Below are 52067 nucleotides of genomic sequence, written 5' to 3' on the forward strand. Positions count from 1 at the left end.
TCTCGGATTCTCACTTAGTTTAGTTTTCTAATGTTGACCACCATCTTTTCAAATGGCAATCTACGCTGTCAATTTCAATATCTCAATGAACTTTTGTTTCTTTTTACTCGCTTTCAAATCATGTTTTGTAGTCACTCATTGTTTTAGCGGGTGCAAATGTACAACTCTTTTTTAATTCTGCAATACTTTTTGAAAAATATTTTAAAAATTTTTAAGAGCGCTGATTTTCGCTTGAGCGAACATTTTCTGTTCTGTTAAGCGGGTGCAAATATAGAATGCTTTTCCATTACAACAAATTTAATTTTTGATTTTTTCGAATTATTTTTTCATCTGTTTGCTAAGCGATTGAAAAACTATTACTTGAGTATTTAATAAATTTTCACCTTATTATACCTTAATATATAGCCTATTTCAAATCGTAATTTTGAATTCAATGGAAAAACCGTACATATTACTCTCTGAGAACTGAACTTTTCAACATATTAATAATTCTTCTTTATCAATCGAAAGACTTCAGATTACTGCAAATTCCATATTGCAATCCAAAGAAACTAAAGTATATTTGCACCCTAAATTTTTTCAGTATATGATAGCCATTACCCTACCCGATGGAAGTGTAAAACATTTTGATGCAGGCGCCACTCCTATGGATGTAGCCAAAAATATTAGTGAAGGATTCGCGCGCAATGTAATTTCTGCATCCTATAATGATGTGACGGTTGAAACTACTACGCCTTTGACAGAAGATGGCACACTAACACTTTACACTTGGAACAACGACGAAGGGAAAAAAGCTTTTTGGCATTCTTCAGCACATATACTCGCCCAGGCGCTGGAGCAATTATATCCCGGTATAAAATTAACGATTGGACCAGCTATCGAAAATGGTTTTTATTATGACGTAGATTTTGGAGAAAAAGCAATTTCGGAAAAGGACTTAAAAGAAATCGAGGACAAAATGCTGGAAATTGCCCGCGGAAAACATGAATTCTCAATCCGCGAAGCTTCAAAAGAAGATGCGCTTCAGTATTATAAAAAACAAGGCAACGAATATAAAGTTGAATTGATCGAAAATCTGGAAGATGGAACAATCACTTTCTGCGACCACGATACTTTTACCGATTTGTGCCGTGGCGGACATATTCCCAATACCGGAATCGTGAAGGCCGTTAAGTTAATGAGCATTGCTGGGGCGTATTGGCGCGGCGATGAAAAAAATAAACAACTTACACGTATTTACGGAATCAGTTTTCCAAAACAAAAGGATTTGACTGAATATCTTCAATTATTGGAAGAAGCCAAAAAGCGTGACCACCGAAAACTGGGGAAAGAACTTGAACTTTTCACATTTTCCCAAAAAGTAGGTCAAGGTCTCCCTTTATGGATGCCAAAAGGCGCCGCACTTCGTGAAAGACTCGAGAACTTCTTGAAGAAAGCCCAGAAAAAGGCTGGTTATGAAATGGTAGTTACTCCACATATCGGTCAAAAGGAACTCTACGTTACCTCCGGCCATTATGCAAAATACGGCGCAGATAGTTTTCAGCCAATAAAAACTCCAAACGAAGGCGAAGAATTTTTATTGAAACCTATGAATTGCCCTCACCACTGCGAAATTTACAACAGCAAACCTTGGTCTTATAAAGACCTTCCAAAGCGTTTTGCTGAATTCGGAACAGTGTATCGCTACGAACAAAGCGGAGAACTCCACGGTTTGACGCGTGTTCGTGGTTTCACACAGGATGATGCACATATTTTTTGCACTCCAGATCAATTGGATGATGAATTCAAAAAAGTAATTGATTTGGTTCTTTATGTCTTTGGTTCATTAGGTTTTGAAAATTTTTATACGCAAGTTTCATTGCGCGATCCTAATAAGCCAGAGAAATATATAGGAAGCCTTGAAAACTGGGAGAAAGCAGAAAAAGCCATTATAAATGCTGCAGAATCCAAAGGGCTCGATTATAAAATTGAATATGGCGAAGCTGCATTTTACGGACCGAAACTGGATTTTATGGTGAAAGATGCTTTGGGTAGAAGTTGGCAATTAGGAACAATCCAGGTAGACTATAATCTTCCCGAGCGTTTTGAACTTGAATATAAAGGTAGCGACAATGAAACCCATCGCCCAGTAATGATTCACCGGGCTCCTTTCGGCAGCATGGAACGTTTTGTTGCCATTTTGTTAGAACATACCGGCGGAAATTTTCCACTGTGGCTTATGCCCGATCAAGTAAGTATTTTGTCGTTAAGTGAAAAATATGAAAAATACTCACAAAAAGTTTTAAATTTGCTTGAAAATGACGAAATTCGCGCCCTTGTTGATAACCGCAACGAGACAATTGGTAAGAAAATCAGGGAGGCTGAGATGAACAAAATCCCGTATATGCTGATTGTTGGTGAACATGAAGAAAAGGATGGAACGGTTTCTGTACGTAAACACGGCGAAGGCGATTTAGGCACTATGACGCCGAAAGCCTTTTCAGAATTGATTCAGCAAGAAATAAAGAAAGAGTCGAAAGAATTTAATGTATAACTAAATATTTTTAGCCATAGCAATACGAAGAAAAAGAAGTAAGGGACCTGCAAGGGTAATCAAAGAGGATCAACACAGAATCAACGGAAAGATTCGTGCAGAGGAAGTGCGCCTTGTAGGTGACAATGTTGAAATAGGCGTTTATCCTTTAAGAAAAGCACGTGAAATTGCAGAGGAACAAGAATTGGATCTCGTTGAAATTTCACCCAATGCCAATCCTCCCGTCTGCAAAGTAATAGATTATAAAAAATTTGTTTACGAGCAGAAGAAACGTGAGAAAGTCTTAAAAGCAAAAGCTACAAAGGTCACTATTAAAGAAATCAGGTTTGGTCCAAATACAGATGATCACGATTACGAATTCAAAAAGAAGCACGGCGAAAAGTTTTTGCAGGAAGGTTCTAAATTGAAGGCGTATGTTTTCTTTAAAGGACGTTCTATCATTTACAAAGACCAAGGAGAAATTCTATTGTTGCGTCTCGCACGAGATCTTGAGGAATTCGGAAAAGTGGAGCAAATGCCAAAACTGGAAGGTAAGCGTATGATTATGTTCATCGCGCCTAAAAAGAAGTAAGCAATCCCAATTTTCAGTAATCTATGTAGATTTAATTGAAAAATAACTACTACAGTTTCCAAAGAAACTGAAGTTCACAATAAAGCGAAGTAATAAATAAAAAGTAGGAAACATGCCGAAACAAAAAACAAAATCCAGTGCCAAAAAGCGTTTTAAGCTTACAGGTTCTGGTAAGATTAAAAGAAAGCATGCGTTTAAAAGCCACATCTTAACTAAGAAAAGCAAAAAACGCAAGCTTGCATTAACGCACGACACGTTAGTGCACAAGGCCGATGAGCCAAATGTTAAGCTTATGCTTCGTATGAAGTAAGAGGCTTAACCGGTTAAAACAATTATTTAAACCCTGGAGTAGTGCAATTAAAGAATTCAGAATTAATGAATCGCCTACTACAAAAAAATTAAAATTATGCCAAGATCAGTAAACTCAGTTGCGAAGAGAGCCCGCAGAAAAAAGGTTCTTAAACAAGCCAAAGGTTTCTTTGGAAGACGTAAAAACGTATGGACGGTTGCTAAAAATGCTGTGGACAAAGCTATGCTTTACTCATACCGTGACCGTCGTGCAAAAAAGAGAAATTTCAGATCCTTATGGATTAACCGTATCAACGCGGGTGCAAGACAGCATGGAATGTCTTATTCACAATTTATGGGAAGTTTAAAAAACAGTGGAATCGAGCTTAACCGTAAGGTTTTGGCAGATTTGGCAATGAACCACCCAGAGGCTTTTGCCGCAATCATAAACAAAGTAAAATAAGACATTTATAAACTATATTATTTCGCCTAGAAACCGCTTCAGCAATGAGGCGGTTTTTTTATGTGGAAAAATCAACTAAACAAGTTTCAGTATCTTAGTTGAAAATAGACGAATGTTTCGTTCACTGCTTTTTCTTTTTACAACGGTTTTTATTTCAGGGGATTTTCTTTTCGCCCAAAAAGGAACAGGAAAAATATACAGAATTGACAGATACGAATCTATTTATCTTCCTTTAGGAAAGATTTCATTTGCCGATAAACTTATTGAATATAAAGTGGGGACGCCGCCACCAATCCAAAAATTCAGGGATAGTATTCAATGCCTACACGAGCCCAATTACAAAAATTACCAAACTCCAAATTTCCTATCCCTGGGTTGCGGCGGAAGTTTGACCGTGGAATTTACCGACAATGGTTTTATGAATCTTCCGGGCGATGATCTTTATCTATTTGAAGTTGGTCCTTCCAAAGAACCCGCAAAAGTAGAAATTTCACAAAATGGGATTGATTGGGTTTATGCCGGAAAAATTGCCGGCGGGAAATCATCCATAGAATTGAGCAATGCAGGAATTGATGATGAAACCGTTTTTTATTTTCTTCGAATTACAGATCTAAAAGATCTCTGCAGAAGCAAAAGCGCCGGCGCAGATTTGGATGCAATTGGAGCCATAAATAGTGTAATAAAACTCACAATAAATGCGGATGTTCTTTTCGATGTGGCGAAATTTGATTTAAAGAAAACAGCCAAAAAAGATCTCGATTCTTTGTCAAAAACCATATTGAAAGTAGATAAAGCCACAATCGTCATTCAAGGGCATACCGATAGCGATGGCGACGAAATTTCAAATATCACACTCTCTGAAAATAGGTGTATTTCAGTAAAGGAGAGATTAAATGAAATTTTTGGAGAAGACGCATTGTATGATTTTGAAATAAAAGCTTATGGTGAGAGCAAACCACGGGTTCCAAATAATTCCGAAGAAAACAAACAACAAAACCGAAGGGTTGAAATTACAGTTTTGCCTCCCAAAGATTATTACGAAAGTTTAAATAAGCAATAGGTATTTGAATTTGGTTCTCGGATTTTGGGATCTAAAAGAAATTAGGTTTTCTGTTTCTTCTTTTTGGCCGCGGGGAACAAAACGTTGTTTAAAATAAGCCGATAGCCGGGTGAATTTGGATGAAGTGCCAACTCCGTTTTCGCGTCCCCTACCCTATGTTGGTAATCTTCCGGATCGTGGCCACCATAAAAAGTAAAGAAACCCTTTCCTTTTATCCCGTGAATATAGCGTGCTTCTCCATTGCTTTTATTTTCGCCCATCACCAAAACATTTGCTTTAATTTCATCCGGATCAAAAGAAGTGGTTTGCCCCATAAAACCTTTGACCAAAGCGGTATGGTTTTGACAAAGCATGGTAGGAATTGGATCCCATTTCGCAGAATAATCCATTAATGTGAAATAATCAGACTCCTTGGCAATTCGCCGTTTTTCAGTCATATCAATACTTGAAAATTCATAAACCATGGGGCTTCTTTCCAGAATATATTCAGTAAAGGCAAAGGTTTTACTGTAATCAATTTTACTTTGATAATTGGGTTCGCTAGGGTCGCCATCAAACATTGGCTCACATATATCCACTCCCTCCGCAGAAAGAGCAATGTCAAAACTGTCGGTTGCGCTGCACATTGCGAACATAAAACCACCGCCAATTACATAGTCCCGAATTTTTTTGGCAACATCCAGTTTCGCCTCGGAAACTTTATTGTAACCCAATTTTGCCGCAAGCGCTTCGGCATTTGCTTTTTCTTCAATATACCATGGTGCGGAACGATAAGCACGATAAAATTTTCCATATTGTCCTGTAAAATCCTCGTGGTGCAAGTGAAGCCAATCATAAAGAATCAATTGATCACTCAATACTTCTTCGTCATAGATCACTTCGTAGGGAATTTCAGCATAGGTCAGGACCATTGTAACCGCATCGTCCCAAGGAAGATTTCCTTTTGGAGAATACACGGCAATCTTCGGCGCTTTTTCGAGAACAACGGCATCCATGTTTTTGGATGGACTGCTAATTTCCGTAAGAATTTGTTCTGTCTTGCTGTCGGAAATCACTTCAAATGAAACCCCACGAATCTGACATTCCTTTTGAATTTCAGGCGAATCGGGCATTAAAAAGGAACCACCCCGATAATTTAGCAACCACTTTATTTTTTGCTGTTTTTCCAGCACCCAATAGGTGATTCCGTAAGCTTTCAAATGTTCCTTTTGGCCTTCGGCATCCATCGGAATTAAAATATAGGAAGCTGAAGCTTTTATCGAAAAAAGTATGAATAAAATAAGAATAGTAAAACGTGTCATCGTGCGAATATAACGACAATTTTTAAGCCATAGTGTTCACGCATTCTTAAAAGGGAACGTCATTGTCATCATCGGCCGAAAAATCATTATTCATCGAACTGCCAAAAGCCTCGTTCGGCGATGGAAGATTTTTGGTTTTAAAAGTATCATCATTCGCGGCGTCGTTCATTCGGGAATGGATTTCCATTGGCGTATCGAAATTATCAAGGCTTTCAAACTTACCGAGATGGCCGATGAATTTCAGACGGATTTCATCCAAACCTCCGTTACGGTGTTTTGCAACAATAAACTCAGCCTGGCCAGCTGTTGGCGTGTGCTCTTCGTCATCCCATTCGTCAATTTTGTAATATTCGGGTCTATAAATAAACGAAACAATATCGGCATCCTGCTCGATCGCTCCAGATTCCCGAAGGTCGGAAAGCAACGGGCGTTTGCTTCCTCCACGGGTTTCAACCGCGCGGGAAAGTTGGGAAAGTGCGATTACAGGAATATTCAATTCCTTCGCTAGAGCTTTTAAATTTCGGGAAATGGTAGAAATTTCCTGTTCGCGGTTTCCGCCTTTTTGGCTTCCACCGGCCGTCATCAATTGCAAATAATCTACAATGATAAGTTTAATTCCGTGTTGCGATGAAAGACGACGCGCCTTCGCCCGCAAATCAAAAATGGAAAGTGAGGGCGTATCATCAATAAAAAGTGGTGCTTTTTCAAGACCTTTCACTTTTACGTTCAATTGCTCCCATTCGTGTTTTTCAAGATTTCCAGTTCTAAGTTTTTCGGAACTTAAATGTGTTTCCGAAGAAATCAATCGGGTTATCAATTGCACCGAGGACATTTCCAAAGAGAAGAATGCCACGGGAATGTTGTGTTCCACCGCAATATTTCGCGCCATGGAAAGTGTCAGCGCGGTTTTACCCATACCCGGACGTGCAGCAATAATAATTAAATCACTGGGTTGCCAGCCAGAAGTGAGCTTGTCAACCTTTGTAAAACCAGAAGGGACGCCAGAAAGACCTTCTTTGTTTGCTATTTCTTCAATTCTTTTTTTCGCTTGTATTACGAGATTTTGCGCTGTTTCAGAGGAGCGCTTTATATTTCCCTGTGTTACTTCATAAAGTTTTGCTTCAGCGTTATCCAAAAGGTCAAAAACATCCGTGCTTTCGTTATATGAATCCTCAATTATTTCGTTTGAAATTTTAATCAAACTGCGCTGAATATATTTCTGAAGAATGATGCGTGCGTGGAATTCAATATGCGCCGAAGAAGACACCTTTTGAGTCAATTGAATCAAATAAAACTCGCCCCCAACCAACTCAATTTTCCCCTGCTTCTTCAATTGGGAAGAAACGGTTAATAAGTCCACCGGTTGGCTATTTTCAAACAGATTATGGATGGCTTCAAAGATGTATTGATGCGCTTGCTTATAGAAAACTTCGGGATGAAGAATATCGATAACTTCATCTACACCTTTTTTGTCAATCATTAATGCCCCAAGCACAACCTCTTCTAAATCAATAGCTTGAGGGGGAATTTTTCCTTTTTCAAGTGAAATTACTGGCGCATTACGAGTTGAAAAACTGGTATGAGGTTTAATTTTTTCCATTATGCGAATGTAAATAAAATGTTAAGAGAAAGGATTGGTTTTATTTAGTTCGATATTAACCACTCATCAACATTCGAACTGTTGAAAACTTTAATTTATTGTTGAAAACCCAAAAAAAAATCCGAGGCTCCCGCCCCGAATTTACGCAAGGTAAAGCTATAGTACCATTTAACTTTTGAATTCGCCCATCTGCAAATATTTTTCCATTCGGTTTTTCACCAAATCGGCTGGGGATAACATTTTTAATGCTTTGTACTGCTTTTCAATTGCGCCAGAAACGGTTGTAAAAGTTTTCTCACGGTCGCTATGGGCACCGCCCAAAGGTTCCTTTATTATTTCATCAATGAGTTTTAGATTTTTCATATCTGTGGCCGTAAGCTTCAAGGCTTCCGCTGCTTGTTCTTTATATTCCCAGCTTCGCCATAAGATTGATGAACAACTTTCTGGGGAAATTACGGAATACCATGTGTTTTCTAACATCAGGACTTTATCGCCAACGCCAATTCCCAATGCTCCGCCGCTGGCACCTTCACCAATTATAACAACTATTATGGGTACTTTCAAACGGGTCATTTCCATAATATTTCTGGCAATTGCCTCCCCTTGTCCTCGCTCCTCGGCTTCCAGACCAGGAAATGCGCCTGGTGTATCTATAAAACATACTACAGGTAAATTGAATTTCTCGGCAGATTTCATTAACCGTAAAGCTTTTCGATAACCTTCTGGATTCGCCATTCCAAAATTTCGGAATTGTCGCGTTTTGGTGTTATAACCTTTTTGTTGGCCCACAAACAAGTAGCTCTGATCGCCAATTTTTCCAAGGCCGCCAACCATTGCCTTGTCATCCTTAAAGCCCCGGTCGCCATGAAGTTCCAAAAAGGAATCGCCACAAATTGCGGTAATATAATCCATTGTATAAGGCCTGTCCGGGTGGCGCGAAAGCTGGACACGTTGCCAAGGTGTAAGGTTTTTATATATTTCTTTTTTGGTCTCGTTCAGTTTCCTTTCTATTTGCTTACAGGTGTTGGAAACATCCACATCACTTTCTTGGCCTATGAGGCAGGCTTTTTCATATTGTTCCTGCAATTCTTTTATAGGCAGTTCAAAATCAAGATATTCCATAAGTATTCCTTTGTTTTATAAAGGTTTGGTGTACAAAGATAAAATTTTGTTTTAGGTGTTTGGCAATCTTCTTCGTTTTCTTTGCTGCGTAATTTTAATGATACCATTGGCAATAACCGTAAGAAGTATGATTGCGGCGCCATAATAAAATTGGGCACTCATATTTTCTGAATCGCCCAAGATAAGCAGTGCCAACACAATTCCGTAAACAGGTTCCATATTTATGGTGAGCATTACGGTGTATGGGCTAATCCATTTCATCACGTGCACGGAAGCTACAAAAGCATAGGCCGTACAGGCCGAAGCCAAAATTAGAAGATATACCCAGTCTTTTGCCGAAACTGTAAAAAATTCGGCATTGATTTTTCCTGCAAAAGCCAAATAAACACTTATTCCCAAAACGCCGAACATCAATTCATAAAACGAAATGGATGATGCTTTGTGCTTCAGTACGAATTTTCCATTTATTACGGAAAATAGCGCGCTTAAAAAAGCGGAAATAAGTGCTAAAATTATTCCGAGGGAATTGGAGGAATCGACATCAAATATTATATAGAGCCCTATTATTACTACCATTCCGAACATTACCTCGTAGAGAATTATTTTTCTGCCGTAAAAAAGAGGTTCCAGAAATGAAGCGAAAAATGCACCTGTGGAGAGAACGGCGAGCGTAACGGAAACATTTGAAGCCTTTATAGCACCAAAAAACGTAAGCCAATGCAACGCAATGATAAGTCCCGCCAAGGCAAAACCGCCCAAAGTTTTCATTGAAAACATTAAGTTTTCCTTTCTAATTTTCAGAAAAACAAATATAATGATGGTTGCCAATAGCATCCGGTACCATACCAATGGAATGGCATCCAAGGAAATCAATGCGCCCAAAACTGCTGTAAACCCCCAAATAAAAACAATAAAATGGAGATGAAGGTAATTTAGGAGCTTATCGTTTCGCATTTCTTAAAAGATAAATTGCCAGTATTCCGAATACAAAATTGGGAAACCAGGTTGCAATAAAGGGTGAGAATGTGCTTTGTTCAGCCATGGTACCGAAAATTTTATCAAAAAAGATAAAAACCATTCCGATGCCGATACCTATGGCAAGATTTACTCCCATCCCGCCACGTCTTTTCACGGAAGAAACCGCAACCGCAATTATAGTGAGTATATATGCCGAAACCGGAAGGCTCCAACGTTTGTATCGCACCACTTCATACCTATTAATATATGACGACCCGCGCGCTCTTTCTTTTTCAATAAAGTCATTCAATTCTGAAAAACTCAATGTTTCTGCAATATATGTGACAGGAGTTAAATCCTCCATGGAAAAAGCGAAAACAGTATCCAACTTCTGCTTTGTTTCCAATATATCCGCACCTTCGCCAATTTTTCGCTTCTTATAATTGAAAAGTGTATAAGTGCTATCTTTTTCGTTATATTTTATTTGGTTGGCACTTATTTTATAAACCATTTGGTTGCCGTTAAAATGTTCCAATGTAAAGTTGCTGCCAATCTTATCAGTCACATTAAAATAACTGACATATATATAATCATTGTCATTTATCTGCGTATAAACATTGCTTTGGTCCCTATCCTGTTTTCCTTTTTTCAAATAATCATAGGAAAATTCATTAAAACCTTTACTAGCCTTTGGAGCCAAATACATACTGAAAACCAAGGCCGCGATACACACAAGGGTAGCGCCAATTATATAAGGCCGAAGAAAACGGTAATAGGAAACACCGCTACTTAAAAAAGCAATCACTTCAGTATTATTGGCCAATTTTGAGGTGAACCAAATTACAGAAAGAAAGAGAAATAACGGAAACAAAAGGTTGGCGAAGTATATGGTGAAATTGTAGAGATAGATCATTACCTCGGTAAATGGAACTTCATTATCGAGAATTTTATCAATTTTCTCCGCAAGATGCACAGTTATTCCAATAGGAATGAACAGCAATAAAAGGAGCGAAAATGTGCCCAAATATTTGCGGAGAATGTATCGGTCCAGTATGCTCAGCATCTTATAATCTTTGATCCAGTTTTTTGACCATGCCGTTTTTCCAATTGGCAAAATCACCCGCTAATATATGTTTTCTAGCCTCCCGAACCAACCAAAGGTAAAAACCAAGATTGTGGATGGTAGCAATCTGTCTTCCCAACATTTCATTTACCGTAAACAAATGGCGCAGATAAGCTTTATTGTATTCCGTATCAACCCAAGTGATTCGCATCGGGTCGATTACCGAAAGATCAGCTTCCCATTTTTTATTTTTGATATTTATAATTCCTTCGGAAGTAAAAAGCATTCCGTTACGCCCATTTCGCGTTGGCATTACGCAGTCAAACATATCAATTCCCAAAGCGATGTTTTCAAGAATATTCACCGGAGTGCCCACTCCCATTAAATAGCGAGGTTTTTCCTTCGGAAGAATTTCAGTAACAACAGCGGTCATTTCATACATTTCATGCGCCGGTTCGCCAACGGAGAGACCGCCAATTGCATTGCCTTCCGCCCCAACCGAAGCAATATATTCCGCAGATTGTTTCCGCAGATCTTTATAGGTGCTCCCTTGCACAATCGGAAAAAAAGTCTGCCCGTAATCATATTTCAAAGGTGTTTTTTCCAAATGTTTGATGCAGCGGTCCAGCCAACGATGCGTCATATGCATCGAGCGTTTTGCATAATTATAATCGCAGGGATAGGGAGTGCACTCATCAAAAGCCATAATAATATCCGCACCGATAACGCGCTGAATTTCCATTACATTTTCAGGCGTAAAAACGTGATAACTCCCGTCAATATGACTTTTGAACTTAACGCCTTCCTCTTTAATTTTTCTATTTGCCGAAAGCGAATACACTTGGTAACCGCCACTATCGGTCAAGATATTTCGGTCCCAATTCATAAATTTATGCAGCCCGCCCGCCTTTTCAAGCACCGGAGTTTGCGGCCGAAGATATAAGTGATAGGTATTCCCAAGAATAATATCCGGATTTATTTCTTCCTTCAATTCGCGTTGGTGGACACCTTTTACGGTTCCCACTGTTCCAACGGGCATAAATATTGGGGTTTCAATTGTTCCGTGATCGGTAGTGATGGTCGCGGCACGGGCACTGCTCTGTAAATCTGTGGCTTCTAAATTAAAATGCATCCAGCAATTTTTGTTGAAGGGGCAAAGATAACTTTAATTAATTCGGAATTCTAAATTCTCATTTCTGATTTTTACGTGTGTTAACAAAAGTGGGAAATCGTTAATAAAAGCCCGCCTTTCCATTTTGACCACCCCCCTGAATACGTTACTTTTGACACTGAAAATAAAAACAGATTATGGCAGATTACAAAGCACTTGAGGATTTGGTAATTCAGGTCCGAAGGGATATTTTAAGACAAGTACATAAAGTGAATTCCGGACATCCGGGTGGCTCATTGGGCTGTGCCGAATTTTTCGTGGCACTTTATAATGAATTGATGGATCGTAAGGAAAACTTCACGATGGATGGCATCGGCGAAGATCTTTTTTTTCTTTCAAACGGACACATTTCCCCCGTATTTTATAGTGTTCTCGCAAGGGCAGGCTATTTCCCCGTGGAAGAATTAAGAACATTTCGACATATAAATTCAAGATTGCAGGGCCACCCAACCACGCACGAAGGCTTGCCGGGAATTCGTATTGCCTCGGGATCTTTGGGCCAAGGAATTTCGGTTGCTATTGGCGCGGCCCAGGCAAAAAAGTTGAATAACGATAAACATATAATTTACGCCCTTTGTGGCGACGGTGAACTGCAGGAAGGCCAAAATTGGGAAGCAATAATGTATGCCGCCGGAAACAATGTTGACAACCTAATTGTAACCGTAGATTTGAACGGCCAGCAAATTGATGGATCAACCGAGAATGTGCTTCCCATGGGAAATTTGAAAGCGAAATTTGAAGCTTTTGGCTGGGAGGTGTTGGAAATTGAAAAAGGAAACGATTTAAGTGCAATCATTTCCGGGATGAAAAAAGCGAAAGACAAGACCGGCAACGGAAAACCCATTTGCGTTTTGTTGCATACTATTATGGGCCATGGCGTTGACTTTATGATGCATACCCACGATTGGCATGGCAAAGCGCCAAATGATGCACAGCTGGAAACTGGGCTATTGCAAAACTCTGCAACCTTGGGCGATTATTAAAATTGAAAAAAAATCAGATGAAAAAATATACAGATACAGGCAAAAAGGATACACGTTCGGGTTTCGGCGACGGACTCACAGAGCTTGGAAAGAAAAATAAAAATGTTGTAGCTCTTTGTGCAGATTTGACCGGTTCATTGAAAATGGATGAATTCAAGGAAAATCATCCGGAGCGTTTCTTTCAAGTAGGTATTGCCGAAGCAAACATGATCGGTATGGCCGCGGGAATGACTATTGGTGGAAAAATCCCGTTCACGGGTACCTTCGCTAATTTTTCCACTGGGAGGGTTTATGACCAAATTCGCCAAAGTGTTGCCTACAGCGGAAAAAATGTGAAAATTTGCGCATCGCATGCCGGTGTTACTTTGGGTGAAGATGGCGCAACCCACCAGATTTTGGAAGATATTGGGTTGATGAAAATGCTTCCGGGAATGACCGTTATCAATACGTGTGATTATAACCAAACCAAAGCAGCAACAATTGCCATTGCAGATTTTGAAGGCCCAGTTTACCTGCGTTTTGGAAGGCCGAAAGTTGCAAACTTCACTCCCGAAAATCAAAATTTCCAGATTGGGAAAGCTGTCCATTTGCAGGAAGGTTCAGACGTTACCATAATCGCCACAGGCCATTTGGTTTGGGAAGCTTTGCAAGCGGCTGAAACTTTAAATGAAAACGGAATTACCGCCGATGTTATAAACATTCACACCATAAAACCGTTGGATGACGAAGCAATTTTAAGGAGTGTGAAAAAAACAGGATGTGTGGTTACTGCCGAAGAACACAACTTCTTGGGTGGTTTGGGTGAAAGTGTGGCGCGTGTATTATCTACACAACATCCCGCTCCGCAAGAATTTGTAGCAACACAGGACACTTTTGGGGAATCGGGAACTCCTGAGCAATTGATGGATAAATACGGCTTAAATGCTTCAGCGATTGTAAATGCTGTTCAAAAAGTTATAGCTCGTAAGTAAATTCAGATTCTATAAAGGCCTAACCAGACTGGGCCCGACAAGACAAAAAAAACCATCCTAAATAACTTAGGATGGTTTTTTTGTATAAATAGTCTTACTTATATAGACGAATCTAAATAATCTGGAATACCGTTACCGTTTCTATCGGGAAAAGTTACCACACCATTAATGATTTCAATTTCAAATTTTGTGAGGCGGCCATCGCCGTCATCATCCGTATCCAAATAATTTAGGACGCCATCGGCATCGGTATCATCATCATATAAAGTACCATTTTCATTGAGGTCCTCCAAATAGGAATCTATTCCGTCGCCATCGTGATCAAGCACTTCAAAATCGAATAATTCAAATGAAAATATTACTTGATCGTAGGATTGTAGGCCACCGTTTGGAGGAGGATATTGGAAATAAGCCAAGCCGGAAGGTATGAATACCGCCCCAATTCCATAGTTGCTGAAAGTAAGAGTGCCATCTGGGTTAATGATTGGATCGCCCTCTGCTCCCTTAAATTCAATGATTGCCTGTTGTAGACCTCGAATAATTCCTGGAGTGGGTGGATTCTCCACCAATTCAAATTTTACGGGAACAACGGCACTGTCAAATAAATCGAGGTTCATCAATCTTCCATCGTAGGTATTTGTGGTTCTATCGCAAAAATGCGGATGTTCGTCGCCCCCTCCTTCGCGAACTTTTAGATAATAAAGTTTATAGACTACGGAATTGTCTACCAAATCCCGAACTTCCTTAGAAGTTACCTGATTCATCAATGGGGTTTTGGAGGCATTGTCCCCGGCAATGGTATCAAATTTCAGCTTAAAATTTTCTGGGTCGGCTTGAAATTCTTCATAGTTATAAAAATGAGTTTCCAAAAAAGTTTCAATTTCCGCCTGCGCACGAATTGCCTCTTCACCCCTATCTCTGGGTGGAACGATTACAATTTCGACATCGTCATCCTTTTTACAGGAAACGGTAAAGGAAAGTACCGATATTAATATTGCAATTCCGTATTTTATTTTATTCATCTTCATTTTTTTGTGGGCGCAAGATACAATTTTCCGCTATTTTTGCACACCACATTAACGTTGTTTTTGGCTTAATAAATATGAGGATTGATAAATATTTATGGTGCGTTCGCTATTTAAAAACTAGGAATATTGCAACACAAGCTTGCAAAAAAGGATTGGTGCGTATTAATGGGGATATCGTTAAACCCTCACGCGATGTTTACCCGGGGGATGTTGTAACTCTCCGAAAGGACCAAATAAATCATCAAATGGAAGTTCTGGATTTGCCCCCAAGTCGTGTAGGAGCGAAACTTGTGGATCTTTATCGGAAGGACACTACCCCAAAGGAGGCTTTTGAAACGAATGAAATACTTCAATACGCCAAAACCTATTACCGCAAAAAAGGAGTGGGCCGACCCACTAAAAAAGACCGACGGGACCTGGATGATTTTACAGAATCCCCTGAAGAAGAAAATGAAGCTTAATCATTATATTTGAAAAAAACAGCAGCAAATGACCACAACTATTCTCGATAAAAAACAGATTGCCCATAAAATAAAAAGAATTGCGTTTCAAATTTATGAAACCAATGTTGATGAAAAGGAAGTGGTGATTGCAGGAATAGTTTCAAACGGGTTTACCCTTGCGAAAATGATAAAGAAAGAAGTTGAAAAGATTTCTCCCATTAAAGTGCTGTTATGTGAGGTGGTAATTGATAAGAAAAATCCCATTCGCCAAATAGAAACTTCCCTTAAAAAAGAAGAATACCAAAATAAATCCCTGATCTTGGTTGATGATGTGCTGCATTCTGGCACTACGTTAATTTATGGAGTCAAACATTTTTTGGATGTTCCATTAAAACAATTCAAAACTGCAGTACTTGTTGACAGAAACCATAAAAAATATCCCATTAAAGCTGACTTTAAAGGAATTTCACTATCAACCTCGTTGAGTGAAAATGTTTCCGTTATTTTTGAAAAAAACAATTATAGTGCTATTCTAGAATAGAAGTGATGTGATTTTTTCCACTGTATCGCTGACACTTCCTTCGTTTTCTACTTTAATGCCGGCTTGATTATAAAAATAAGACCTTTCGAATAAATGTTTCCGGACAAACTCATTTAATTCCGCTTCATTTTTAAGGTGGGCCAATAATGGACGATTATCCTTTTCAGTCACCAAACGTGCAATTAAGCGATCTACTGAGGTTTTCAAATATATTGAAATAGCATCCTTTTGTCCTATGATTATTTCCATAGCATTTCCGTAGCAAGGTGTGCCGCCACCCGTGGCCAAAACATAATTTTCATCTAATTGGAGAATACGTTGAAGCACGAAGTTTTCCAATTTTCTAAAGAAAATTTCGCCTTTCTCGGAAAAAATTTTGGAAATGGATACATTTTCCTGAATTTCAATTTCAGCGTCCAAATCTATAAAACGTACTCCCAATCGAGCGGCAAGCTCCCTCCCCACCGAAGATTTACCACTTCCCATATAACCGATTAAAATTATTTTCATAATTACGAAGGTTCCATTATTTTGAATTATATAATATAAAAAATTTCAGAATTTAAAGATTTGTTGGATAGAAATTCAATTTCAAGCTAATACTGTATTTGTGAGCTCCTGTTTCTCAGCCATTTTAAATTTTTCTCAAATTTAATTGAAATTCGTTTTGAAAAATAAATTTAATGATAGTATATTTGCACCCGCATTCAAAGGAAGACCTGGTAGCTCAGTTGGTAGAGCACCTCCCTTTTAAGGAGGTGGTCCTGGGTTCGAGCCCCAGCCAGGTCACTGGAATGGTTATCATTCAAAACCAAAACCCTGCTAATTTTATGATTGGCAGGGTTTTACATTTTTTAGGCATATCATTTAATTTGATATAGTTTGCCTTTAAAGGTTCACAAATCGTCAACATATATTAATAATCGTCAACATTCCCAAAATGTTGACATATATTTACATTTGCGACCAATATGGCTGATTTGACTTTCGTCTCATTTATTGTTCATCATTTAAGACGACAGCTATGCGAACCACTTCAACATTTTCCATTTATTTTGGATCTATGGCACTCGTGCCATCAACAATGAATCGAACCTCTATGCCCGAATAACGGTCAACGGAAAAAGGGTCAACCTGAGCCTAAAGCAAAAAAATCCAAGTAACCTCCTGGGATGCAAAACGCCAAAGGGTCCAAGGCAATAGGGCTGCCTCAAGGGAAATAAATCTCTATCTTGATGAGACGAAGGCTCAAATTGTCCATTGTTATCGGGACCTTAAATCGGAGAGCAAAGTATTGTCTCCCAATCTTGTTAAGGCAAGGTTCTTGGGCAAGGATAAAAAAAACCATTCCATAGAAGACATTATCACCTATCACAATGAAAAGATGTCCAGCAAGCTTTGTGCAAAAACATTATGCCATTACCGGACCAGTCAAAAATATATTCGACAATATATTAAGGAGGAATTTAAAAGCTCAGATATTTATCTAAAGGACTTAAATTACGCTTTTGTCATTGGCTTCGAAAGTTTTCTAAGGTCTTACCAGCCCAGACACTATCAGGGAAAAATTGGGAACAACGCGGTAATGAAACATATCCAAAGGCTGCGAAAAATGGTAACCCTCTCCTACAATATTGAATGGTTAGACCACGATCCATTCATAAAATTCAAATCTAAGCTTATTAAAAGGGAACGGGAATTTCTATCCAAGCAGGAACTTAATACGCTGGCGGAACGTGAAATTAAGTGGGAACGCTTGGCAATTGTACGCGACATGTTTGTTTTTTGCTGCTATACTGGACTTGCCTATGTGGATATCCAAAAATTAACCCCTGATAATATTGTTCGAGATATAGATGGAAATTTATCCATATTGGCAAAGCGCACAAAAACGAAAACTAAATTGGTTATTCCTCTTTTACCTCCCGCTTTTGCGATTTTAAATAAATACAAAGGAAACCCTAAAGTAATTAATGGGGATTGTGTATTGCCGGTTTTAAGCAACCAGAAATCCAATGCCTATCTTAAAGAGATCGCCTTACTTTGTGGCATTAAAAAGAATCTTACCACCCATTTAGCCCGACATACTTTTGCCACAACCGTAACACTTACAAATGGAGTTCCTTTGGAAACAGTGGGCAACATGCTGGGACATAAAAATCTACGAACTACCCAACATTATGCAAAAATCATCGATAGAAAAGTAAATGAGGATATGAGAATGTTAAGTGAAAAGTTAGCTAAAGAAGAGCATGAGTCAAACCCAATGATTAAGCACAAAAAAAATCACACATTAAACCAAGATTACATCTATTGAATATGAAGCGTCTTAGATTATATACTATTTGTATTCATCCAACAACATTTGGACCTCCTCTTCGATGTCAATTTTTACAAGTTCCCAAACTTTGCCTCTATAACAATAGGGAGTGAAATCATCTTCAGCTATTGAAAAATCTAGACAAGCTTTCAAAAGTTCCTGTTTTGTTGCTTCATAGGGATTTCTTTGCGCATAGAACCCTAACATTTCCTCTTAAGTGAACACATCAAGAAGTTCGTGGATGTCCCAAAAATCTTTTTTACGACCCCCATTTGCAATAACTTCCAATTTCATTGCGGCAATTTCCTCCTTTGATGCCAAACGTATATTATCTACCTCTAATAATGGAAAAACGAAAGGATCCGTATAATATATATCCAACTTAATTGCATTATTTTCATCTTCGCCTACAAAATAAGACCTTCCAATAACCACCTCCCCCATAGAAGATGTATCTACATATGGAAAGGTCTCATTTAAAATTTCTTCTAAACGGTTGAAATCTATACTACCATATTCCGCATCTGTAAATAAATCAATATCTACAGATTCCTTATGGCCTTGCTGTACACTTAATGACGTACCACCTACCAATCTAAAGCTTTTAAATTCTTCAATAGCCATTAATGATACTTAGGAATCCCAAAGAAGATCTGAAACTGTATTTAAATGTAAAGGCATTTAAAATTAAATAAGATTATAGGCTTCTGCATTCTTTTGAAATGCAGGCAAACGGGAGTTCTTTATAGACTTAGCTATATTAGATACAGTAGCTTTACTATAAAAATCTATAATTTCATTGATTTCTATATCATTCCCTCTTTCCAGTATTCTTTTTATAATGGCACGTTTGTTTTTATTCCAATCTATTTTATCAAAATGGGTATCCCAAAATAGTACCTTTCTAAAATTGTGGAGATTAGGCGTTCCCCTACTGTTCTTAACCAATTTAATTTTTACTTCATAGCTTGCCTGTAACATCATAAAGTAATCATCTTCCGTTTGAAAGTAATCCGCCAATTTAATGGACAGTTCGGGATTGATACCTCTTCTTTGATTTATAATGGCACTGATGGTTTGCTTGTGTTCATTTACAGCCAAAGCCAGTTGAGAGCTCTTAATATTATTACGCTTTATTTCACGTTCTAATATAAGCCCGGGATGTAATCCTTTTATCTTCGCTATTTTAGGTAACATAGGTTATTTATACTACAAAGGTAAATATAAGAATTTAGTAAACAAAATCGTTTACTAATTATTACTTATAATTAGAAATTCGAATATCTCCTTAATAATAAATTATCTATGCTTTAAATAAATGAACTAGTTTCTAAATAAATAACTAATAAAATATGAAAGTAGCCTTAACCTAGGCTTTGGGTACCTTAAATGTAGCTTAAACTATACATTCGGGTAGGACTCGACCCCCTTGAACCATACATTATCAACACATGAACATAGCATTAGGCCAAGTTGAGAATAGCATTACCACCCTATGACTGTAGCCCTGACAGCCTGTTGTACCACGTAATTTTTTAGGACGAAACATTACTGAGGACACGGGCGAGACGCCCGCGCCAGGGGACATTACAAATGCGACTCAATAGACATGCTTTCTAAAAGCGCACCAGTGTATTTATGAGTAATAACTATAACTTATCAGTGCTAAATTAAAACACCCTAATAATGTTTTAAAGTTTGTCTTTTTTATCTTTATTGTTCATATTACATTCGGTAGTTTAATAAAACAATTAATAAAAAGATTTGTTTATGACACTCTCTTCAAAACAAAATTTTATAATCGCAAGATTAGAAGAGCTCTTCAACCAATGGGACATCCCTAGGTCGCCAAGCGATATGTTTATTGGCGGCTTATTCGCCATGCAACCAAAACTTAGGGCAAACCCAGATTGGATGTCACAATCTGCAAATTCTTTTCGAGAAATCTTCTATCATTTACTTAATAAAAACAATTACAAGGAATTTCCAAAAGGTATTGATAAAAAACTTGTCGCTTTTGAAAACTATGGGTCATTATCCGCTATTTCTGAAGATATAGGTAAACTAGGATTTTTGTATAATAAATTCACTGAAATTGCTCATCACAATCTAAGCGCTGAAAAAAATGAAATACTTCCTAGTGCAAGTGAATATGAAAATTTTGTTTTAAGCCTTGAAAAAGAACTACATATATTACTTACAAGACAACTTGATATCCATGAAAAAATAGAACTACTTATATCTAATATTTCCAAGTCAATTAAAATTGACAATTTAGTTCAAGAAGTGAGATCGCATATAGAATCTAATTTAGATGCTTGTCAATATTTCTTTACTCATATAACGGCTGATACTCTTCCGATTTTTGTTAAACAAGGTTTTTATAATAATTTCCATTGGTCCAAAACTTTTCATGATTCTGACAGATGGACAAGTTTTGAACTCTTTTCCTTGGAGCGATTAGCTCCAGAAGCACCCGAAGAAGTAGCTCATATCTTTTTAAATCATCAAATAGAAAATGACACTAATCCTTTTGCAACTCGGACAAGTATTTTGAGATGTATGAAATCATTTTCTTCTCAATATTTACGTCAAGTTTTTGAGTATCTATATGATAATGGATGGACTTTACCCTCAAAAAAGTATTCTGATGATTATATTTTAGAGGATATCGCGAAAAAAATAGTCCAAAACAATGATTGGGAAACATTTCTTATTTATTTAAAATATAGATTTAGTCCATTAGTTTCCTTGCCACAAAACGACTATTCTTGGTCTTCGCGTGAATATTGCCCATTTATTTTCGATACTCAATTTATTGAAAATACTTTTGAAGGGCTATCTAAAATCCCCAACGATTATCAAAAAAAATGTTTGGTCATCTTACTAGAAATATTTAATAAAACCTTAATCCATCCTATAGATGAACAAACGTCAGGGCTACAGTTTCAAGATAATACTTCATTTCTGAGTTATGACTTAACACAAGTATCTATTCAAGATGTTAAAGATTACGATAAAGGAATTATGGACAAATTACTAGGAACTTATATAAGGCTTGCTAAAAAATATATAATACATGAAAGTAGTTCTGAGAAAACAATTCTAGAAATTATTAATAAATCTCCCGAGTCACCTATATTATGGAAACTCAAATATATTTTATTATCATTTTCATTGCCTAAATTTGAATCACAATTCGTAGAAGAAACTCTTCGATTTACAAAATATCAGAATCCATTCGAGTATTTATCAGGTGCTGAATATGAAACTACACTTGCGGAATCTTTTCATAAATTAAGTGCCCGTTCGAAATCAACAATTTTTCAAAGATTAATAGCACATTTCAAAGAGAATTCTGACAATTCATCTCATTTTAAAATTTATGCTAATCGTATATTTTCAGTAATTAGCAGTTACCTTAATCATAAGCAATTAAAAGAAATAGTAGGTGCTGGCATTGAAATAATGGAAGGGTATAAACCGTCTCCTACATTGGGACAAGTGACAGCAGGTTTTGTTGTTGACCAGTCACCAATTACTTTAGAGGAGCTCTCTTCCTTATCAGTTCTAGAAATTATCAAGAATTTACATTATAAATGGCATCCCAACGAAATCCTAAAAGTGTCATCAGATGAGTCATTTCTTAAGCCTATTAACGCAAACGGTCTTGCTCTACTTATTATTCAAGATCTGCACAAACGACCTGAAAAATATTTAGAAAAATTAAATGAATTCATAAAGCCTAAAAAATTGAGTTTGACATATACTTATCGTATGCTTGAGGGACTTGCCCAACTCATGAAAAAAAACGACTCATTTTCCAATTATAATAAAATTATAGATTTTATATCCACAATAGTAGTACTTGAAAGTCAAAATAAACTGATAGACATAGAATCTAACCAATCACAATCATTAAGGAACGCATACGAACCGGTATCAAACTTGATGATATTTCATGGCGTAAATGAAGTAATTCAACAGCTTCTTGATAGTAAGACATTTATATCTAAAACACCGGAACTTTCTGGAATCGAGAAAGTAAGAAAAACCTTAGAGCTTCTTTTGAAGCATGAGAACCCTAAAGTTTTAGGTGAAGAACTTGTAACTGCATCAAGTACCATACGTACTGGAGGAGGACCCACTGTAGTTTCAGATAGCTATTTTCAAGCGATTAATTCTGTCAGAGGAGCGGCCTTTTCCTCATATGTGTTTTTCTTAAGAAAGTTAGAGAGCCAAGTAAATTTAAAATTTGCAGATTATTCTAACTCTTGGCGAGATGTTTTAGAATTATTTATAAAATCAGAAAAGACTCGGGCACTTCATTTTATGTTTGGATTAAATACAGATCATTTAATCTCACTTGATAAAAAATGGTATTACAAAGAGCTTTCATTTCTATGGGATGACTCCTTACCTTATCATTTACAATTACACGTGTGGAATGGTTTCTTGCATACTCAACCGTGGACTGAGTACTTATCGAATATTACTATTAGAAAAAGATATATCCATTGGATAACAAATACTCCAAAACCTGAATCTGATCGTAAATACAGTAAAGATTTTGAAAAGGCTTTGGCTAATCATTTTTTCTCTTATTACATACATAAACCAGAGGAGTTTCATAATTCTGATCTCTTTGCAGTATATTTTAAAAAAGGTACACTAAACTCTCACATACATTTTATAGACCTCATAGGTCGCTATGCAGTATCGCGAATAAATAAACTTGATATAAACAAATGGCCACCTAATTTAAATGAGTCTCTTTTTCTACTTTGGGAGCAATATTTGGATGAATATACAAATGATAATTTATTTGAGCATTTTAGTTTTTGGTATTTAGATGGAAATAAGGACTTTGAAATCGAAAGATACCTTGACCTTATTATTAAAACTTTAAAAAAATCTTCAGGTAAAATCTCATTCTCACATATTTTGGAGAAAGAATTAATTCAATATACTGCCTATAATCCCCTAAAAACATTAAAAATAGTTGAACTTGTATTACTAGAAGGATATGTAAGAAGTAAATCTAAGCACCATTTTTACTTAAATGATGTATGGAAACAATTTTTTAAATCGATGTATAAAAGCTCGCAAAAGACTAAAACAAAAGCTCTAGTTTCGCGATTAATTCAAGAAGGCGGAGCTTCATTTTGGATTTTGAAAGAAGAAAAAAATTATAATTTTTAAAGCTAATGATTGTTTTAAATTGATGCTGTTAATAAAACATATGAGTGGCTTTTAAATCGTGAGAGAATACCAAATATAAAGTTTTTTGTTACATAGAAAGGCTCCCTCTTAAACTTTTAAAAGGTAACAAAAAACAAAGCCGCTCAAAGCAGCTTATAGTAATTCGGTTTCTAAAATTATGGGTTGTGCAACGACTAATGTTTATTTTTTGTTTTTTATTCCATTATTTTAATCGTATTTGCCCCTTCAATTATTACATTAATTGCATGTAAATGTTTTTTGATTTGTTGCAAATCCTCCGATGTTACATTTGGGTTTTTTAGTAGGTTTAAAATTTTGGGAAATTCTTCCATATCGAAACTTTTGGTGAGTTCTTGAAATTCATAATTATGAAGATAATGGAGTCCTGAAACATTAATAAAATGTCCCTTATAATTTATCATTTTTAAAATCAACGAACTAATTAAGTAATGTAATTTTAATACGGCAGCATCCTGTTTAGTTTTGTCATCGTCATAAAAAGGAATTCCCCCATGAAGAAATGTATTTCGATGATTTAGGTTCTCAAAATCATTTTCATCTAAATCAATTCCATATAATTTGAAGGGCTTGGATAGTTTATCTTTATTGGTTGGCGAATTCATCGAATTGATCTTTTTCGTTAGAATTTCTATCCCAGAAAAGTCAATTTTGTCGGAGTATGTGATTAAGACTTCTAAAATTTCTTGTCTAAAATTTCTCCATGTAACCTTATCTTTTATTGGATTGAATGAATTGGGGTTAGTTTCCTTAACATACTCAGAGAGGGTTTCAATTGCTACAGCGTATAATGCACCTTTTTGAGTTATATCCTCATTAGAACTTGCGGAAACAACTAATTCAAGTGTTCTTTGCAATTCAGGAGAAGTATATACTAACACGCAAAAGAAACTGAAGATTTCAGAGGAAAATTTATTATGATATTTTTCGAGCTTAAGTTTTTCTTCCTTTGTTTTGAGTTCAAATGTTTCAAAGAAGAGATTTGGATTAATAAGTTGAAGGTTTGATATTTGGCTAGAATTTTCCAGTAAGAATTCAAATTGGTCAACAGTACTAAAATCATTCGATTCGGAAAAAATATACGCAATTTCGGATTTGTAGAACTTACCAGATAAGAATGCAAAGCAAAGTCTAATGCAATATGCAATTTTTTTAAATTCCTGATCATCAATTAAATCAAGCGAATCAATTATATGCGCATTTATATTTTCAACGCCGTAAAATCGAAATCTAAAATTATTTACTTCCAAATTAATAAACATTGCTCGAACATTCATGACTTTAATTCCCATTAAAGAATCAGATAAATGCCAATTTTCAATATCAAATTTTATCCAATTTTCCTTGTGATCTAATATGTAGGTGGGAAAAATAAAATCACTATCATCACTTACAATAATAACTCTTGCGTAATATTCTGAATTGAGTTTTTGGAAACTTTTTAAGTTTGACAATTGTCCAAATAAATACTGAGGTTTTCTTGGGAATTCGGTTTTAAAATTAATTACCGAATCTCTATTAGTATAGTATTCTTTCCCGTTAATCTTAATATTAAGTTCTTTTTTCAGTCCGTAACTCTCCTCGTATTTCACTCCCCATTATTTAGATAATTTTCTATGGTTATTTTAAATGGATAGCCTTTGTCTCTCTGATTTAAAATTTCAAAAGTGAACTCTTCTGATTTAGTTTCACCTTCAACTGTATTATATGAAAGGAGTATTGTCCCGGAACCTCCGCTAGAAAGTTTATTCAAATATTCGAGGGAACTCCTATTGTTTTTCCGGAATATTGGTATTACATATTTTTATTCATTACCTCGTAGCGGTTTCTATAATAATAGATGTTCAAAACTTTTTGTTCCATTTATTCCATAACAGTATACAATCACTATCAAAAATACCATCCAACTGTTTGGTGATTATATTATTATTATAGACTATACTATCCCTATTATAAGCTCTTGAAAGAAGTCCCACCAAAGTAGTGTTGGTAGCAGGAGAAATTGATACGATATCCTCATGAGTTAAGCGGACTTTTTTTCGTTTGTTGTGAAAACAATATATTCTTTTTCCGTACGGTTTCCGTTAAGACGAATCATATTTTGGTCAAGTTCTTTCCCTAACGCTAGGGAAGTGAGTGACAAAAAGCTTTCAGAGCTTCTTAATCAGCAATTGAGTACCAATTTTTATAATTTAATTAATGAGTATAGGGTTAACGAGGTAAAGCAAAAGATTAAAGATAAAGAGTACTACAAATATACACTTCTAAGTATTGCCCATGATTGCGGTTTTCAATCAAAAACAAGTTTTAATAGGGTATTTAAACAAAAAACCGGGATGTCACCTTCCCTGTATAAAGAATCCCAGCATGGATCTAAAAATTCCAAGTCTATAAATATTCTGAAGTGATTATTTAAATTTATAGAAAATGATGGTTTTTACTAAGTTATCAAGTAATTTATTGTAGCCAAAACCCTGATAGTTATATCAGTTTTTAAAATTGATTGGTATTTGCTCACTTTGTTTCAGATGCATGAGGTTATAATTTATGAGAAGTAGAAAAGTAATGACCAATTTTAATTTTTGCAATTTAAAAAAAGATGTCCTAATCCTTACTTTGTTTAAACAGACTTTTTTGAAACTAAGCCATAACATTTTCATTTATCACCATTTATTGAATGAAAAAAACATCTAATCCACTAATCTTCATTTGGACAAACTATATTTTCCTGCGCCCGTAAAAAATAAAGCCATAGCTATAATTAGATATATTGCCAAAAGCTCAAGCGCCCAACCACCGTAATCGTTTAATGCAAAAACCTTGTCCATTTGTGCGAGCACTATTGCAGAAAAACAATTTATGGCAAAGATGAGTGCGGCAAAGCGGATTCGAAACCCGAGGATAATAAGAATTGGAGCAACTACTTCCCCAATGTAAACACCGTACCCAAGCAATGGAGAAATTCCATAACCAATCAATAATTCTTTAATAAATGCAATGCCATTTTGTATTTTGCTGATGCCGTAAATCAGCATAGGAAATCCAATGGCCAAACGCATTAGGAGCAGGCCTAAATCCATTTCTTTTTTCATAATAACAAATTTTGAAATTGAGAATAATTTTGAATATGTTTTCGAATAATGTTCTAAACAAGTTAATTAGATGAGGTAGTAAAATAATTATTACAACCAAGTAGTTCGTTTTCGAAATGTTGTGTTAGATTTACTATATCATTCCCCAACGTATTATTTTCAACGGTAAGAGTCTCTATATTGAAGTTTTCCAAAAACTTTGGAAAAGAAAGATGCCCCATTATTGTTGCCCCTAAAAATGAAAAGGTTGACAAGGCAGCCTTTAAAACCTGATTCCTCCCATTTTTTCCATTAGAGGTTGCGAGTAGTAACATTGGTTTATATTGAAATATATTCCTATTAATTCGGGATGTCCAATCAAGGATATTTTTAAAGGCGGCCGAATAGCTACCATTGTGTTCCGCTAATGAAAGAATGATAGCATCAGTTTGTTCAATTGTTTTTTTGAAGGTATATGCCAAGTCTGGAATCCCCATTTTATTTTCATAATCCTCACTATAAATGGGCATTTGAAAATTATTTAAATCTATGGGGACTATATCTATTTCATTTAATTGGGCTGCGACATATTGGGCAAAAATCCGATTGATGGACTTTGAGCTATTACTTCCTGCAAACACTAATACTTTTTTCTTTTCCATAACAAAAATTTAATTGGAATACTTTTATTTCCAGTCAAAATTATTAAGGAATCTCTTGAAAAAAATTAAAGTACCTTAAGAAATTCCAGCAGCATTAATTTTCCGCAAATGACTTAAAAACTCTGGGGTTATGCCTAAATATGCAGCAACCATATACTGCGGAATGCGCTGTTCTATTTTTCTATAATTTTTTATGAAGACTTTATATCTCCCGTATGCATCTATGGTCATACTGCTAATCATTCGATCCTGCAGGGCAACATATGCCTCCTGAAATTTAATTCGGAAAAAGTTTGAGATAATAGGTAATTCCAAATACAATTTCTCCAAATCATCCTTTTTGATCTGCACAAGAACCGTGGGTTCAATTGCTTGAATAAACATTCGGGATGGTTCATTATTTAAATAGCTATTTAGGTCATTGATCCACCAATTTTCTAAACCAAATTGCAATATATGTTCATTGGCATTATCATCTAAATAAAAGGAACGCATACATCCCTTAGCTATAAAATTCATGGTATTTGAGGTGTGACCCGGCTTTAACAGAAATGCTTTTTTATCTATTTTATGAATGGACAATAATGGCAGTAATGCTCTTATAGTTTCAGAATCAAGAGGGACAATTTTATCAAATTCGGTGATAATATATTTTATGAATTGTTCATTATCCATTTTCCGTAACAGTAATATATGAAGTCATTATATCCTTAGTGCTATTGATTGCTTTTGCTATTTTATTCGCCTGTTCAATATGTCTTTCATTATGATAGATTACAAAGCGAAAAGTATCACCCAGTTTTAGTTTCACCAATCGGGAAAAGCTAACAGGGATGTAGATTTTATTCAGATTTTCTTTTTTAGAACTATCCAATAAAATTAATAATTGTTCCTGTTGAGCTACAAAACGGGAAAGCGTATTTTCGTTCAGATTTGCATTTAAAGGATTTTTATCCTTAAACGTCTTCATCTTTTTAATATTTTCGTTTGGCAACATTTTCAAAGCGAAATAATTGCCCATAAGTCCAGATTTGAAATAGGAAACCGGATAGCTATTTGAAGATTCAATCGCCATTTTTATTGCAGGGATATAATAATCACCATAAAGATTTAAATGCTCCATACATTCCAAAATGCTCCAACTACCATGACCAAACCTAAAGTTTAGATCACTAGGGAAGGAATAAAATTTTTTGGCTTCCTCAATATTTAATTGAGTTCTATTTATTAAATCAAAAATTAATTCTTCAGATTCCATTTTCGTGATTTAGTTTTTTTTGAAACATATGATCTATACCGTAATATATTAACACCCAAGTTTCCATATGCCTTGTCAATCCTGAATTTATATACAAAAGATTACTCTACTGACTTAACAGTAAATGAGGCGGTTACCCCAACACAAAAATTTCTGGGAAGCTTATCAACCCCAAAAATTGCGCGTGTGTGATTTCCCTTTTCTCCCAAAAGCTGAACGAATATATCCGAAGCTCCGTTAACAATTGTAGGCGAATCATCCCAGGAATCCGATGCTTGAAAGTAAGCATCAAAGTGGTTTAGACCTATTATTTGTTTATAACCAATTTTTGACTCAGTATGTGCAATAACATTTAAGGCGCACAGTTGCATTGCCTCATATCCCTGAGCTGTGGTAATTTCATTACCCAAACGGCCCTGGTACAAATATTCCCCATTTAAAATTGGAAATTGAATCGCCACATAAGCTATGTTTCCCCGAATATTTAAGGAAAGATAATTTCCGCCCGGATGGGTCACCTTCGGAAGTTTAAGGTTCAGCTTGAGAAGGTTTTCATTTAAAGACATATAAAGCAAGATTAATTAGCACCCCTATTCCGTAGTTAAATTTAACTGTCGGTAATTCCAAAGTTAAAGAACATACTATCTATATGGTTCAAGGGCCTCCAATAATTCCCTATAATCTTTCAGTAATAGTCCCGGACCGTCAGTAATTTGCCATAAGGCATTCTGTATGATAGCATATATTTCTTGCCATTTGGGGACTTCATAATTATCGTCAAACATTTCCTGTGGATTGTAATGCTCTGTTAGCGCCAAATTTGGAAAATCACCCACTATATCCAATAGACGGAGCAAATTTTCATCGGTTGTAACTACATAGGGTTTGTACATATCCTTGCCTATGGGGTAATCCTTGGTGTCCTCTTCCTGGTTTTCTTCCCATGGAAAAGCTTTGGTATAGTTTAAACAACCCAAACCTACGTAGATGGTGGTGGTATCTCTAATAATGGCGCTAAAGGTTGGCGGCACTTTCACTTTTAAGGGGGAAGTCAATAATCCATCTTGGGTTCGGCCTTCATGTTTAAAAATAAAGATTAGACCGCTCGGAATTTCAACCGAAAGGGTATCTTCAGTATGATTTACAAAGTTGACATCGGCATAAAAAGTATTGAGACTTCCATAAAGCAATTCTGTGTTTGAGTCAAAGGGTTTGTTGGGACGATCAACTAGCTCAATCCCCTGGGGCGGATGCCAAGGTGTACCAATGGGCAACCCTTCGGTGTTTCCAATACCGGGCTTATTTGAGGAAGTTGGAATAACAATATCCCAATCGTTTCCGTCTAATGGCTCACGTTTATCATCGTCATTTTTATCACAACCAACCAAGGCCAAAGCTATTAATGAATATTTTATTATTCTCATTTTGAGTTTTAATTTAAATTATACTTATTCCTTATCTATAAATTTTTTGCAGACTTTCACTACCCGCCTACATATTACGTGCTCAAATTTAAGGCAGAAGTTCCCCTTTCTGATTCAAATTCGATTAACGTAATGGAGCAGCTATAAATGCATCAATATTTACAATGAATACAAAAATCACTTACGTGGAATATGGGGCTAGGTTTATCGAGGGCATTTCCGGTTTATCGAATTTCACTTAATTCATTTCTTTCCTTTTTAATATTTGCCTTTCCAAATGCGAAAATTTATGGGGGATTATATTCCAATAAAATTTCATTTCACTCTTAAAAAGGAGAATTATTAAGCAGGAAGCTTTGCTAAATGAATTGTTTATAGTCACAATCTTCCAGATTGTGAAATCCAGAAGCATCTATCGTAGAAATTTCAGGTTAGAGTTTTCCAAACCTTATAAAAATTAAATCAAATACTATCTTAAAATGATAAATTTAATATTAAGTCCAAAAATTGTAGCATATCTTATCAAATTTTTGATAACTATACCTTTACTAATCAGCTGTTCAAATAATAACAGTGATGATAATGGCGATCCGCAGGCAGGGTTTGTGACGGGTATCGCTAAAGATGGTGCGGGGGCCCCGCTTTCAAGAGTTAAAGTGCTGATTGATCACAATATATTTTTCAATTCTGGCATTAACACAACAACCAATAATGAAGGAAAGTACAAAGTAAATGTTCCCAATGGGTCATGGTATGCCTTTGCCACACACGAGGTGGATTTCAACAATAAAAGATTCACATTTTACCTGCATCCCGATAATGCATCCGGATTTGGGGGCGAAGGAGCAATACGCAATTTTGAATGGAAATTAGCCGGGATAATGCCCTTGCCTTTATCAGGCAAATATGGCGGACTGGTAACCATAGACAATTACCCGGGGGTATATATTAACGAATCGGAAATAGAATTTGAATTTACCCCTCTCGGATTGTTAATTGACGGTAGCGAGGGAGCTACAATAAATCGTCAAATAGACATTTCCTCAAATATCGAAGATATACCAATAGGTCGCTATGAATTAAAAGCGGAATATTTGGGAATTCCTATAAAATTCAGACGATGGAATTCACAGGAAGCTTTTGTTGAGAATTATATTATCAATTTCGAGCCGTTAATTGATGGTCAATGTAATAACTGTGCAAAGCTGGAGTATTATTGGGAGCCCTAAAAAATATACCAAGACATTAAATATTTTAATTCTAATAAAAACTGAATGAAAACAATAAAAAATATAATACTAGGTTTCAATTTGATTTTTTTCACATTTTCTGCCACTGCCCAGGAATCACCTTTTGGAGATTATTACTGGACTTTAGCATCTCTAACTATATCTCCAGCAGTGGATGTTGATATGGACGGAAAAGTTGATACCGACCTTCTGTTTCTCATACCGCCTTGTGAACGGGATGATACCTATCGCTATCAAAACGATGGTACAATAATTGTGAATCGGGGGAAAATTCAATGTGAGGATGATGAGGAAAAAATTGAAGAAGTTGGTACCTGGAGCTATGACAAGAAAACTAAAAAACTAATACTGGATAAGTATGATACAAGAAAGAACACAGAAGTTATAGTGGAGTTTTCTTCAGCTTCTAAGATTGTCTCTATAAAAAAGATTGAATCTCCAGAAGGTACACACACCGCTCGGACCATCTTTAAAGCGGTGAAAAAGTAATAATTGATAGCTGTTTTATACCCCTTTTTAAATTTTCCTTTATCGTTTTAATAATTAGAGATCTATAAAGTAGTCTCTTTAGCAAGAATGAACAGCAGCTATAAAAATTTAAAATTTTATGGCTCACGATCCTCTGGCAGATATGCTCCTCAATTGATATACAGGCGGGCGTCAAAAAATAAGCTTTTTGATACCATGTAAATAATTTCTCCCAACATTAATTTCAATAGCATTAGGCAAGGATACTATAAACTTATTAAACTCCTTATGTAGACCTTGAATATGATCCATATTTATTATATAAGAACGGTGGATCCTTACAAAATAACGGGAATCCAACTTATGTTGTAAATGTCCAATACCACTGGAACTGAGGTAAGAATCTCCTTTTATGGTATATATCCAAGTATAGTCCTTATCTGCTTTTAAGTATGAAATTTTGCTAACGGGTATACTAATCAACCTCAGACCCTTTTCAACTAAAATACATCCCGTATATCTGATATCTGAAATGTTTTGGTCCGAATTGGTCCGTGAAGATTTCCAGTGATCAAACCGGTTCATGGCAAGTTGAATTCTTTTATCCGTTAGAGGTTTAATCAGATAATCAATAGCATGATGTTCAAATGCACGTGCCGCATCTTTGCCACAGTTGGCAGTGTAGATAACCGCAGGTAAATGAGTTACGGTTTCTGCAATTTCAAAGCCGTTTATTCCAGGTGTATCGACCTCTATAAATGCAAGGTCGGGCTGTAAATCATTGATATATTTTACTGCCTCCCATCCATTGGAACATTCCCAGAACACAAAATTATATGGCTGCAGTTTTGTAAGTTCCCTTATTTTTTGTCTGACGGATTGATCACGATCAACTATGATAACAGTCTTTTTTTTCATTTTAATAAGTTCCTTTCAAATTATGGTTTCTGTACATACATACTATTCAAATACTATTCTAGCAGAATCCAGTATTTTTCTTGATTTGATTACTACTATATTTTAAGTGTAACTTTTCATTAAGCCATTTTTGGGAAAATTGTATGAATAACGGATTAGGAATTCCAGATAGGTGGTGTATTTATTCAAGTCCGACAACATTGGAAGTTTACATTCTTTTATAAATACTGTTTGGAAGTATCTTCAACAGAATTGCAACTGCGCGCCATCTTTTCGTAACATATCCTACATCCTTCTTTCTTTTAATAAGTTCATATATTTGGTTTGCAGCATTTTCTTTGGAAGCAACCCAAAATAACCCTTCACCTTTTGCCATATCTGTATCAACAAAGCCTGGCCTGACATCGGTTATATATATTGGCTTTTTTGATCTTTTCGCCTTTTGCCTTAACCCTTCCAAATAGTTGATTTGATACGCTTTTGAAGCGTTATACGCTGGGGCCAGATGATTACCCCTAATTCCTGCGAGGGAACTTATTGCCACAAAATGTCCCTTTCCCTGTTTTTCAAAAAAATTACAGGCCCACACAGCTATTTCAGTAAAAGCATTCACATTTAACTGATTGGTCCTATTTTCTATTTCATATTCCAGCTTCCCATTTAAATCGCCTGTCCCGGCACAAAACACCAGCAGGTCCAAGCCTTGCATTCTAGAAACTAATTCCTCCAATTTTGTTGGATTGCTTTCTTTCGTACAATCAAAAGCGCTGCATAAAAAATTTTGAGGATTACTTGTCATTAAATTTTCAAGTTCTGCAGCTCTCCTTCCGGTTATTCCAACCCTATAATTATTTTTCGATAGAATTGTTGCCAATTGAAATCCAATTCCGGAAGAGGCCCCTATAACAATTGCCTTTTTCATTTTATCAAATACGTTGAATATGCTTTATTCTGAAAATATTTATTATGCTTTCAATACTTCAAATAGAATTCAAATGCGTGAAGTTCAGTTAAAAGGATAATTAATAAATTAATTATCCTTTCTTCCAAACACCAAACTTCAAACAAACTACTAACTAATTATTTTTACTGATAACTCGTCCCGAACCTGAAATGTTAGAATGGATTGAGGGATAACCCTTATAATAAACATTCCCACTCCCTTCAAGATTTATCCTTAAATCGGATATACAGGTGACCTCAACATCCCCCGATCCTTCCAAATTTATTTTACAACTTTCTGCAGGCATATCAAAGGCAAGAGTGTTACCAGAGCCTTCATTTTTAATATCTAAAAAAGTGCAATTTCCATCTAAATAAATATTGCCCGATCCGCTGTTGGAAGATTTAAAAGTTCCGTTCCGGATGATATTTTCTATATACATATCTCCCGCTCCCGAGTTTTCAATTTCCTTTAAATCCCTAACCTTTATATGAGCCTGCAAGTTGACCTTATTATACTTACCATCTGCCATATATAACTTTAACCTGCCATTTACTACCTCGGTTTTTACCCTATGCATAATATTATTGTCCGCAACAATTTTAACTGATTGTGCCTCTGCCTGTGAAAAGAAAACCTGAAAGACCCCCTCACTAGCAATTTTATCAAAAGCATCTACCTGCCGTATTTCCGTAACTGTAACACCCGAGCCTATAATGCCTTCCTCGTAGCATCCGCTGAATGAAAATATTGCAATTAGCAATACTATTATTGAAGCTGTTTTTCTCATAATCTCATTTTTGAAATTTATTTAGCAATTAATGAATTTTTAATTTTACTATAATCAAAATGGGAATTAGCCACTCACTCTATTTTTTTCGCTATCCGCAGCATTGGCGTCATACTGGTTTTTCGGCGTGAATGATTTTCCATAGTTATAACTGAAAGTTAGGGACAAAAACCGTGTGTCACTTTCACTCCTCCAGGTTGCATCAGTATTTTTAAGATTATTGATGATTCCATTATTGATATTGGAATAAAAAACATCATTAAGGGATAGCTTAATGCTCGCTTTGTCATCAAGTAATTTCTTTTGTAAGCCAATATTTAATCGTGATTTGGCCAGTAGCACAAATTGTGTGTTTACAATATCCGTTTGATAGTGACCGCTAACTTCAGCGGACCATCCATTTTCAAACCTGAAGCTATTATTCAGGGAGAATATCCAATAAGTACCGGAGGATTCTAGTTTTTCAGTAAAAAGTTGGCTTTGGAATTTTGCGTGGGTTATTTCATTATACACATTTGCGGACCACCATTTAAAGAATGGTATTTGGACATTGAGGTTTAAGGATAAATATTCACTTTTACTTATATTCCCTGGTTGACTATAATAAATGCCATCGCGAATTTGTATTGTTTCAGTTATGTTATCCTTTGCAGAACTATAATTTAAAGTAGCAGAAAAAACGCTTTTGTAATAATAGGAAAGTTCATAGGTATTCGTAAACACCGGATTCAAAAATGGATTGCCTAAGTAATATGTGAATTTGTCCAGAGGGCTTATGAACGGATTGAGCATTTGGAAATACGGACGGTTTACCCTTTTTCCATAATTTGCCGCCAGGGAGTTAACGCCTAGTGTGTCCAGTTCATATTTTACAAAAATTGTGGGAAACAAATTGGTGTAGTCCCTCTTAAATTTTTCAGCTCCCCTTTCCCTATTGCCAAGTTGATTACCTTTGGATATAGTGTTTTCAAGGCGAAGCCCCATTTGAAAATCAAAACGTTTGTATTTAAAATTGTAATTGCCATAAGCAGCATTTATTATTTCATCGTATTTAAAATGATTGCTCGATTCATAATCAGGAACTTCTGTACCTTCAATAACTTTCCTGTAATCCGCTATATTATCAGTTTTGGTGTAGCTTACTTTATAACCGGTTTCAAAAGTTCCATTCTTCGTGGGCAAGGTATAATCAGTCTTAAATGAATAAATATCAATAGTTGACGGTAAGTACCCTTTCAACTGGTCCTGACTGGACAGGGAATTATCCGGTTGAAAAATAGCATTGTTAAAGGTTTGCTTGGTATCGATTTCATATTTTAAATAATCAAGAGCCACATTAATTTTCTGACCCAGGCTATCTAAATTATGACGCAAATTCATGTTAATACCTAGGTTTTTAAATTGTTCCCGTTGGCTGTTATCTGCAATAACAGTGGAATCGATTTGAGAATTGGCATCCGTAATTTCACTGTTGACCACTGACAGACGATTCCTCTTGTTCAGGATGCCTGTTAATCCGAGGCCCAAGGTAGTTTTATCGGTAGCGTAATAATCCGCTCCAATCCTCGCATTTGATAATTTTATCTCGGACTCTATGATGCTGTTTTGGTAGAACAAATTTTCTATATTTCCTTCATCATCCTTAAATTTTCTCAATATGAATAAATCACTAATAGGGTTGTTTTCCCCGTAACCGACGTTTCCAAAAAGTCTGATTTTATTGTTCATATAATTTACGTTTAAATCTTGGTTACTGCCATAATTTATACCTTTGGAAACCCTAGAGTTTAAGGAGGCGTTAAAACCTTTGCTCATTGACCTCTTGGTTACAATATTTATAATCCCGGCACCACCTTCGGCATCATACTTGGCTGGAGGGTTGGTCATTAACTCAATTTTATCAAGGGTGCCAACAGGGAGGGATTTTAAATAAGATTCCAATTCAGATCCCGATAAATATGTTGGTTTGTCATCAATGAAAACCTGAACCCCTGATTTCCCCTTGAAAGTTATAGCACCGTTTTGATCAACCATTATTCCAGGTGATTTTTCCAAAATATCCATTGCATTTCCTCCAGCTGCCGTTATAAATGCATCAACATTCACCACCGTTCGGTCAATCTTATGTTCCACAAATGGTTTTTTCTTTACAACAACAACAGCATCGAGTTCATTGATTTCATTTGGAGCCAGAATAATAGGAGGCAGCTCAATAGTTGATTTTGCTGAAGAAATGACAATAAATTCACTTTGATAAACTTTATAATCAATATCCTCAATGAATATTTGATAGGCATTCTCCTTTAAGTTATCAAAGTGAAATGTACCATCCGGTGCCGTTAATTCAATTTTTGCAACGCTACTATCCTTTGCATTAAGCAAGGCAATTTGAATACCTGCGAGAGGTATCTGTTCTGTATCAATCAATTGCCCCTTTATAATATGTTGCGGTTGCGCCACCATTAACATTGTAAAAAAAATAAATATGACTAGAATAATTTGATTTCTCATTTACTAAAAAATTAATACGTTGGACTTTACATCACATTCTTATTGATATGATATTCTTCAATTTTTAAAAAAATTGCTGGATTTTAAATTAAAATAGGCAATGGTTAACTCAACACTCTTTTATAACTATTTAGCTCCTCATCTTTTTGTTATGTTCAACTCCACCCCAGTTGCCTATTTGTTTGGATCATTCTTTTATAAATTCTACTCTTCTGTTTTGTGCCTTCCCGATATTGGTAGCATTATCGCCAACGGGGCGGCTGGCTCCCTCTCCATCCGTTCGTATATTGGAGGGATCAATTTGAAAATCTGTTACAAGGATATTTTTAACGGCTTCAGCTCTTCTTTTAGATAGGCTGAGGTTGGATTCATTATTTCCCACATTATCGGTATGTCCTATAATTTTAATCTTTAGGGAATTATCCCGAACAGCTAATGCAATTTCCTTGAGAATGCCATATGAAACAGGCTTTATCTTATCTGAGCCCGAATCGAATTGAATACCCGTTGTTACCAATTTACCTTCATCCATCAATTTAGAACGGGTATCTGATTTGCCTTCAGAAAACTTTATGTTGCCAACATAAAATGCAGGTTCACCTGCCCTTTTCATGGCCGCAAATTCAATTTGATTGAAATTGTGGTTTATCGCGACCGCCACAGGAATATCAACTGCTTTTTCCTCATTGTACCAAATTCTCAAACGCTCACCTTGAACCGTAATGGCTACGTGAACCAGGCCGCCGTTATAATTTTTGTTAAACCCATTTAATCTTGAAGGATCAAGAACCGTTTCTATTTTAGTCTTTTTATTCTCAACACCTTCCAATTTAACATCAGCATATTTTTGATAGAATGATGTGGTTACGGAAAGCATATTGTTCAATTTCGGATCATTGTAACTTAACTTCAGATTTTTATCTCCGCCATCATACATTTTAAATTCCCAATTTGGAAAAGCAGCGATGTTATTGGAATTAGGATCAAATGGCATATCTAAAATTAAGTCGTATTCCAAGGTAAAATTTGTAGGCAATTGAACGGTGGGCGACAAAATTTTTCCGGCCACCAACTTTAGCCATTTTCCTTCCATTCCTTCTAAAGTTACCACCTCTGCACTGCCATTGGTAAACCATTTTAAAGGAAATTCCCCAATTACATCCTGGTCAAAATTTTCATAAAAAACAATATTCTCACCCGGAACGAAATCAAATTTTGAATACGATGCAATTCCCTTGTCTGCAGTTTTGGATCCTTCGGTGACAGCTTGACCATTTGCACTGGAAGCTTGACTGGATTCATTGTTTTTTTCTTTTTTATTTTCGGTACCGTCTATGGTTTTTTCTGCCTTTTCCTTACTTTTTTTTACGATTAGATCACTGCCAGCATCAGATGCCTTATTTTTTACTTTCTCCAAAAAACTTTGGGAAAAACCGCTCGTGCTTAAAAAAATAGCTAATAGGATTACGTTAAATACTTTCTGTTTCATTTTTGTATTATTCAATTAAATTTTAAATATTTATGCTTTGGTTTTAATAATGATGTATAAAAATTCTGCCTCTTATAAATGGTTTTTGAGGTTATGGACTTTGAATTTTATTCCATTTTCAAACTTTCCACTGGGTTTTTTAAGGCTGCTTTTACTGTTCCAAAAATTATTGTAAATACAGCAATGATAAGTGCAATGCCACCGGCAACGAGAAAAGTCCATAAATTCAAATCGATTCGATAGGCATAATTTTGGAGCCATTGATGTGCCGCGTACCAAGCTAAAGGCGTAGCTATGAAAAAAGCTACTATTACCAATTGCAAAAAATCCTTGGTCAGTAGTATTACAAGGGATGATAAGCTCCCTCCTATCACTTTACGTATGCCAATTTCCTTTTGTCGTTGTGAAACCACCAATAATGAAAGCGCTAAAAGTCCGAAACAGCTTAAGATTATCGCTAAAATGGAACCGCTGCCAATCATGGTCATCATGGTGCGTTCTCTCTTCAAGGAGCGATCAATATTTTCATCTAGAAAAGAGCCCAAAAATGCTGTGTTCGGTTCCATTTTGTTCCAGGTTTCCTTTACATATTCGTATGTTTTCAATAGATTGTTCGGTGCCACTTTTACATAGACGTACCGGAGGGTGCTGTCACCTAAGAAGAATGTAATCGGCGCTATTTGTTGATCTACATTTTGAAAGTTAAAATCCTTAACAACTCCAATGATGGAAAACCGAGTTGAATTATCCCCCAAAATAAGATGTGCCTCCATCGGATTTTTTTCTGCCAGTTCCCTCGCCATTGCTTCATTTATAACCACTGCAACGCTATCTGATTGAAAATTTCTATTAAAACTGCGGCCTTTGATAAATTCTATATCCAAGGTTTCGGGGTAGTCATAATCTACCGAAAGCATGTGGGTAGCAATTAACCTATTTTTATAATCAAAGCTAATAACACTGGTCATCATTGTGCCGTCCTTCCCCAAGCCTAAAATATTATCCGAAGCCGTTACGCTCAAAATATCCGGATTTCCGCTGAACTCGTCCCTAAATAATTGAAGGGCTTTTTTCCGTTCTTGTTTGGTGTTTAAGGGAAAGGCGATTACCTGTTCCTTATTAAATCCCAAATCCTTGTTGCGCAGATAATCTAACTGCTGCCACAATATCAAGGTCCCGCCGATTAGAAAAATGGCAATACTGAATTGAACAATTATTAATACATTTCTTATTATGTTTTTTCCATTCGCCTCCAATTTACCTTTTACTGCATGCAAGGTTTTTAATCTACTCAACGTAAAAGCTGGATAACCTCCTGCAATTAATGTGATGAGTAAAATGGAAATTAAAGTTCCTAGAATAATGGAGGGATTGGAAATGGAAATAAAGGAAGCCTTTGTTTCAAAAAGTATCTGAAACGGTTTGATTAAAATATACGAAAGTAATCCCCCAAAAATGAAAGCTATTCCATACACCATCATACTTTCGCTCCAAAATTGTAACAAAATCTCCATCTTTTTTGCCCCCAAAGTTTTACGAATTCCAACTTCCCGAAGCCGGTTCATACTTTTGGCAAGATTCATATTTATAAAATTTACGCTGGCAATAAATAAAATAAGAAATGCGATTCCCAATACGAAATATTGCGAGGACCTGTCCACAGTAATTAATCCATTTTTATTAATTACAAAACTTTCATCTTTTAGGGGAAGCAATTTTAACTGTCTGAAATTGCCATTAGCATCGGGTTTGGCGCCATCGCGTTTTGAATTGGCAATTACCTCGGCAAAATGTAGATTGGAGAAATCTTTGGTAGATGCTTCAAATTTTTCAGGAGTAATTTCGGGGGCCAGCTTGGTATACACGGCATGATTTTGATTATCCCATCTGTCAAGATTGTTGGCATAATAAGCATCGGGCAAATTTTCGAAATTGTAGACTGCTTGAAAATTCATGCTAGTTGCTGAGGGAATCTCCTCTAATATGGCTGATACAGTTAGAGGAACTTCCACCCCATCCCTTTGAATAATTACGGTTTTTCCTATTGCCATTTCCTGGGCAAAAATGGTATTTGCCATTTTTTGGTTAAGAACAATTGAATTTTTATCGGTAATGGGAGTGGTTTTATTTCCTTTTGAAATGGGAAAAGAAAACATGTCAAAAAAAGGAGGATCTACCCAAGCGGAACTAACTCTAAATGTATTTCCATTGTAAGTTAGTAAGGTGCCACCCGTTACATATCGAGATATCTTTTCTATCCCTGGCACTTCTGTTTGTAGGGCATTAGCAAATGGAATTGGGTGCGTATCGCTGGACTTGGGTCCTTTAGTTGTTTGTTCGTTTGTATAGATTTTATAAATCGATTCATGATTTTTATGGAATTCATCGGTAGAAAGTTCATACAAAGAATATACACACAATAAAAATGCACTTCCGAAGGCCGCTGTCAAACCGATAATATTCAATATGGTATTGGTTCTATCCTTAAACAAATTCCTTATTGCTATTTTTATTTTTATATTGAGCATTGTAATAAATTTTCTTAATTATTTTTCCCATACAAATACTGTTGGGCGTTTATTCTGTTCTTAAATTATTGGATGGATTGTTTTTCGCTGCCTTAACAGCGTGAAAGCTTATTGTTAATAGGGCAATCAATATTGCTATCGCCCCAGCAATTATAAATACCCAAAAATTCATATCTATACGGTAAGCAAAACCTTGGAGCCATTGTGAAAGCAGCAAATAAGCTATTGGTACCGCAATTATAATTGCTATGAGAATCAAGAATAAAAATTCCTGAAAAAGCAGACGCCATATATTCAATACACTGGATCCTAATGTTTTGCGAATGCCAATTTCCTTTTTGCGTTGTTCTGCAGTAAAAGCTGATAGTCCAAATAGCCCTAAGCATGAAATGAGGATTGCAATAAGGGCAAATATTTGCGATAGTTTGCTAATTAGAATTTCCCTCTTAAATTTTGTTTGGAAAACCCTATCGACAAATGTGTATTCAAAAGGAAATGCGGGATTGTGTCTTTTCAATACTTTTTGAAGGGAGCCTAACACCATACCTTGCGGAATTCCTGGTTTTAACCTTACATACAGAAAGCTCGCTTCATCCAAGCCAGATAAAAACATAACAGGTTGACTGGGTCCATAAATATCACCATAAACATAGTCCTTCACTACCCCGATTACTGTGTAGTTTTTATCCGCAGTCACAATTCTGCCCACGGCACTACCAGGACCCATAAGTTTAGCAAAGGACTGAGTGATGATTATATTAAGGCTGTCATTACGGGAATTATTACTAAAATTTCTCCCTTCTACAATTTCCATCCCCAAGGTTTCGATAAAATTGGAAGTTATCCATCTATATCGAATTAGAACGTCCTCCGTTTCGATTCCTCCTTGCCAAGAAAGCCCTGATCCATTACTCCCACTGGAAAATATTTCCGAACTATTCATTGATACATTTTGAACCAGACCTAAGGCAAACATGTCCTCTTCAATTGAATTATAGTTTTTAATTATATTTCCATTCACAGGTATCTGGACCACATTCTCCTTGTTAAATCCAAGATCGCGAGATTTAATGTGTTGGATTTGAAGAAAGACAATTAGGGTACTAATTATGAATACGATTGAAAAGATGAATTGTGTTACAATTAATCCCTTTCGCAACGAAACTGCACTTCCACCGGGTTTATTTATTCTTTTAAATATATCCAGCGGTTTGAAGGAAGACAGATAAAATGCCGGGTAAAGCCCTGCAAAAATGCCGCACACCAAAGTGATTCCAATCAAAAAAATGAGATGTGCTGGCTCATTGAAACCTATTGTTAAATCCCTTTCAACTAAATTATTAAAATAAGGAAGCAAGAGATAAAGAAGTAAAACCGCCACACCCGCAGCCATAGATGCAGTCATCATGGATTCAGTCAGAAATTGGGCGATCAAGATTTTCTTACTCGATCCTAACGCTTTTCGCACGCCCACTTCATTGGCCTTCTTTTCACTTCTTGCTGTAGCGAGGTTCATAAAATTAATGCACGCAATCAACAAGATTATAATGGCAATAAGAGAAAAAAGCTGAACAAACTCTATGGCACCGCCAACAATCACCCCATTTTGGAATTTAGAACGCAAATGCCAATCTTTGGAAGAATGTAGAAACGCCTCTTGCTTGTTATCCTGAGTCAATAAAGGCAATATGTCGCGCACTTTGTTATCAACCGCAATTCTATCGGCCCCAGGAATAAGCTTGACGAATGTGTCAACAAAGTTGTTATCATAAGTTTGAGTCCACGAATTTTCTTTGGAATAATGTTGAAAAGGGCAAAGCCAACTAAATTTGTAGGTGACGTTGGCGGGTGAATCTTCAATAACTCCGGATATCTGTAGTGGGGGAGAATTATTTACAAATATGCTTTTTCCCACAATACCCTCAACAGTACCAAAAAGTTTTTCGGCAGTTTCTTCGGTAATTACAATTGAATTCAGGTTTTCAAAGGCTGTCTTTGCGTTTCCTTCAATAAAAGAAAGGCCAAAAATTTCAAATATATCTGTATCGGCATAGTGGCCATTGCTGTTTATTATATTATCTCCTACCTTAAAAAGTAAATTTGCATTCACCAACCTTCCAGCTTTATTTACCTCGGGAATTTCCTTTTTTAAGGCTGCTGCCAATGGGCCCGGCGAGGCATGGAATGTTTGCCATTCTCCTTTATATTTTTGGTTAATGGGCACGTAAAACACCCTTTCTTGGTCGGGAATGCTGCTATCGAAATTTGTTTCATTTTCAACCCAGAGAAAAATTAAACAGGCCGAGGTAATTCCAAGAGCAAGGCCAGTAATATTGAGAATACTATATCCTTGATTTTTCCTTATATTTCGCACTGCGATGTTAATTAGATTTCCTAACATGTTATAATCGTGAAGCTATCGAGCTGTTTTCAAATGAATTAGCAATGCTTAGTTTCTCTCAAATACCCTTAAAATCGGCCAAAACATTTTCGGTCACTTTTTGACCATCCAACATTCTAATTATGCGATGGCTATATTTAGCATCGTGCTCGCTATGCGTTACCATAACAATGGTAGTACCGGCGTCATTCAATTCGGTTAACAATTCCATAACCTCATTTCCATTTGAACTATCAAGATTTCCTGTGGGTTCATCGGCAAGAATTAACTTGGGCCTATTTATGACCGCGCGTGCTATTGCCACACGTTGTTGTTGTCCTCCCGATAATTGTTGCGGAAAATGTTTACGCCGGTGCATTATTTGCATACGTTCCAATACTTCATTTACCCTTTCCTTGCGATCGGCTGATTTTACACCTGTATAAATCAAAGGCAATTCTACATTCTCAAAAACCGTGAGTTCATCAATCAGGTTAAAACTTTGAAATACGAAACCAATATTATGTTTTCGAAGGTTAGATCTTTTGCGTTCATTAAAACCGGCAACCTCAATTCCATTAAAGAGAAAACTTCCGCCATCCGGTTCATCCAACAAACCAAGAATATTTAATAAGGTTGATTTTCCACAGCCTGAGGGGCCCATTACTGCTACAAATTCACCTTCTTTTACTTTAAAGGACAACCCATTTAAAGCAATTGTACGCACTTCTTCCGTTGAATAATATTTTTCCAGGTCAGTTATTTTTATCATTATTTTAAAATTTAATATTCATTATTGGTTCAAAATGGGCGTTTTCGAAAACAATGAGTGTATTTTTTTCCAACGCCCAAAATGAAGGCTAATTCTACTCTTTCAATATTAGTTCTTGTACATTGTCATAATTCTCATAGCTACTGGTTATCACTTGATCTCCGGCGGAGAGACCGCTTATGATTTCGTAACTCTCAGTATTTTGATTTCCCAAGGCTATTTCCGTTTTATAAGCTCTGGTGCCATCATCGCTGATCTTGTATATCCAGCTGCCGCCAGTTTGCTGGAAGAATCCCCCTTTGGGAATCATGACCGCTCGCTTTTCTTCACTTAATGCCAATCTAATCTGTAAACTTTGTCCACGTCGAATTGACGCCGGAGGTTTCTCCACAAATTGCATATCGACCTGAAAGCGACCATTTTTTACTTGAGTATATACTTTCTTTACTTCGAGAACATAGCTTTGGCCGTTGAAATTGAAAGTTCCGGATTGTCCGTTGTAGATTCTGGAAATATAATGTTCATCTATTTCTGCAAGTACTTTAAAGCCACTTAAGATATCAATTTGCCCTAATCGCTCTCCTTTGTTTTTGGATTGGCCAATTTCAGCATCCAATGAAGTTAGTTGTCCGTCCACAGGAGCTCTCACCACAAGATCCGCCACTTTTTGGCGCATAAGCTGTAATGCGTCCTGGGTTCTGGCATAACTATTTCTTACCTGTGCCTTTTCTTGCTTTCGTGCAAGGGAATCCTGCAATAATACTTGATTTGAAAGCTGCATCCGTTCCTTTTGGTACTTGTACTCGTTTTCTGATCTTATAAAATCCTGTCGTGCAATGATACCTTTCTCAAACAACTTTTTATTGAGGTCATACGTACGTTTTGCCTCTGTTAACCCACTTTCTACATCGGTATATTGTGTTAATTTGTTTATGGTGTTTTGCTGAGCCGAATTTTGCGAAATTTGAATTTGGGTCAATAAATTATACACCTGTGTTTCTTGGTTAACCAGACTCAATTCCAAATCGGTATTTGAAAGCCTTAATATGGGATCGCCCATCTTCAGGAGTGCTCCATCTTCCACAAACTTTTCTTCAATCCTTCCGCCCTCCATCGCATCTAAGTAAATAGTAGTGATTGGAAGTACAACTCCATTTACAGGTATGTTTTCCTGAAAAACACCTTCCATTACACTACTTATTGTGATGCGTTCCTTCTCCACATTAAGTTTTCTATTTCCCATTGTCGAAAAAATAACGAATCCAAGCAATACCAGTAAAAGACCCAATCCAACAATCAGAATGATTCGTTGGGGAGTTAAAAATTTCTTTTCTACTGGAATGTCCATGTGTTTTATTTGTTATTGAAAATATTACTTAAAATTGTGTGCCAAAACATTAATATTCTGTTTTACAATTACTTAATATTTATTTTCAGAATAAAGGTGTACGATTTTGGAACACTAACTGTTCGCTGCCGATACACTTTTCAGAATTTGAAATTATAGGTTCCTTATCCGAATGAGAAATATCATAATTTATTAATATTGTATAATGCATTTACACAACTCCAACATTTTGGTAATTGATGACGATGAAGACGTTCTCGTTGCTATGCGACTTTTGCTCAAATCGAAGGTTAAGGAAGTAGTAGTCAATAAAAATCCCAACTTAATCACTAGCCTACTTCAGAATAATCATTTTGATGTGGTGATCCTGGATATGAATTTCAACGGACATATAAATACAGGAAATGAAGGTATTTTTTGGCTTAATAGGATAAAAAAGGAAAAACCTAATATTGATGTAATATTAATTACGGCCTATGGTGATATTTCGTTAGCGATTCGTTCCTTAAAGGAAGGTGCTTCCGATTTCATTCTAAAACCTTGGAAGAATGAAAAATTGTTGGAAACAATTAAAGACCTCTTAGAAAAAAAGAAAAAAAAGCAACCCCAAAAGCTTTATTTGGATTCGGGGCCTAAAATTATAGGCGATAGTGAACCTATGCAGCAAGTATTTTTGAAATTAAAGAAAGTGGCGCCCACCGATGCGAATGTGCTTATTTTAGGAGAAAATGGAACGGGAAAGGATTTGATTGCAAAAGCAATTCACGATAATTCGCTTCGGAAAAATGAGCCATTTGTAAAAGTAGATGTTGGGGCATTAACGGATACACTTTTTGAAAGTGAACTCTTCGGGTATAAAAAAGGGGCATTTACTGACGCCCGCGAAGATAGAAAGGGACGATTTGAAACTGCCCATGGCGGAACATTGTTCCTGGATGAAATTGGGAATATTACCCTGCGTCAACAAGCCCGCTTGTTAACCGTACTTCAAAATAGAGAAATAACTCCTCTCGGGTCCAATAAAGCTGTGCCCATCGATATACGCCTAATCTGTGCCACCAATATTAGTATAAGCGATCTTGCCGATGAAACGCGATTCCGAAAAGACTTACTTTATCGTATAAATACTGTAGATATCACAATTCCAGCCTTACGGAATCGGGGGGCGGATATACCTCTTCTGGCTACCTATTTTCTCAAATTTTATGCTGAAAAATATGGCAAGGAACATTTTGAGATTTCCCCAGGGTTTATGCAGAAAATAAAAACACATCCTTTTAGTGGCAATGTAAGGGAATTGCAATATGCTCTTGAACGTGCTGTAATTATGGCCGAGCATCCTACCTTACAGGCTTCTGATATTACTTTTTCGGTTTTTGAAAACCCGAATACAATTGATTCAAATAAGGAAACAAATCTAGACGCTATTGAGAGGAATACTATTTTCTCCGTTATTGAAAAAAATAATGGCAATATTTCAAAATCCGCAAAGGAATTAGGAATAACACGGGCAGCACTTTATCGGCGACTTAATAAATATGACCTATAAAAACTTCTTTTTCTCCTTAACATTACGAGTTTTAGGCCTGCTTGTTTCATTAAGCGCAATAGCTTTTGGGATAGCGTTAAAAAATACTCATGGCATAATTGGGGGATCCTTGATTACCTTATTATTGCTATATAATCTCTATAAACTTACAGTGAAACGTTTTGTGGAAATGGATGATTTCTTCGAATCGGTAAAATATCGCGATTTTTCAAGATTGTATAGGGAAGATAAAGGATCGCAGGATATAAGAAAACTGCGCCACGGATTTAATTTGGTGAATAAAACTATAAAATCTATTGATAGTGAAAGACAAGCTCAATATTTATACCTCCAAAAAATTCTGGAAATGATTGAGATTGGAATTATAGCCTATAATGTGGAAAGCGGTAAAGTGCTTTGGGCAAATGATTCCTTGATGAAAATATTGGATTTCCCTTCCTTCAAGAATATCAATTTTGTACAAAAAAGGAATCCAAAATTATATGATGAATTGTTTGAAACCTATCATTCAAATACAACTTCGGTAACCTTGGATAAGGCGGAAAAGACGAAAGTATTAATTTCTGATACCATCTTTGAAATTGAGGATAAATCCTTTAAACTAATTGCTTTGCAAAACATTGAAGAAACATTAAATAGGAACGAAAGTGAGGCTTGGAAAAAATTATTGAGTGTAATGACACATGAAATAATGAACAGCATTGCTCCCATTACTTCATTAGCTGAGACACTTCAGGTAGATATAGAAAAGTCGCTCAAAAATCCCACAGCGGAAAAACTGGAGCTAAAAGATTTGAATGCTGGTTTAATTACTATTAAAAAAAGAAGCGAGGGCTTAATGAAATTCGCCAAAACATACCGAAGCCTCAATAAAGTTACCCATATTAATAAGAGTTCAGTAAAGGCAAGGGATTTATTTAAAAGCATTAGTGAATTGATGAAATCTTCCATGGAGCGAAGAAACATAGAACTCCTCTTTGATTTAAAGGATAACAATTTAGAATTGGACATTGATTCCTATTTAATTGAACAAGTCCTTATTAATATTATTTTGAATGCAATGGATGCCACATCAAAGGTCCCAAATCCCAAGATTGTAATTTCAACAAATGTCGATAGCAAGGGGAACGTTGAAATCAGAGTTACGGATAACGGTTGCGGCATACCTTCCGAAATAATGGATCGTATTTTTATACCATTCTTTAGCACGAAGAAAACAGGAAGTGGAATTGGATTGAGCCTGAGCAAGCAGATTATGTTGCTTCACGGTGGTAAAATACAAATTCAGAGCAATGTTGGTACTGGAACGATGGTTCTACTAATTTTTTAAGCTTCCTATTCTATTTCATTTGATAGTAGTTATTTCTTCGTTAGCTTTTCTGTTTTATGGCAGAAAAAGAAATTTAATCAATTTTAGTTCTCAAACCTTTTCAGTATTTCATTGAGGGAAGTCCTATTGCCATTAACTTCTCTAAATGAATCATAATATTTATCTGAAATTGATTGAAATTTATCTGTGTGCGCTGCTTCTGACCACCCTAATTTTATCGACTCGAAGGCATTGGAATTTTCAGTATGTAGGTTTAAAAATAGGTTAGCAATTTTTTCCCTTTCACTTAAGGAAAATTCATTGTTTATTAAAACAGGCCCTAAAGGAATTTCATCCGAAACCCATAAAAGTTTAATCTTATTCGCAAGTGTGGAATCTGCTTGGATCTGTTTATAATATTCGTTGCTTCCAATGGCACATAAATCCGTTTCCCCATTTTCTAATTTTTCAAAAGTGGAAGTATGGTTTCCCCCATATTTCACTTCCTTAAACTGGGACTCGGGAGAAGGAATGTTTATTGAACTAAGAAAAAGTCTTGGAATTAAATTCCCTGATGTGGAGCCACCTTTTACAAACATCATAACAAAATTTTCCGGATTATTTTTTATCACTGAATAATCATAGATACTATCATTATTAGTGAGCAATACGGTTTTGTAATTATCAACAGCATCTTTTTTAATATTCATGTTGGCGATGGGAATCATGTGCTCATTCCCGGCGGAAAGAATTAAATATCCTAAGGTGTTGATTAATGCTATATCTACTTCATTTGCTTTAATAGCAGCAATAAAAGATTCCACGTCAGGATAGCTAATTATTTCAACTTTACGATTTAAGTTCTTTTCCAACGCTACTGATAAAGGTTTCAGATTTTCTATTCTATCGTTACTTGAATATGTGTAGGTAGCTAATCTTATTGAAGTTTTGTTTGATTTGTACCCAATGAAAAGGAAGCCTATTAAAATCGTCAAAAATATTACACTGAACTTCGCTTTCATATTAATGTTTCTATTTGCAAAATTTAATAAAATTATAAAGAATTAAAAAGAAGACCCAAGTGTTTCAGAAACATAATTCCACACCCTTCATAAAATGAAGAATACATTCCACCTTGAGTCTCCCTTTCACACCTAAACATTCATCTCCTCACTATATAAAACTTTATAAAATTGACAGAGAAAAACAATAACAGGCGTACAATAATTTACTAACATTATAAACCACCTTTAAGTCTCTGTGCCAATTATAAATTAATATGCCTAACTAAACTTTGGTCATTCCACGCTCGAAAAGATATTCTGCGAATTATGAATATTGGCCAAAGCGTAATTTTTCAATAATTATAGTGAGTTGAATTATAACTGCAAAAATCCAAAACAAAAAACTATAGTAGTTTTTGAATCGATAAAGCGCATGATTTTTATATGGAACACATCAGCGCCACAATAAAAGTAAAAAATATTTCATATTTGCTATTAAAAGCTTTATCATCAAAATAAGCATTTGGTCGAATCAAAATATGATTTCCAAATACATAACATATTTTGCTTTTTTGTGTAAATTCCTTAATCTATCACCAAAATGGAACCAATAGAAATTTTTAAAAAGTGGTTTGAAGAAGAGCTGAAACTTTCAAAAGTGCGAATTCCAGATGCAGTTTGTTTGTCCACTATAGGCCTCGATAATTTTCCAAACGCAAGATTTGTTTCCCTAAAGGAAGTAATTGAAAATTTATTTTTTGTTACAGGCCCACTCAATTTCAGGAAAGGAATTGAAATTGAAAAAAATGAAAATGTAGCACTGACTTTTTGGCGGGCGGAAACAGAAAGACAGGTAAGAATTCAAGGGAAAGCATCTAAAATATCCGAACAACTTGCGGACAAATATTTTAATGAACGTAACATCCATTCCCAAGCTGTATCATCTATTTGTGAACAGGGAAAAGAAACTAACGATCTGGAATTACTGAAAAAGAAAGTAATGGAAAAAGTATTTACAAATACTAAAATAGAAAGACCAGAAAATTGGGGAGGATATTCAATTGAACCAAAACGAATAGAGTTTAAGGAATTCAAAAACACAAGGTTTCATGACAGAAAATTATACGAAATTTTAAATGGGAAATGGAATTGTAAACACATACAACCCTAGCAGTCGGTAGTCAAAAAGCTCAAACCTAAGATTCTATCTTTTTCATTTGCATTATATTGGTGTCAAACAATTTTGGCTTCCCATAATCTATAAGAATATTTTTTTAATCCTGCTTTTATATCACCTCATAATTAAAACTGAAGTTTACATCCAAAATCTGGAAAGAAACCAATTTGATTTACACGATCCACATTGTTGGTCAATCTGTTGTAACGTGTCACGAAGATGTTCTTGTTGTTGGTTACGTTTTGAAAATCTACGTAAAACTGGAGTGAAGTCTTTTTCCTGTTAAGCTTCATGCCGAACTTGAAATCCAATCTCAAATAATCGTCGTATTGTTGACTATATGCGAGTTCGTTCTGTCGGATTTCATAACCAGCTTCGCGTGAAGCTTCCAAATCTATAGGTGTATAATACCTCCCGCCCGAAGTAGTAAAACGGGTATCGAAAAAAAGTGTTCTTTCATTTGTCTTTCCAAGAACGAATTCCTTTCCCGCCAGAATATTGGCTACATACTGATTATTAAAGGGCGAATTTCGTTCTATTTCGTCGCTTCCTGTATACTTTGCATCAAAGAAAGATCCGGTCAATAACACATAATAGCCCTTGCTAAAAAACTTCTCCAGAGTAATTTCCACCCCCTTGTTATAACCAGTGCCTTCATTAACCAACGAAACCCTGTCGTCCGAAAAACCGAAATCGGCACCCTCGGTAATTGTCGAGTAACTTGATTCGAAAGAATCGACACCTGCCTTGTCAATGTTTTGGTAATAAAGTTCAACCTTGCCCCGCCATTTGGGGCCGAGCTTTACATCGTACCCCAAAACATAATGTTGGCTTCTTACAAAATCAAGTTCTTTATTAGTCTGCTTTGTTTGACCATTTACCTCTTCATTCAAAAACAATAAGGGGTAGGGAATATTCTGATGGTGCATACCATATCCCGCACTCAGTCTATGAACATTCCCTATTTCATAGTCTATTGATGCCCTGGGTTCAACCGCCAACTGATTATTTAGTGAACTGTATTGTAAGTGTAGGCCGGTGTCTAGTGTCAAATCTTCCGTCAAGCGGAATTGTCCCTGTACGTATGGTTGTACAATTATCAAATTCGCGTCTATATTTCTAAAAGTATTAAGATCGGGGTCGCCATCATTGTTAGCATCTGGTTGCTCATGCCTATGCAACAATAGATTCTTTATGTTGAAGTTTTCTGCCATAACCCCAGCCCGCAGCATTGTTCTGTTGCTCAATTTTGTATTGAATAGGGTGGAAAAGGTAAATCGGGTTTCACTATTGTCAGTTTCGGTATAACGAATGGTGCGCTCCTGTGGTGAATCAAGATCGATGATTCGATCCAATTTAAAAGCATCGTTTGAGAAAGACCCTGCGATTACAGTTTTCAAAAACGATTTTTCGCCCAGTGTTAAGCGGTGTTTTAGTCCGCTCACTAAAAAACCGGATTCTGCAATAGAGTTTTCGTCTTCCGCAGAAAATAAATCGTCGGCACTAATATCCTTTCCTAGAAACTTGATGTCGGAAGCCCCATGGATCCCAAAAAAAAAA

46 protein-coding genes and 1 tRNA gene are annotated in these 52067 nt (G+C 36.1%); 18 read left to right on the forward strand and 29 right to left on the reverse strand.

All coding sequences use genetic code 11. From position 1 onward, the window contains the following. The first annotated feature begins 586 nt into the window (after positions 1-586). From thrS to QRD02_RS13040, 5 genes are all read left to right on the forward strand, one after another. Positions 587-2533, forward strand: a complete 1947-nt coding sequence (gene thrS / locus QRD02_RS13020) for a threonine--tRNA ligase (protein ID WP_290255396.1) — start codon at positions 587-589, stop codon at positions 2531-2533. Between the two features lie 58 nt (positions 2534-2591). Then, positions 2592-3104, forward strand: coding sequence for a translation initiation factor IF-3 (infC, locus tag QRD02_RS13025; protein ID WP_290255439.1), 513 nt, complete (start codon positions 2592-2594; stop codon positions 3102-3104). Positions 3105-3216: 112 nt separating this feature from the next. Beyond that, positions 3217-3414, forward strand: coding sequence for a 50S ribosomal protein L35 (rpmI, locus tag QRD02_RS13030; RefSeq protein ID WP_290255397.1), 198 nt, complete (start codon positions 3217-3219; stop codon positions 3412-3414). A gap of 96 nt (positions 3415-3510) precedes the next feature. Further along, positions 3511-3855 carry a 50S ribosomal protein L20 gene (gene rplT, locus QRD02_RS13035; RefSeq protein WP_290255398.1) on the forward strand — a complete coding sequence of 115 codons (345 nt, stop codon included), beginning with the start codon at positions 3511-3513 and terminating at the stop codon, positions 3853-3855. 112 nt (positions 3856-3967) lie between these two features. Next, a complete protein-coding gene (locus tag QRD02_RS13040) occupies positions 3968-4915 on the forward strand; it encodes an OmpA family protein (RefSeq protein WP_290255399.1) in 948 nt (315 codons plus the stop codon). A 41-nt stretch (positions 4916-4956) separates the two neighbouring features. Here QRD02_RS13040 and QRD02_RS13045 read toward each other — a convergent pair whose 3' ends face one another. The 6 genes from QRD02_RS13045 to tgt all read right to left on the reverse strand — a co-directional run bounded on the left by QRD02_RS13045 (position 4957) and on the right by tgt (position 12090). Further along, positions 4957-6141, reverse strand: coding sequence for an asparagine synthetase B (locus QRD02_RS13045; RefSeq protein ID WP_353959587.1), 1185 nt, complete (start codon positions 6139-6141; stop codon positions 4957-4959). A 121-nt stretch (positions 6142-6262) separates the two neighbouring features. Then, on the reverse strand, positions 6263-7816 hold the full coding sequence (gene dnaB, locus QRD02_RS13050) for a replicative DNA helicase (protein WP_290255401.1): 1554 nt from the start codon (positions 7814-7816) through the stop codon (positions 6263-6265). Between the two features lie 168 nt (positions 7817-7984). Next, on the reverse strand, positions 7985-8938 hold the full coding sequence (locus tag QRD02_RS13055; protein ID WP_290255402.1) for an acetyl-CoA carboxylase carboxyltransferase subunit alpha: 954 nt from the start codon (positions 8936-8938) through the stop codon (positions 7985-7987). Positions 8939-8989: 51 nt separating this feature from the next. After that, on the reverse strand, positions 8990-9892 hold the full coding sequence (locus QRD02_RS13060; RefSeq protein WP_290255403.1) for a DMT family transporter: 903 nt from the start codon (positions 9890-9892) through the stop codon (positions 8990-8992). Beyond that, positions 9879-10958, reverse strand: a complete 1080-nt coding sequence (locus QRD02_RS13065; RefSeq protein WP_290255404.1) for an LptF/LptG family permease — start codon at positions 10956-10958, stop codon at positions 9879-9881. The genes QRD02_RS13060 and QRD02_RS13065 overlap by 14 nt, the downstream gene beginning before the upstream one ends. Position 10959: 1 nt before the next feature. After that, positions 10960-12090: a tRNA guanosine(34) transglycosylase Tgt gene (tgt, locus tag QRD02_RS13070; protein WP_290255405.1), complete on the reverse strand. Its 1131-nt coding sequence runs from the start codon at positions 12088-12090 to the stop codon at positions 10960-10962. A gap of 176 nt (positions 12091-12266) precedes the next feature. Between tgt and QRD02_RS13075 the strand changes: the two genes are divergently transcribed. After that, the gene (locus QRD02_RS13075) at positions 12267-13112 is read left to right on the forward strand and encodes a transketolase (RefSeq protein ID WP_290255406.1); all 846 of its coding nucleotides are present in this window, start codon (positions 12267-12269) and stop codon (positions 13110-13112) included. Positions 13113-13129: 17 nt separating this feature from the next. Next, complete coding sequence (locus QRD02_RS13080; RefSeq protein ID WP_290255407.1) at positions 13130-14083, forward strand: transketolase family protein; 954 nt, start codon at positions 13130-13132, stop codon at positions 14081-14083. Positions 14084-14181: 98 nt separating this feature from the next. Here QRD02_RS13080 and QRD02_RS13085 read toward each other — a convergent pair whose 3' ends face one another. Then, a complete protein-coding gene (locus tag QRD02_RS13085) occupies positions 14182-15105 on the reverse strand; it encodes a hypothetical protein (RefSeq protein ID WP_290255408.1) in 924 nt (307 codons plus the stop codon). An 80-nt stretch (positions 15106-15185) separates the two neighbouring features. Between QRD02_RS13085 and QRD02_RS13090 the strand changes: the two genes are divergently transcribed. After that, positions 15186-15572 (forward strand): RNA-binding S4 domain-containing protein, encoded by a 387-nt coding sequence (locus tag QRD02_RS13090; RefSeq protein ID WP_290255409.1) that lies wholly within the window; start codon positions 15186-15188, stop codon positions 15570-15572. 28 nt (positions 15573-15600) lie between these two features. Then, the gene (locus QRD02_RS13095) at positions 15601-16095 is read left to right on the forward strand and encodes a phosphoribosyltransferase family protein (protein WP_290255410.1); all 495 of its coding nucleotides are present in this window, start codon (positions 15601-15603) and stop codon (positions 16093-16095) included. Here QRD02_RS13095 and QRD02_RS13100 read toward each other — a convergent pair. After that, positions 16087-16605, reverse strand: coding sequence for a shikimate kinase (locus QRD02_RS13100; RefSeq protein ID WP_290255411.1), 519 nt, complete (start codon positions 16603-16605; stop codon positions 16087-16089). The genes QRD02_RS13095 and QRD02_RS13100 overlap by 9 nt on opposite strands. Before the next feature lie 206 nt (positions 16606-16811). Here QRD02_RS13100 and QRD02_RS13105 point away from each other — a divergent pair. Beyond that, a tRNA-Lys gene (locus tag QRD02_RS13105) sits at positions 16812-16884 on the forward strand. Positions 16885-17248: 364 nt separating this feature from the next. After that, positions 17249-18412 carry a site-specific integrase gene (locus tag QRD02_RS13110; protein ID WP_494337476.1) on the forward strand — a complete coding sequence of 388 codons (1164 nt, stop codon included), beginning with the start codon at positions 17249-17251 and terminating at the stop codon, positions 18410-18412. Positions 18413-18436: 24 nt separating this feature from the next. Here QRD02_RS13110 and QRD02_RS13115 read toward each other — a convergent pair whose 3' ends face one another. The 3 genes from QRD02_RS13115 to QRD02_RS13125 all read right to left on the reverse strand — a co-directional run bounded on the left by QRD02_RS13115 (position 18437) and on the right by QRD02_RS13125 (position 19612). Further along, complete coding sequence (locus QRD02_RS13115; RefSeq protein ID WP_290255412.1) at positions 18437-18622, reverse strand: hypothetical protein; 186 nt, start codon at positions 18620-18622, stop codon at positions 18437-18439. Positions 18623-18628: 6 nt separating this feature from the next. Next, on the reverse strand, positions 18629-19039 hold the full coding sequence (locus QRD02_RS13120; protein WP_290255413.1) for a nucleotidyl transferase AbiEii/AbiGii toxin family protein: 411 nt from the start codon (positions 19037-19039) through the stop codon (positions 18629-18631). A 63-nt stretch (positions 19040-19102) separates the two neighbouring features. Then, positions 19103-19612, reverse strand: coding sequence for a HigA family addiction module antitoxin (locus QRD02_RS13125; protein ID WP_290255414.1), 510 nt, complete (start codon positions 19610-19612; stop codon positions 19103-19105). A 573-nt stretch (positions 19613-20185) separates the two neighbouring features. Between QRD02_RS13125 and QRD02_RS13130 the strand changes: the two genes are divergently transcribed. Beyond that, positions 20186-23617, forward strand: a complete 3432-nt coding sequence (locus QRD02_RS13130; RefSeq protein WP_290255415.1) for a hypothetical protein — start codon at positions 20186-20188, stop codon at positions 23615-23617. A 215-nt stretch (positions 23618-23832) separates the two neighbouring features. Here QRD02_RS13130 and QRD02_RS13135 read toward each other — a convergent pair whose 3' ends face one another. Next, a complete protein-coding gene (locus tag QRD02_RS13135; RefSeq protein WP_290255416.1) occupies positions 23833-25248 on the reverse strand; it encodes a hypothetical protein in 1416 nt (471 codons plus the stop codon). A 540-nt stretch (positions 25249-25788) separates the two neighbouring features. On the opposite strand from QRD02_RS13135, the gene QRD02_RS14445 reads away from it, so the two are divergent. Next, a complete protein-coding gene (locus QRD02_RS14445; RefSeq protein ID WP_353959585.1) occupies positions 25789-26064 on the forward strand; it encodes a helix-turn-helix domain-containing protein in 276 nt (91 codons plus the stop codon). Positions 26065-26361: 297 nt separating this feature from the next. Here QRD02_RS14445 and QRD02_RS13140 read toward each other — a convergent pair whose 3' ends face one another. The 6 genes from QRD02_RS13140 to QRD02_RS13165 form a co-directional block, all read right to left on the reverse strand. Beyond that, positions 26362-26748, reverse strand: a complete 387-nt coding sequence (locus tag QRD02_RS13140) for a DoxX family protein (protein WP_290255417.1) — start codon at positions 26746-26748, stop codon at positions 26362-26364. A gap of 62 nt (positions 26749-26810) precedes the next feature. After that, positions 26811-27389, reverse strand: a complete 579-nt coding sequence (locus QRD02_RS13145; protein WP_290255418.1) for an NADPH-dependent FMN reductase — start codon at positions 27387-27389, stop codon at positions 26811-26813. A 75-nt stretch (positions 27390-27464) separates the two neighbouring features. Continuing rightward, positions 27465-28064, reverse strand: coding sequence for a Crp/Fnr family transcriptional regulator (locus QRD02_RS13150; RefSeq protein WP_290255419.1), 600 nt, complete (start codon positions 28062-28064; stop codon positions 27465-27467). Beyond that, positions 28057-28647, reverse strand: a complete 591-nt coding sequence (locus tag QRD02_RS13155; protein ID WP_290255420.1) for a DinB family protein — start codon at positions 28645-28647, stop codon at positions 28057-28059. The genes QRD02_RS13150 and QRD02_RS13155 overlap by 8 nt, the downstream gene beginning before the upstream one ends. 101 nt (positions 28648-28748) lie before the next feature. Next, positions 28749-29213 carry a RidA family protein gene (locus tag QRD02_RS13160; RefSeq protein ID WP_290255421.1) on the reverse strand — a complete coding sequence of 155 codons (465 nt, stop codon included), beginning with the start codon at positions 29211-29213 and terminating at the stop codon, positions 28749-28751. A gap of 75 nt (positions 29214-29288) precedes the next feature. Continuing rightward, positions 29289-30071: a hypothetical protein gene (locus QRD02_RS13165; RefSeq protein ID WP_290255422.1), complete on the reverse strand. Its 783-nt coding sequence runs from the start codon at positions 30069-30071 to the stop codon at positions 29289-29291. A gap of 479 nt (positions 30072-30550) precedes the next feature. On the opposite strand from QRD02_RS13165, the gene QRD02_RS13170 reads away from it, so the two are divergent. Both QRD02_RS13170 and QRD02_RS13175 read left to right on the forward strand, forming a co-directional pair. Then, positions 30551-31300, forward strand: coding sequence for a carboxypeptidase-like regulatory domain-containing protein (locus tag QRD02_RS13170; protein WP_290255423.1), 750 nt, complete (start codon positions 30551-30553; stop codon positions 31298-31300). Between the two features lie 45 nt (positions 31301-31345). Then, on the forward strand, positions 31346-31810 hold the full coding sequence (locus tag QRD02_RS13175) for a hypothetical protein (RefSeq protein ID WP_290255424.1): 465 nt from the start codon (positions 31346-31348) through the stop codon (positions 31808-31810). Between the two features lie 171 nt (positions 31811-31981). Here the strand turns inward: QRD02_RS13175 and QRD02_RS13180 are convergent, their stop codons facing one another. From QRD02_RS13180 to QRD02_RS13220, 9 genes are all read right to left on the reverse strand, one after another. After that, the gene (locus tag QRD02_RS13180) at positions 31982-32707 is read right to left on the reverse strand and encodes a LytR/AlgR family response regulator transcription factor (RefSeq protein ID WP_290255425.1); all 726 of its coding nucleotides are present in this window, start codon (positions 32705-32707) and stop codon (positions 31982-31984) included. A gap of 208 nt (positions 32708-32915) precedes the next feature. After that, entirely contained in the window at positions 32916-33629 is a 714-nt protein-coding gene (locus QRD02_RS13185; RefSeq protein WP_290255426.1) for an SDR family NAD(P)-dependent oxidoreductase, read from the reverse strand. Between the two features lie 154 nt (positions 33630-33783). Further along, on the reverse strand, positions 33784-34440 hold the full coding sequence (locus QRD02_RS13190) for a head GIN domain-containing protein (protein WP_290255427.1): 657 nt from the start codon (positions 34438-34440) through the stop codon (positions 33784-33786). Between the two features lie 66 nt (positions 34441-34506). Continuing rightward, positions 34507-36951 carry an outer membrane beta-barrel family protein gene (locus QRD02_RS13195; protein WP_290255428.1) on the reverse strand — a complete coding sequence of 815 codons (2445 nt, stop codon included), beginning with the start codon at positions 36949-36951 and terminating at the stop codon, positions 34507-34509. 187 nt (positions 36952-37138) lie between these two features. After that, positions 37139-38440: an OmpA family protein gene (locus QRD02_RS13200; protein ID WP_290255429.1), complete on the reverse strand. Its 1302-nt coding sequence runs from the start codon at positions 38438-38440 to the stop codon at positions 37139-37141. A gap of 107 nt (positions 38441-38547) precedes the next feature. Next, positions 38548-40968 (reverse strand): ABC transporter permease, encoded by a 2421-nt coding sequence (locus QRD02_RS13205; protein WP_290255430.1) that lies wholly within the window; start codon positions 40966-40968, stop codon positions 38548-38550. Between the two features lie 49 nt (positions 40969-41017). Beyond that, positions 41018-43342 carry an ABC transporter permease gene (locus QRD02_RS13210; protein WP_353959586.1) on the reverse strand — a complete coding sequence of 775 codons (2325 nt, stop codon included), beginning with the start codon at positions 43340-43342 and terminating at the stop codon, positions 41018-41020. Between the two features lie 85 nt (positions 43343-43427). After that, positions 43428-44120: an ABC transporter ATP-binding protein gene (locus QRD02_RS13215; RefSeq protein WP_290255432.1), complete on the reverse strand. Its 693-nt coding sequence runs from the start codon at positions 44118-44120 to the stop codon at positions 43428-43430. 94 nt (positions 44121-44214) lie between these two features. After that, complete coding sequence (locus tag QRD02_RS13220) at positions 44215-45468, reverse strand: efflux RND transporter periplasmic adaptor subunit (protein WP_290255433.1); 1254 nt, start codon at positions 45466-45468, stop codon at positions 44215-44217. 205 nt (positions 45469-45673) lie between these two features. Here QRD02_RS13220 and QRD02_RS13225 point away from each other — a divergent pair, with 205 nt between their 5' ends. After that, positions 45674-47017 carry a sigma-54-dependent transcriptional regulator gene (locus QRD02_RS13225; RefSeq protein ID WP_290255434.1) on the forward strand — a complete coding sequence of 448 codons (1344 nt, stop codon included), beginning with the start codon at positions 45674-45676 and terminating at the stop codon, positions 47015-47017. Further along, a complete protein-coding gene (locus QRD02_RS13230) occupies positions 47007-48347 on the forward strand; it encodes a sensor histidine kinase (protein WP_290255435.1) in 1341 nt (446 codons plus the stop codon). The genes QRD02_RS13225 and QRD02_RS13230 overlap by 11 nt, the downstream gene beginning before the upstream one ends. 83 nt (positions 48348-48430) lie before the next feature. Here QRD02_RS13230 and QRD02_RS13235 read toward each other — a convergent pair whose 3' ends face one another. Continuing rightward, positions 48431-49348: a phosphate/phosphite/phosphonate ABC transporter substrate-binding protein gene (locus QRD02_RS13235; RefSeq protein WP_290255436.1), complete on the reverse strand. Its 918-nt coding sequence runs from the start codon at positions 49346-49348 to the stop codon at positions 48431-48433. 583 nt (positions 49349-49931) lie between these two features. Here QRD02_RS13235 and QRD02_RS13240 point away from each other — a divergent pair. Further along, complete coding sequence (locus tag QRD02_RS13240) at positions 49932-50501, forward strand: pyridoxine/pyridoxamine 5'-phosphate oxidase (protein WP_290255437.1); 570 nt, start codon at positions 49932-49934, stop codon at positions 50499-50501. A gap of 131 nt (positions 50502-50632) precedes the next feature. On the opposite strand, the gene QRD02_RS13245 is transcribed toward QRD02_RS13240, so the two are convergent. Beyond that, a partial coding sequence (locus QRD02_RS13245; RefSeq protein WP_290255438.1) for a TonB-dependent receptor occupies positions 50633-52067 on the reverse strand: 1435 nt, incomplete at its 5' end.

The sequence above is a fragment of the Aequorivita aurantiaca genome, from assembly GCF_030410135.1.
GTDB lineage: Bacteria > Bacteroidota > Bacteroidia > Flavobacteriales > Flavobacteriaceae > Aequorivita > Aequorivita aurantiaca.

Excerpts from the sequence above, each read along its gene's own strand:
- thrS (WP_290255396.1), top strand. The coding sequence starts at position 587 with ATGATAGCCATTACCCTACCCGATGGAAGTGTAAAACATTTTGATGCA.
- rpmI (WP_290255397.1), top strand. The coding sequence starts at position 3,217 with ATGCCGAAACAAAAAACAAAATCCAGTGCCAAAAAGCGTTTTAAGCTT.
- rplT (WP_290255398.1), top strand. The coding sequence starts at position 3,511 with ATGCCAAGATCAGTAAACTCAGTTGCGAAGAGAGCCCGCAGAAAAAAG.
- QRD02_RS13040 (WP_290255399.1), top strand. The coding sequence starts at position 3,968 with ATGTTTCGTTCACTGCTTTTTCTTTTTACAACGGTTTTTATTTCAGGG.
- QRD02_RS13045 (WP_353959587.1), bottom strand. The coding sequence starts at position 6,141 with ATGGATGCCGAAGGCCAAAAGGAACATTTGAAAGCTTACGGAATCACC.
- dnaB (WP_290255401.1), bottom strand. The coding sequence starts at position 7,816 with ATGGAAAAAATTAAACCTCATACCAGTTTTTCAACTCGTAATGCGCCA.
- QRD02_RS13055 (WP_290255402.1), bottom strand. The coding sequence starts at position 8,938 with ATGGAATATCTTGATTTTGAACTGCCTATAAAAGAATTGCAGGAACAA.
- QRD02_RS13060 (WP_290255403.1), bottom strand. The coding sequence starts at position 9,892 with ATGCGAAACGATAAGCTCCTAAATTACCTTCATCTCCATTTTATTGTT.
- QRD02_RS13065 (WP_290255404.1), bottom strand. The coding sequence starts at position 10,958 with ATGCTGAGCATACTGGACCGATACATTCTCCGCAAATATTTGGGCACA.
- tgt (WP_290255405.1), bottom strand. The coding sequence starts at position 12,090 with ATGCATTTTAATTTAGAAGCCACAGATTTACAGAGCAGTGCCCGTGCC.
- QRD02_RS13075 (WP_290255406.1), top strand. The coding sequence starts at position 12,267 with ATGGCAGATTACAAAGCACTTGAGGATTTGGTAATTCAGGTCCGAAGG.
- QRD02_RS13080 (WP_290255407.1), top strand. The coding sequence starts at position 13,130 with ATGAAAAAATATACAGATACAGGCAAAAAGGATACACGTTCGGGTTTC.
- QRD02_RS13085 (WP_290255408.1), bottom strand. The coding sequence starts at position 15,105 with ATGAATAAAATAAAATACGGAATTGCAATATTAATATCGGTACTTTCC.
- QRD02_RS13090 (WP_290255409.1), top strand. The coding sequence starts at position 15,186 with ATGAGGATTGATAAATATTTATGGTGCGTTCGCTATTTAAAAACTAGG.
- QRD02_RS13095 (WP_290255410.1), top strand. The coding sequence starts at position 15,601 with ATGACCACAACTATTCTCGATAAAAAACAGATTGCCCATAAAATAAAA.
- QRD02_RS13100 (WP_290255411.1), bottom strand. The coding sequence starts at position 16,605 with ATGAAAATAATTTTAATCGGTTATATGGGAAGTGGTAAATCTTCGGTG.
- QRD02_RS13115 (WP_290255412.1), bottom strand. The coding sequence starts at position 18,622 with ATGTTAGGGTTCTATGCGCAAAGAAATCCCTATGAAGCAACAAAACAG.
- QRD02_RS13120 (WP_290255413.1), bottom strand. The coding sequence starts at position 19,039 with ATGGCTATTGAAGAATTTAAAAGCTTTAGATTGGTAGGTGGTACGTCA.
- QRD02_RS13125 (WP_290255414.1), bottom strand. The coding sequence starts at position 19,612 with ATGTTACCTAAAATAGCGAAGATAAAAGGATTACATCCCGGGCTTATA.
- QRD02_RS13130 (WP_290255415.1), top strand. The coding sequence starts at position 20,186 with ATGACACTCTCTTCAAAACAAAATTTTATAATCGCAAGATTAGAAGAG.
- QRD02_RS13140 (WP_290255417.1), bottom strand. The coding sequence starts at position 26,748 with ATGAAAAAAGAAATGGATTTAGGCCTGCTCCTAATGCGTTTGGCCATT.
- QRD02_RS13145 (WP_290255418.1), bottom strand. The coding sequence starts at position 27,389 with ATGGAAAAGAAAAAAGTATTAGTGTTTGCAGGAAGTAATAGCTCAAAG.
- QRD02_RS13150 (WP_290255419.1), bottom strand. The coding sequence starts at position 28,064 with ATGGATAATGAACAATTCATAAAATATATTATCACCGAATTTGATAAA.
- QRD02_RS13155 (WP_290255420.1), bottom strand. The coding sequence starts at position 28,647 with ATGGAATCTGAAGAATTAATTTTTGATTTAATAAATAGAACTCAATTA.
- QRD02_RS13160 (WP_290255421.1), bottom strand. The coding sequence starts at position 29,213 with ATGTCTTTAAATGAAAACCTTCTCAAGCTGAACCTTAAACTTCCGAAG.
- QRD02_RS13165 (WP_290255422.1), bottom strand. The coding sequence starts at position 30,071 with ATGAGAATAATAAAATATTCATTAATAGCTTTGGCCTTGGTTGGTTGT.
- QRD02_RS13170 (WP_290255423.1), top strand. The coding sequence starts at position 30,551 with ATGATAAATTTAATATTAAGTCCAAAAATTGTAGCATATCTTATCAAA.
- QRD02_RS13175 (WP_290255424.1), top strand. The coding sequence starts at position 31,346 with ATGAAAACAATAAAAAATATAATACTAGGTTTCAATTTGATTTTTTTC.
- QRD02_RS13180 (WP_290255425.1), bottom strand. The coding sequence starts at position 32,707 with ATGAAAAAAAAGACTGTTATCATAGTTGATCGTGATCAATCCGTCAGA.
- QRD02_RS13185 (WP_290255426.1), bottom strand. The coding sequence starts at position 33,629 with ATGAAAAAGGCAATTGTTATAGGGGCCTCTTCCGGAATTGGATTTCAA.
- QRD02_RS13190 (WP_290255427.1), bottom strand. The coding sequence starts at position 34,440 with ATGAGAAAAACAGCTTCAATAATAGTATTGCTAATTGCAATATTTTCA.
- QRD02_RS13195 (WP_290255428.1), bottom strand. The coding sequence starts at position 36,951 with ATGAGAAATCAAATTATTCTAGTCATATTTATTTTTTTTACAATGTTA.
- QRD02_RS13200 (WP_290255429.1), bottom strand. The coding sequence starts at position 38,440 with ATGAAACAGAAAGTATTTAACGTAATCCTATTAGCTATTTTTTTAAGC.
- QRD02_RS13205 (WP_290255430.1), bottom strand. The coding sequence starts at position 40,968 with ATGCTCAATATAAAAATAAAAATAGCAATAAGGAATTTGTTTAAGGAT.
- QRD02_RS13215 (WP_290255432.1), bottom strand. The coding sequence starts at position 44,120 with ATGATAAAAATAACTGACCTGGAAAAATATTATTCAACGGAAGAAGTG.
- QRD02_RS13220 (WP_290255433.1), bottom strand. The coding sequence starts at position 45,468 with ATGGACATTCCAGTAGAAAAGAAATTTTTAACTCCCCAACGAATCATT.
- QRD02_RS13225 (WP_290255434.1), top strand. The coding sequence starts at position 45,674 with ATGCATTTACACAACTCCAACATTTTGGTAATTGATGACGATGAAGAC.
- QRD02_RS13230 (WP_290255435.1), top strand. The coding sequence starts at position 47,007 with ATGACCTATAAAAACTTCTTTTTCTCCTTAACATTACGAGTTTTAGGC.
- QRD02_RS13235 (WP_290255436.1), bottom strand. The coding sequence starts at position 49,348 with ATGAAAGCGAAGTTCAGTGTAATATTTTTGACGATTTTAATAGGCTTC.
- QRD02_RS13240 (WP_290255437.1), top strand. The coding sequence starts at position 49,932 with ATGGAACCAATAGAAATTTTTAAAAAGTGGTTTGAAGAAGAGCTGAAA.